56 protein-coding genes and 4 pseudogenes (2 of these 60 cut by a window edge) are annotated in these 55,051 nt (G+C 65.7%); 22 read left to right on the top strand and 38 right to left on the bottom strand.

The features are described 5' to 3' along the window. The 6 genes and pseudogenes from QK287_RS10440 to QK287_RS10465 all read right to left on the bottom strand — a co-directional run. Nucleotides 1-406, bottom strand: partial view of a 4-hydroxybenzoate 3-monooxygenase gene (locus QK287_RS10440; protein ID WP_226775642.1) — the beginning only. It extends 785 nt beyond the left edge of the window; 406 of the gene's 1,191 nt are visible here — the first part of the coding sequence; its start codon is at nucleotides 404-406; its stop codon lies beyond the left edge, outside the window. Between the two features lie 94 nt (nucleotides 407-500). After that, nucleotides 501-1,280: an IclR family transcriptional regulator gene (locus QK287_RS10445; RefSeq protein WP_282360008.1), complete on the bottom strand. Its 780-nt coding sequence runs from the start codon at nucleotides 1,278-1,280 to the stop codon at nucleotides 501-503. 87 nt (nucleotides 1,281-1,367) lie between these two features. Next, nucleotides 1,368-2,531 carry an ABC transporter permease gene (locus QK287_RS10450; RefSeq protein ID WP_282360009.1) on the bottom strand — a complete coding sequence of 388 codons (1,164 nt, stop codon included), beginning with the start codon at nucleotides 2,529-2,531 and terminating at the stop codon, nucleotides 1,368-1,370. Next, nucleotides 2,528-3,682 (bottom strand): ABC transporter permease, encoded by a 1,155-nt coding sequence (locus QK287_RS10455; RefSeq protein ID WP_282360010.1) that lies wholly within the window; start codon nucleotides 3,680-3,682, stop codon nucleotides 2,528-2,530. Before QK287_RS10455 ends, QK287_RS10450 begins: the two co-directional genes overlap by 4 nt. Nucleotides 3,683-3,701: 19 nt before the next feature. Continuing rightward, on the bottom strand, nucleotides 3,702-4,661 hold the full coding sequence (locus tag QK287_RS10460) for an ABC transporter ATP-binding protein (protein ID WP_282360011.1): 960 nt from the start codon (nucleotides 4,659-4,661) through the stop codon (nucleotides 3,702-3,704). Nucleotides 4,662-4,730: 69 nt separating this feature from the next. Continuing rightward, a pseudogene (locus QK287_RS10465) lies at nucleotides 4,731-5,464 on the bottom strand (FUSC family protein). 205 nt (nucleotides 5,465-5,669) lie between these two features. On the opposite strand from QK287_RS10465, the gene mscL reads away from it, so the two are divergent. Further along, on the top strand, nucleotides 5,670-6,137 hold the full coding sequence (gene mscL, locus QK287_RS10470) for a large conductance mechanosensitive channel protein MscL (RefSeq protein ID WP_226775637.1): 468 nt from the start codon (nucleotides 5,670-5,672) through the stop codon (nucleotides 6,135-6,137). Between the two features lie 115 nt (nucleotides 6,138-6,252). On the opposite strand, the gene QK287_RS10475 is transcribed toward mscL, so the two are convergent. From QK287_RS10475 to QK287_RS10515, 9 genes are all read right to left on the bottom strand, one after another. Continuing rightward, nucleotides 6,253-8,874: a WecB/TagA/CpsF family glycosyltransferase gene (locus QK287_RS10475; RefSeq protein ID WP_282360012.1), complete on the bottom strand. Its 2,622-nt coding sequence runs from the start codon at nucleotides 8,872-8,874 to the stop codon at nucleotides 6,253-6,255. Nucleotides 8,875-8,890: 16 nt separating this feature from the next. Further along, nucleotides 8,891-9,478: an acyltransferase gene (locus tag QK287_RS10480; protein ID WP_226775635.1), complete on the bottom strand. Its 588-nt coding sequence runs from the start codon at nucleotides 9,476-9,478 to the stop codon at nucleotides 8,891-8,893. A 29-nt stretch (nucleotides 9,479-9,507) separates the two neighbouring features. Continuing rightward, complete coding sequence (locus QK287_RS10485) at nucleotides 9,508-10,641, bottom strand: DegT/DnrJ/EryC1/StrS family aminotransferase (protein ID WP_282360013.1); 1,134 nt, start codon at nucleotides 10,639-10,641, stop codon at nucleotides 9,508-9,510. Then, nucleotides 10,638-11,297 (bottom strand): NeuD/PglB/VioB family sugar acetyltransferase, encoded by a 660-nt coding sequence (locus tag QK287_RS10490; protein ID WP_226775633.1) that lies wholly within the window; start codon nucleotides 11,295-11,297, stop codon nucleotides 10,638-10,640. The genes QK287_RS10485 and QK287_RS10490 overlap by 4 nt, the downstream gene beginning before the upstream one ends. After that, nucleotides 11,294-12,421: a DegT/DnrJ/EryC1/StrS family aminotransferase gene (locus tag QK287_RS10495; protein ID WP_226775675.1), complete on the bottom strand. Its 1,128-nt coding sequence runs from the start codon at nucleotides 12,419-12,421 to the stop codon at nucleotides 11,294-11,296. Before QK287_RS10495 ends, QK287_RS10490 begins: the two co-directional genes overlap by 4 nt. Nucleotides 12,422-12,459: 38 nt before the next feature. Next, the gene (locus tag QK287_RS10500) at nucleotides 12,460-13,455 is read right to left on the bottom strand and encodes an NAD-dependent epimerase/dehydratase family protein (protein ID WP_226775632.1); all 996 of its coding nucleotides are present in this window, start codon (nucleotides 13,453-13,455) and stop codon (nucleotides 12,460-12,462) included. Next, nucleotides 13,452-14,564: a Gfo/Idh/MocA family oxidoreductase gene (locus tag QK287_RS10505; RefSeq protein WP_282360014.1), complete on the bottom strand. Its 1,113-nt coding sequence runs from the start codon at nucleotides 14,562-14,564 to the stop codon at nucleotides 13,452-13,454. Before QK287_RS10505 ends, QK287_RS10500 begins: the two co-directional genes overlap by 4 nt. Nucleotides 14,565-14,581: 17 nt before the next feature. Next, nucleotides 14,582-16,213, bottom strand: a complete 1,632-nt coding sequence (locus tag QK287_RS10510; RefSeq protein ID WP_282360015.1) for a sugar transferase — start codon at nucleotides 16,211-16,213, stop codon at nucleotides 14,582-14,584. A gap of 340 nt (nucleotides 16,214-16,553) precedes the next feature. Then, nucleotides 16,554-17,492 carry a diacylglycerol kinase family protein gene (locus tag QK287_RS10515; protein ID WP_226775629.1) on the bottom strand — a complete coding sequence of 313 codons (939 nt, stop codon included), beginning with the start codon at nucleotides 17,490-17,492 and terminating at the stop codon, nucleotides 16,554-16,556. A gap of 229 nt (nucleotides 17,493-17,721) precedes the next feature. Here QK287_RS10515 and QK287_RS10520 point away from each other — a divergent pair, with 229 nt between their 5' ends. Beyond that, a complete protein-coding gene (locus tag QK287_RS10520; RefSeq protein ID WP_226775628.1) occupies nucleotides 17,722-17,961 on the top strand; it encodes a hypothetical protein in 240 nt (79 codons plus the stop codon). Nucleotides 17,962-17,973: 12 nt separating this feature from the next. On the opposite strand, the pseudogene QK287_RS10525 reads toward QK287_RS10520, so the two are convergent. Then, nucleotides 17,974-18,138 (bottom strand): annotated as a pseudogene (locus QK287_RS10525) (IclR family transcriptional regulator); the annotation flags it as partial. Here QK287_RS10525 and QK287_RS10530 point away from each other — a divergent pair. After that, nucleotides 18,133-18,405: pseudogene (locus QK287_RS10530) on the top strand (MFS transporter); the annotation flags it as partial. The pseudogenes QK287_RS10525 and QK287_RS10530 sit on opposite strands and share 6 nt — an antisense overlap. Before the next feature lie 92 nt (nucleotides 18,406-18,497). Here the strand turns inward: QK287_RS10530 and QK287_RS10535 are convergent. Continuing rightward, nucleotides 18,498-19,580 carry an ATP-dependent DNA ligase gene (locus tag QK287_RS10535; RefSeq protein WP_282360016.1) on the bottom strand — a complete coding sequence of 361 codons (1,083 nt, stop codon included), beginning with the start codon at nucleotides 19,578-19,580 and terminating at the stop codon, nucleotides 18,498-18,500. Between the two features lie 172 nt (nucleotides 19,581-19,752). Between QK287_RS10535 and QK287_RS10540 the strand changes: the two genes are divergently transcribed. Continuing rightward, nucleotides 19,753-19,998 carry a hypothetical protein gene (locus tag QK287_RS10540; RefSeq protein WP_226775626.1) on the top strand — a complete coding sequence of 82 codons (246 nt, stop codon included), beginning with the start codon at nucleotides 19,753-19,755 and terminating at the stop codon, nucleotides 19,996-19,998. Here QK287_RS10540 and QK287_RS10545 read toward each other — a convergent pair. From QK287_RS10545 to QK287_RS10560, 4 genes are all read right to left on the bottom strand, one after another. Further along, nucleotides 19,995-20,282: a MoaD/ThiS family protein gene (locus QK287_RS10545; RefSeq protein WP_226775625.1), complete on the bottom strand. Its 288-nt coding sequence runs from the start codon at nucleotides 20,280-20,282 to the stop codon at nucleotides 19,995-19,997. The two genes, QK287_RS10540 and QK287_RS10545, sit on opposite strands and share 4 nt — an antisense overlap. A gap of 6 nt (nucleotides 20,283-20,288) precedes the next feature. Further along, a complete protein-coding gene (locus QK287_RS10550; protein WP_282360017.1) occupies nucleotides 20,289-21,428 on the bottom strand; it encodes an exo-alpha-sialidase in 1,140 nt (379 codons plus the stop codon). 68 nt (nucleotides 21,429-21,496) lie between these two features. Next, nucleotides 21,497-21,697: a hypothetical protein gene (locus QK287_RS10555; RefSeq protein ID WP_226775674.1), complete on the bottom strand. Its 201-nt coding sequence runs from the start codon at nucleotides 21,695-21,697 to the stop codon at nucleotides 21,497-21,499. A 76-nt stretch (nucleotides 21,698-21,773) separates the two neighbouring features. Beyond that, complete coding sequence (locus tag QK287_RS10560) at nucleotides 21,774-22,124, bottom strand: metalloregulator ArsR/SmtB family transcription factor (protein ID WP_226775623.1); 351 nt, start codon at nucleotides 22,122-22,124, stop codon at nucleotides 21,774-21,776. A 109-nt stretch (nucleotides 22,125-22,233) separates the two neighbouring features. Here QK287_RS10560 and QK287_RS10565 point away from each other — a divergent pair, with 109 nt between their 5' ends. The 4 genes from QK287_RS10565 to QK287_RS10580 all read left to right on the top strand — a co-directional run bounded on the left by QK287_RS10565 (nucleotide 22,234) and on the right by QK287_RS10580 (nucleotide 26,027). Further along, nucleotides 22,234-22,746, top strand: a complete 513-nt coding sequence (locus tag QK287_RS10565; protein ID WP_226775622.1) for a universal stress protein — start codon at nucleotides 22,234-22,236, stop codon at nucleotides 22,744-22,746. Nucleotides 22,747-23,035: 289 nt separating this feature from the next. Then, nucleotides 23,036-23,383, top strand: a complete 348-nt coding sequence (locus QK287_RS10570) for a metal-sensitive transcriptional regulator (protein ID WP_226775621.1) — start codon at nucleotides 23,036-23,038, stop codon at nucleotides 23,381-23,383. A gap of 63 nt (nucleotides 23,384-23,446) precedes the next feature. After that, nucleotides 23,447-23,677 carry a cation transporter gene (locus QK287_RS10575; RefSeq protein ID WP_253031707.1) on the top strand — a complete coding sequence of 77 codons (231 nt, stop codon included), beginning with the start codon at nucleotides 23,447-23,449 and terminating at the stop codon, nucleotides 23,675-23,677. A gap of 52 nt (nucleotides 23,678-23,729) precedes the next feature. Continuing rightward, nucleotides 23,730-26,027, top strand: coding sequence for a heavy metal translocating P-type ATPase (locus tag QK287_RS10580; RefSeq protein ID WP_282360018.1), 2,298 nt, complete (start codon nucleotides 23,730-23,732; stop codon nucleotides 26,025-26,027). Nucleotides 26,028-26,047: 20 nt separating this feature from the next. Here the strand turns inward: QK287_RS10580 and QK287_RS10585 are convergent, their stop codons facing one another. After that, nucleotides 26,048-26,320, bottom strand: coding sequence for a DUF2277 domain-containing protein (locus tag QK287_RS10585; protein WP_226775618.1), 273 nt, complete (start codon nucleotides 26,318-26,320; stop codon nucleotides 26,048-26,050). A 174-nt stretch (nucleotides 26,321-26,494) separates the two neighbouring features. Between QK287_RS10585 and QK287_RS10590 the strand changes: the two genes are divergently transcribed. Then, entirely contained in the window at nucleotides 26,495-26,758 is a 264-nt protein-coding gene (locus QK287_RS10590) for a hypothetical protein (RefSeq protein ID WP_226775617.1), read from the top strand. A gap of 67 nt (nucleotides 26,759-26,825) precedes the next feature. Here QK287_RS10590 and QK287_RS10595 read toward each other — a convergent pair whose 3' ends face one another. Next, entirely contained in the window at nucleotides 26,826-27,791 is a 966-nt protein-coding gene (locus QK287_RS10595) for an EamA family transporter (protein WP_282360081.1), read from the bottom strand. Between the two features lie 177 nt (nucleotides 27,792-27,968). On the opposite strand from QK287_RS10595, the gene QK287_RS10600 reads away from it, so the two are divergent. Further along, nucleotides 27,969-28,511: a CGNR zinc finger domain-containing protein gene (locus tag QK287_RS10600; protein ID WP_226775616.1), complete on the top strand. Its 543-nt coding sequence runs from the start codon at nucleotides 27,969-27,971 to the stop codon at nucleotides 28,509-28,511. A 111-nt stretch (nucleotides 28,512-28,622) separates the two neighbouring features. Here the strand turns inward: QK287_RS10600 and QK287_RS10605 are convergent, their stop codons facing one another. The 3 genes from QK287_RS10605 to QK287_RS10615 form a co-directional block, all read right to left on the bottom strand. Then, on the bottom strand, nucleotides 28,623-28,988 hold the full coding sequence (locus QK287_RS10605) for a hypothetical protein (RefSeq protein ID WP_226775615.1): 366 nt from the start codon (nucleotides 28,986-28,988) through the stop codon (nucleotides 28,623-28,625). A gap of 85 nt (nucleotides 28,989-29,073) precedes the next feature. Beyond that, a complete protein-coding gene (locus QK287_RS10610) occupies nucleotides 29,074-29,667 on the bottom strand; it encodes a hypothetical protein (RefSeq protein ID WP_226775614.1) in 594 nt (197 codons plus the stop codon). A 9-nt stretch (nucleotides 29,668-29,676) separates the two neighbouring features. Then, the gene (locus QK287_RS10615; RefSeq protein ID WP_226775613.1) at nucleotides 29,677-31,035 is read right to left on the bottom strand and encodes an MATE family efflux transporter; all 1,359 of its coding nucleotides are present in this window, start codon (nucleotides 31,033-31,035) and stop codon (nucleotides 29,677-29,679) included. Nucleotides 31,036-31,229: 194 nt separating this feature from the next. Here QK287_RS10615 and QK287_RS10620 point away from each other — a divergent pair, with 194 nt between their 5' ends. Further along, nucleotides 31,230-32,204, top strand: coding sequence for an acyl-CoA thioesterase (locus tag QK287_RS10620; RefSeq protein ID WP_282360021.1), 975 nt, complete (start codon nucleotides 31,230-31,232; stop codon nucleotides 32,202-32,204). A 3-nt stretch (nucleotides 32,205-32,207) separates the two neighbouring features. Here QK287_RS10620 and dnaB read toward each other — a convergent pair whose 3' ends face one another. After that, complete coding sequence (gene dnaB / locus QK287_RS10625) at nucleotides 32,208-33,587, bottom strand: replicative DNA helicase (RefSeq protein WP_226775611.1); 1,380 nt, start codon at nucleotides 33,585-33,587, stop codon at nucleotides 32,208-32,210. Nucleotides 33,588-34,214: 627 nt separating this feature from the next. On the opposite strand from dnaB, the gene QK287_RS10630 reads away from it, so the two are divergent. Together QK287_RS10630 and QK287_RS10635 are read left to right on the top strand one after the other, a co-directional pair. Continuing rightward, entirely contained in the window at nucleotides 34,215-34,682 is a 468-nt protein-coding gene (locus tag QK287_RS10630; protein WP_226775610.1) for a hypothetical protein, read from the top strand. A gap of 4 nt (nucleotides 34,683-34,686) precedes the next feature. Beyond that, complete coding sequence (locus QK287_RS10635; protein WP_226775609.1) at nucleotides 34,687-35,262, top strand: hypothetical protein; 576 nt, start codon at nucleotides 34,687-34,689, stop codon at nucleotides 35,260-35,262. Between the two features lie 117 nt (nucleotides 35,263-35,379). Here QK287_RS10635 and QK287_RS10640 read toward each other — a convergent pair whose 3' ends face one another. Both QK287_RS10640 and QK287_RS10645 read right to left on the bottom strand, forming a co-directional pair. After that, nucleotides 35,380-36,006: an FMN reductase gene (locus QK287_RS10640; protein WP_226775608.1), complete on the bottom strand. Its 627-nt coding sequence runs from the start codon at nucleotides 36,004-36,006 to the stop codon at nucleotides 35,380-35,382. 120 nt (nucleotides 36,007-36,126) lie between these two features. Then, a pseudogene (locus tag QK287_RS10645) lies at nucleotides 36,127-36,891 on the bottom strand (PhzF family phenazine biosynthesis protein). On the opposite strand from QK287_RS10645, the gene QK287_RS18515 reads away from it, so the two are divergent. Next, nucleotides 36,821-37,084: a hypothetical protein gene (locus QK287_RS18515; RefSeq protein ID WP_348774710.1), complete on the top strand. Its 264-nt coding sequence runs from the start codon at nucleotides 36,821-36,823 to the stop codon at nucleotides 37,082-37,084. The pseudogene QK287_RS10645 and the gene QK287_RS18515 sit on opposite strands and share 71 nt — an antisense overlap. A gap of 261 nt (nucleotides 37,085-37,345) precedes the next feature. Here the strand turns inward: QK287_RS18515 and rplI are convergent, their stop codons facing one another. From rplI to rpsF, 4 genes are all read right to left on the bottom strand, one after another. Then, nucleotides 37,346-37,798 (bottom strand): 50S ribosomal protein L9, encoded by a 453-nt coding sequence (gene rplI, locus QK287_RS10655; RefSeq protein ID WP_226775607.1) that lies wholly within the window; start codon nucleotides 37,796-37,798, stop codon nucleotides 37,346-37,348. A 17-nt stretch (nucleotides 37,799-37,815) separates the two neighbouring features. Beyond that, complete coding sequence (rpsR, locus tag QK287_RS10660) at nucleotides 37,816-38,055, bottom strand: 30S ribosomal protein S18 (protein WP_003800144.1); 240 nt, start codon at nucleotides 38,053-38,055, stop codon at nucleotides 37,816-37,818. A 126-nt stretch (nucleotides 38,056-38,181) separates the two neighbouring features. Next, a complete protein-coding gene (locus QK287_RS10665) occupies nucleotides 38,182-38,772 on the bottom strand; it encodes a single-stranded DNA-binding protein (protein WP_226775606.1) in 591 nt (196 codons plus the stop codon). 55 nt (nucleotides 38,773-38,827) lie between these two features. Beyond that, on the bottom strand, nucleotides 38,828-39,133 hold the full coding sequence (rpsF, locus tag QK287_RS10670) for a 30S ribosomal protein S6 (RefSeq protein WP_226775605.1): 306 nt from the start codon (nucleotides 39,131-39,133) through the stop codon (nucleotides 38,828-38,830). 240 nt (nucleotides 39,134-39,373) lie between these two features. On the opposite strand from rpsF, the gene QK287_RS10675 reads away from it, so the two are divergent. From QK287_RS10675 to QK287_RS10700, 6 genes are all read left to right on the top strand, one after another. Further along, a complete protein-coding gene (locus QK287_RS10675) occupies nucleotides 39,374-40,054 on the top strand; it encodes a DUF1345 domain-containing protein (RefSeq protein ID WP_226775604.1) in 681 nt (226 codons plus the stop codon). A gap of 277 nt (nucleotides 40,055-40,331) precedes the next feature. Further along, entirely contained in the window at nucleotides 40,332-41,570 is a 1,239-nt protein-coding gene (locus QK287_RS10680) for a glycosyltransferase family 4 protein (protein ID WP_282360022.1), read from the top strand. Next, nucleotides 41,567-43,063: a lipopolysaccharide biosynthesis protein gene (locus tag QK287_RS10685; RefSeq protein ID WP_282360023.1), complete on the top strand. Its 1,497-nt coding sequence runs from the start codon at nucleotides 41,567-41,569 to the stop codon at nucleotides 43,061-43,063. Before QK287_RS10680 ends, QK287_RS10685 begins: the two co-directional genes overlap by 4 nt. Next, complete coding sequence (locus tag QK287_RS10690) at nucleotides 43,060-44,151, top strand: glycosyltransferase family 2 protein (RefSeq protein WP_282360024.1); 1,092 nt, start codon at nucleotides 43,060-43,062, stop codon at nucleotides 44,149-44,151. The genes QK287_RS10685 and QK287_RS10690 overlap by 4 nt, the downstream gene beginning before the upstream one ends. Beyond that, on the top strand, nucleotides 44,151-45,056 hold the full coding sequence (locus tag QK287_RS10695) for a DUF6492 family protein (protein WP_226775600.1): 906 nt from the start codon (nucleotides 44,151-44,153) through the stop codon (nucleotides 45,054-45,056). Before QK287_RS10690 ends, QK287_RS10695 begins: the two co-directional genes overlap by 1 nt. After that, nucleotides 45,056-46,279, top strand: a complete 1,224-nt coding sequence (locus tag QK287_RS10700; RefSeq protein WP_282360025.1) for a glycosyltransferase family 1 protein — start codon at nucleotides 45,056-45,058, stop codon at nucleotides 46,277-46,279. Before QK287_RS10695 ends, QK287_RS10700 begins: the two co-directional genes overlap by 1 nt. A 41-nt stretch (nucleotides 46,280-46,320) precedes the next feature. Here the strand turns inward: QK287_RS10700 and QK287_RS10705 are convergent, their stop codons facing one another. Continuing rightward, the gene (locus tag QK287_RS10705; protein WP_226775598.1) at nucleotides 46,321-47,277 is read right to left on the bottom strand and encodes a hypothetical protein; all 957 of its coding nucleotides are present in this window, start codon (nucleotides 47,275-47,277) and stop codon (nucleotides 46,321-46,323) included. Then, the gene (locus QK287_RS10710) at nucleotides 47,277-48,722 is read right to left on the bottom strand and encodes an O-antigen ligase family protein (RefSeq protein ID WP_282360026.1); all 1,446 of its coding nucleotides are present in this window, start codon (nucleotides 48,720-48,722) and stop codon (nucleotides 47,277-47,279) included. Before QK287_RS10710 ends, QK287_RS10705 begins: the two co-directional genes overlap by 1 nt. A 217-nt stretch (nucleotides 48,723-48,939) precedes the next feature. Between QK287_RS10710 and epsE the strand changes: the two genes are divergently transcribed. Then, nucleotides 48,940-50,187: an exopolysaccharide biosynthesis GT4 family glycosyltransferase EpsE gene (gene epsE / locus QK287_RS10715; RefSeq protein ID WP_282360027.1), complete on the top strand. Its 1,248-nt coding sequence runs from the start codon at nucleotides 48,940-48,942 to the stop codon at nucleotides 50,185-50,187. Nucleotides 50,188-50,190: 3 nt separating this feature from the next. Then, a complete protein-coding gene (locus tag QK287_RS10720) occupies nucleotides 50,191-51,531 on the top strand; it encodes a hypothetical protein (protein WP_282360028.1) in 1,341 nt (446 codons plus the stop codon). Between the two features lie 34 nt (nucleotides 51,532-51,565). Here QK287_RS10720 and QK287_RS10725 read toward each other — a convergent pair whose 3' ends face one another. From QK287_RS10725 to QK287_RS10735, 3 genes are all read right to left on the bottom strand, one after another. Next, a complete protein-coding gene (locus tag QK287_RS10725; RefSeq protein ID WP_282360082.1) occupies nucleotides 51,566-52,876 on the bottom strand; it encodes a M18 family aminopeptidase in 1,311 nt (436 codons plus the stop codon). A 354-nt stretch (nucleotides 52,877-53,230) separates the two neighbouring features. Beyond that, the gene (locus tag QK287_RS10730) at nucleotides 53,231-54,673 is read right to left on the bottom strand and encodes an amino acid permease (protein ID WP_282360029.1); all 1,443 of its coding nucleotides are present in this window, start codon (nucleotides 54,671-54,673) and stop codon (nucleotides 53,231-53,233) included. A 260-nt stretch (nucleotides 54,674-54,933) separates the two neighbouring features. Continuing rightward, nucleotides 54,934-55,051, bottom strand: the 3' portion of a protein-coding gene (locus tag QK287_RS10735) for a response regulator transcription factor (protein ID WP_253031678.1). It continues 635 nt past the right edge of the window; only the last 118 of its 753 coding nucleotides appear in the window; its start codon lies off the right edge, out of view; it ends in the stop codon at nucleotides 54,934-54,936.

The following is a 55,051-nucleotide window of genomic DNA, read 5'->3' on the forward strand; positions in this document are numbered from 1 at the left end:
CGTGGATGGTGCTGTCGGTGACGCCGTAGCGGACATCGCCGCCGTCGCTCTGGCGACGGGCGGCGAGATCGAGGAAAACATCGGTCTGGGGATAGAGCCAGACCGACTCCCCAACGAGGTCCTGGAAGTCGATGCGGTGGCTCTCGCCGTTGAAGCGCAGTTCGATCCCGTCATGCCGGTCGCCGTCGCGCAGGACGCGGTCCGAGACGCCGCTGTCCACGAGCATATTCACGGAACCGTGTTCCAGGATGCCCGCACGGACGGTTTCCGAGATTTCCTGGTGGCTGCGGATCTCTATCACGGTGGATTCGATTCCCTGTTTGGCCAGCAGGTGCGAGAGCATCAGCCCTGCCGGGCCGGCGCCCATGATCGCGACCTGGGTGGTGATGACTCTGCGCTGTGCCATGTTGTCCTCGCTTCGTTGCGGGGCCCGGGCTGCTGGGCGTCCGGGGCCGGATGTTCTCTTTGGCTACAGTGTGCGCCCGGACACGTGACCGGCGTTACAGAAATTCCGCTGAATGGAATTGAGACGTCGTCCCTGCCGGCGAAAGCTGCCGTCCGATCCCGCGGGCGGCCGTCTGAAGGGCAGGAACCAGCGCCTGCAGACGCATTTCACGCAGCGGCACAACCACGCCGAGCGCCGCGACAGTGCGGTTCCTCGCATCACGCACGGGGACTGCAATCCCCCACGTGTCCGGGTCCACACCTCCGGCCAGCTGCGCAAAACCGTGGCCGGCCGTCTCCTCAAGCAGGCTCCGGAGTTCCTCCCGCCGGACCCTGCCGGCAGGATCGTTGAACTGCTCAAGATACCCGGCCTGGACCTCGGCCGGCTGGTTTGCCATCAGTGCCATCCCGGCAGAGGAAACGTGCACCGGCATACGGCCTGCGATCTGCGCCCGGTTCGCGACGGAGCCGCGGCGGGAGAGCCGCTCGACGAACAGCGCTTCCCAGCCCTCCAGCACGGCCAGGTTCACGTTCTGGTTAAGCACCTGCTGAATGTCCTCCATAAACGGCATGGCCGCCTGGCGGAGGGCCACGGTGGGCGAATTCCGGTTCACCAGCTCCCACAGGCGCAAGCCCAGCCGGACGGAACCGCCGCTGCCCACATCCAGGAGTCCATGTCCGGCGAGCTGCCTCACCAGCCGGTGGGCGGTGCTCGGCGGCAGGCTGGCCCGCTGCGCCAGCTCGGAGAGCGGGAGAACTGTGACGCCGGCGGGGAAGGCTGCTATCAGCCGCACCACACGGTCCACCACGGAGTCCCCGGTGCCGGAGTTAGCCATGGACTCCTCTTCCGCTGAATGGATTCTGCTTCCACTCTACGCCGCAGGCCCCGGTGCCGTCCGGGGCCGGGACACCCGGAACCGCCCCTACAAGGCCCGGTTGAGGCTTCGCCGCAGCAGCCAGGTGCCCAACAGGAGCAGTGCCGCGGCCATTCCCGCGAGGACCCCCAGCTGCGGCAGGATATCCGCCAGGGTGCCGTCACGGCGCTGGATGGCCGCGAACGCCTCATAGGCCCAGCGGTGCGGCGTGGCGAAGGAGACCGCGGCCAGCGCTTCCGGGAAGAACTCCGGCGGAACCATACAGCCCCCCAGTCCGCCGAGGACCAGTCCGCCGCCCACCCCCACGCCGGCGGCCGCGGTGTCGTTGTCCATCACCGAGCCCACCGTCATCGCAGCTGCTGCGGACACGGCGCAAAAGATCACCAGTACCAGCGCCGACAGCCATAGATTGCCCCAGTCGACGCCGAACAGCAGCGCGGTGCCGGCCATGATAAAACCGCCTTGGACGGAGGCGATGGCAAACCGCCCCAGGGCCTGCCCGGCGACGATCTGGCCACTGGAAACCGGGGCGGACATCACCCGGCCCACCACCCCGAACCGGCGTGCCTGGATGAGGGTGGCCGCACCGGTCAGGGAGCTGAGGAACACAAAAAGCAGCAACTGCTGCGAGGCGCCGAGATCGAACCTGCCCAGCCCGCGGAACTCCTGCGCAACGTCGTTGGTATTAACGATCTCCGCGGTCGGCGCCGCTATCTGCACGGCGGCCTGGTCCAGGGCCGTCCGGGCCCGCTCGGCCGGGATGCCGGCGCCGGTCAGGGCGGCGAGCTGGCTGCGCTCCAGGCCGGCTGCCAGCACGGCGGTGCGGACCTGCTGCATAACGGTCAGCGCGGAGGACTGCGAGGCCATCACGACGTCGAGCTCCGTTGGCCGTCCGGCGTCGAACGCCGCCGCGTCGGAGTTATCCAGGAACACCCCGACGTCGGTGCGTCCGCGGCTGAGGTCCGACCTCGCCGCGTCCGCCCCCGTTGTTGAGACCGCCACGCCCGCTGACTGGAGCTCCGCGGTCAGGGCCCGGGAAAGTTCGCTGGCGGGACCTGAGATAGTCACCCTGGCCTGGCCGCTGCCGGCCCCGAATTGCGAACCAAGCAGCAGGATCAGCATAAGGGGGAAAACGAAGACAAAAAAGATGTTCGACTTGTCGCGCAGGAAGCGCCGGAGTTCCACAGTGGCGATCGCGATCACGGCGCTCATGCCTGCGCCCCCCGGTCCGGCAAAACCCTTGAGAGCAGCAGCCCCGCAGCGGCGAAAGCAAGCATAACGGCGATCGGCCCCGTCACGTCGCCGAGGCTCCCGCCGCCGGCGGAGATCCCGAGCCCCCGAATAAACGCGCCGATCGGGTTGAGGTCCAGCAGCGTTGCGGCGAACCCGGTGCCCTGGACCGGGAAAAACGCTCCACCGGCGATTCCCAGCACCATGGCAAGGACGGACTGCGCCGCGTTGGCCTGTTCAGCCGTCCGGACCACCCGCGCGACAACAAACGTCAGGCTGGTCGCGGCGGTCACGACGCTGAGGATCAGGGCGGCCACCACCAGCGGCGAGCCGAAGGAGACGCCGAACAGCAGGGAACCGGCAGTGAGCAGGACAGTTGTGGCAAGCACGCCCAGGATAAAGCCGGTGCAGGCCTTCGCCGTGATGATCATCAAGCCGGAGACCGGCATCGACCGCAGCCGGGCCAGTGTCCCTTGCTCCCGTTCCGCCAGCAGCCCCAGCACGCCGAACCCGACGGTGAACATCAGGAAGAGCCCGGCCTGCCCCCCCACCAGTGTGCCGCGCAGCGAGAGTTGCTCCGCGGCGGCTTTCCCTTCGGTCAGGGTGAGTAACTGCGGTCCGTCCACGGCCTGCCGGGCAAGCGCTGCGAGATCCTGGTCCGGCAGCCCGGACAGGCCGCCGGCGGCCGCTGTCACCGTTCCGGCGGCGAACTGGTCCAGGACCCCCTTGACGGCGGTGATCAGCACTGAGGTTTCCAGCGACCCGTTGTTGCCCTCGACCAGCTGGACCGGCGCGGCCTGCCCGGTGAGCACCGCATTGCTGAAGCCCTCGGGAATGATGATGCCGAGGTCGGCGCCGGTGGCCTTCGTTTCGCTGCGGACATCTGCCGCCGGGACCCGTTTGATGGTCACGTCCATGATCTCGAGTGCATCGACGGCGCTGAGCAAAACGGACCCCAACTGGTCGGCGTCGTCCGCGCTGGCGACCACGGTAGCCGGCTTCAGGTCAACGGTGTCCTCGCCGAGGCCACCAAAGACCAGGCTCAGCACTCCCATCAGTGCGAGCGGGACGATGAGGGAAAAGATGAATACGCTCTTGTCCCGGACTCGCTGGCGGAGGTCGTTCGCGACCATGGCCCACAGACCCCGCATCTCAGTCCCTCAGCGCTTTGCCGGTCAGGTGCAGGAAGACGGACTCGAGGTCCGGCCGGACGATTTCCACGGATGTTACCGACATCCCGGCGCTGGCGGCGCCGGTGACGATTCCCGCGAGCGCTGTGGGGCCGTCGCTGACAGTCAGCATCAGTCCGGCCCCGTCGTTGTCGACATGCTGCACGGCGGGCAATTCCCGGAGGACCTCCGCCGCCCGCGCCATGCTGCCGTCGCCGCGAAGATTAATCCGGTCCACGCCGCCGGTGAGCGTGATCAGTTGCTCCCGCGTGCCCTCTGCCTGAATCCGGCCTTCGTCAATGATCGCGATCCGGTCACAGAGCCGCTCGGCTTCCTCCATGTAGTGGGTTGTGTAGAGGACCGCCATGCCGTCGACCGAGAGTTTCTCCACGGACTCGAGAATGGCGTTGCGGGACTGCGGATCCACCCCGACGGTCGGCTCATCCAGGATCAGCAGGGTGGGACGGTGGAGCAGTCCGATGCCGATGTTCAGCCGGCGCTTCATACCGCCGGAATACTTCTTGGTCTGGTCGCCGGCCCTGTCGGCGAGACCTATCAGCTCCAGCACTTCGTTGGTGCGCTGGGTGAGGCGGCTGCCGGTGAGACCCTGCAGCCGGCCGAAGAATTTCAGGTTTTCCCGGGCCGTCAGGTCCGGGTAGATGGCCAGTTCCTGTGGGACCAGGCCAATGTTCCGCTTGGCCTCCGTCCGGGACGGATCCATCTCCTGGCCGGCCACCCGGACGGTTCCTTCGTTGGCGGCGATCAGGCCCGCGACCATCGAGATGATTGTCGTTTTCCCGGCGCCATTGGGTCCCAGCAGCCCGAAGGTTTCGCCGGCACCGATGTGGAAGGAGACGCCGCCGACGGCGGTGAGCTCCCCATAGCGTTTGACCAGTCCGCTGACGTCAAGCACGTCCCGGATTTGCGCCTGTGCGGCTTCCACCAGCAACCCCCGTAGCCTAGTTCTCCTCCAGACTAGCCTCCCGGTTGCACAAGGCACCGGACAGAGACCTTAGACCCGGAGCCTTGTCCGGCCCGGGGCACCGACAGTACCCGGCCAGCGGGGCTGCCGGAGTCGAAGACGGCGCCGCACCGTCGGGGCCAGCACAACGGCGACCCCGACGGCGGCTCCAATGACGGTTTTCGATGATCCGGTCGCGCAACAGTATGCCCGGTGCCGAGGGAGCCACCAGGAGGGTCGAAAGCAGGGCCAGCGGGGTCACGAAGATCTGGGCCAGCCCGTAGTGGCGGGCGATGAACATCTCCGCGCCGAACTGGCAGGCGGCGATCACCAGAACGGTCTGCCAGGGTGCGGGCTGCAGGAGCAGGATCCCGGCCAGGAGTACCAGCCCGATCGCGGTGCCAACGATTCTTTGCAGCCCGCGGCTTACCCGGTGCCGGGTGGTGTGGCCCACGAGCGGGACTACGGCGGCCACCATTGCCCAGTAGTTGTGGCCAACGCCCAGAAGCTGTCCAACCAGCGTTGCGAGGGTTCCGGCCAGGCCCGCCGCCACAAGGGAGCATCAGTGCACCGGCCTTCAGCTGCAGCCCGCAGCGCCTGGCCTGCGGTTCATTACGGCCGTAAATCCCGGTGAAAGCGCCGAAGGACGCGAAGATCGCCAGATCCAGGCGGTCCAGGAACACCAGCGTGATCAGCGGGACAAAAACACCGATGGCGCAACGCACGGCGGTCTGGTGGTCCTTGTTGCCGGGCGCAATGCTGAACAGCTCGGCAAGCATTTTCACGGGTTGGCGGCACCTTTCCAGCAGTCCATTGGTTACGACGGCGGCGCTGGCAGCCAGGAGCGATGCTACGCCGGACGGTCCTGGAACCGGCTTTCCCAGCCGTTCAATGGAACCTCGCCGGGAAGTGATAACGTCTACCGGTTGATCCCCCGCGCCCGCGGGACGGCGCACAGATTTTTTTATCTCACAGCACACCGGAGGACCCATGCTCAGAGGATTCAAGGACTTCATCCTGCGCGGCAACGTGATCGAACTGTCCATCGCCGTCGTTGTTGGCACTGCATTTACAGCCCTCGTCGGCGCGTTCACCTCAAACATCGTGAACCCCATCATTGCTGCGGTCGGCGGAGTCGAAACAGACGGGCTCGGATTCCACATCTGGCCGGGAAACGAGAAGACCTTTGTTAACTTTGGCGGGGTCATCACGGCGTTCGTCACGTTTATGATCACCGCGGGGGTCGTCTACTTCCTCTTTGTGGCTCCGATGAACCGGATCAACCGCCTGGTCAAGAAGCGCCTCGCAACCGCGGAGCCGGAAGAGAAAGCGCTCCCGGCGGACACCGCCCTGCTCGCCGAAATCCGTGACCTGCTGGCGCAACTCGCCGGCCCGGCGCAGGGTCTGCCGTCCGGCCACGGTCCGGCACGGATCGGCGAACCGGGACACGTAAAATGAGGCGGCGGGAAATTGCCACCGGCCGGCGTCCGGCCCGAAAACAGCCGTTTCCGGGCTCAGCGGCGGTGTCTGCGCCCAGCCGCCCGTAACGGCTGGGCTGTTCCCGTGCCCCCGGTCAGCCCGCCGCCCCGGCGGCACCCGCTTGGCGGCTACTGGCGTCACGTTCCCACACTGCCGGGTGCGCGGCGAGGCGGCGGCCCGCCAGGGCAAATCCCAGATATACCGAGGCGTTGACGGCGGAGAACGGGCCACGGATGGTACGAACTACCTGGGCCAGTGTTTGGGCCGCCGTACTGTGGCTTCTGCCCTGTTCGGCGTTGCCCCGGTATATGCGGTGCAGCACGGCCACTTGATCCTTGGGCGTTTTCGGCGGACAAATAACTACCGGTTCCACGTCCAGAACGGCCTTTTCCGCCGGCTCAAAGAGACGGTCCACGAATAGATCATCTGCGGTGAGTTCAGGGAATTTCAGGAACCGCCCCCGCCCTTCTTTGGACAGTCCGTAAACACCCCCGCCCCAGAGCCCCGTCTGGGTCGCGGGCAGATTCAGCCGTGTGCAGTAGTACGAGTGGATGAGCGGGTGCGCGTCCTGAAGGTCGAGGCGGGCGGCGGGACGGGCGGCCAGAATGCGCCCGGAGAGCAGCGTATTGAGGACGGCCCGCACGGTGCCGGCGCTGATCTGCACATCCGCATCGAGGTACAGCCGCGGCCAGTGCGAGGCGATGGCGTCCCCGGCATTCAGAGCGGCCGTCTTGGACGGCTGCTCCAATTCCAGTACCTTCACGCCCTCGAATCGTCCGGCGATGGCTGCGGTCTCATCGCCACAACCGTTGCAGGCCACGATGACCTCCAGCTGGTCTTTCGCAGCCAGCCGGGCCAGCGGCGCTAAGGTCCGCGCGATCACGGCCGCTTCATTGTGCGCCGGAATGATCACCGAACCGTGCGGGAAAGCCCCGGCGTCCGCGTCCTCGCCCGCGCTTTTTCCCGGTCCCGGCAGGGCAGTCCAACTGCCCTCGTTGAGTACCGTCCGCAGCACGCCGCGGCGATCGGGCTTCCATAGGCGCAGGACTTCAGAGAGCACAACGGCGCCGCGGAACACGGCGGCATAGGCGCCGGAATGGTATTTGCGGATGTAGCGGACACGGTTGACGGACAAGAGCGCGTTCAGCTCCGGTGAACTGCCGGAGGCCCCGCCGGTGTGGCGCATAACAGCCTCGGGCTCGTACCAGACGGTTTCACCCATCGTGCGCAGGCTCCGAAAAAAGTCAGTCTCCTCGCTGTAGAGAAAATAGGACTCGTCCCACGGCAGGGCATCCGCCAGCGAACGCCGGACCATCAGCGCGGCACCGGTAGCCCAATCCACGGGATGGGGATGGGCGTAGCTTTCCGGCGAGTAGTCAGTTCCGGCGAGCCAGCCGGGCCGGTTGGGCGCGCGGCGGCCCAGCAGCGCGTCGCCCACGGCAGTGGCAATGCTCGGCTCCCGGAAGAGCGAGCGGCTGGCCACCCCCCATTCGTTCACCAGCCGTGGAACCACGGCCCCGGCCTGCGAAGCATTCAGTCGGTGCATCAGGGTCCGGATACTGCCAGGTGCCACCGTTAAATCGGGGTTGAGCACCACCACGGTGGCGGCATCACCGGCCCGCAACATGGCGGCGTTGATGCCGCCGGAATAGCCCAGGTTGCCGCCCGTGCTGAAGGCCTGGACGTCAGGATGGCAGCGGCGCACCACATCCAAGGTGCCATCGCTGGACGAGTTGTCAGCCACAAGAACCCTCAGCCTCAGGTCCGCCGTTTCTTCCCGCAGGGTTTCCAGCAGGCCCTCAACGCACCCTGCGCTGTTGAAGGTCACAATAACAACGACGGCGTCCGCGGCACCCTCCGCTCCGGTGAAGCGGCCCGGAGTCCGCGGCGCAGGGGCCGCATGGGACAGCGAATCCGTGCGGACGGCGGGAACGGCTCTGGACCCTGTCCGCAATGTCAGGTAAGCAGGTGGCCCGTCAACAAGGTAACGGCCCGCCAGCCGCCTTGGTTCACGGGCCAGCCGGTATCCCCATTCCAGTCCGTGTTGGCTAAACCATTCAGGCGCGCGCTGAACCCGGTCGGCGAGGAAGTCCACCGCCGCGCCGAAGGCCAGCAGAACGGTGGCCCCGGTAGACGGCCCATACTCGTCTATCCAGAGTTCCTGGCGCGGCTTTCCCAGTCCGACGTAGAGGATCTGGGTGCCCGAATCGGCAATCTCACGGGCAATACGCCCGGACTCCTGCACGGAGGCCAAGTCCTCCCGGCTCGGGGACCACATGCCGCCGAGCTGCAGCGCGGGGTGCTCCTGCGCGATCTTCCGCGCCAACAGCCGCTGATTCGGTGGCGAGCCGCCGAGAAATCCTACCCTCAGCCCAAGCTGCTCTGCCCGTGCCAGGATCGGGGCTGCCAGGTCGCTCCCGGCCAGCCGGGGCCACCGGCGCCCGGTAATACGTTGGGATTGGGAAACCAGGGGTGCCCCGTCCAGGAAATAGAGCCAATCCACCCTGCTTGCCGGATTGGCATGCAAGGTGCCCGACCACCGGCCGCCGGTACCAAAATGGTGCACATGATCGAGGTTGACCGACGCCACCCCCAGCGGAGGATTTCCGCCGCCCTCCCGCACCCTCGCGAGTATCCGCTCTACCGCTGCTTCGGATTCCATCAGGTCTACCGGTGTCCCGCCCAGAATGACCTGGCATATTTCCAGCTTTTCCATGCTGCCTCCTTGCTCCCTAGTCCACCGGTGTTAAGCGCCCGTTGCGTTCGATGTAACTGCGGCCGGTGGCCGGGCAGAGCCAGCAGGCGCCGGCCTGTTTAAGCGGATGTCCTGCCTCGCCCACCCAGCCTGACTGCCGGGCGGGGACACCGATCACAACGGCGTAGGGCGGCACGTCCCTGGTGACCACCGCGCCGGCAGCTACGGTCGCCCACTCCCCGATCGAGGCGGGCCCGATACAGATGGCACCGGCTCCGATGGAAGCACCCCGGCCGACCGTGACGCCGACGGCGACCCAGTCATCCGGGTCCTTCAGCGTTCCGTCCGGCGTGATGGCCCGCGGGTGCAGGTCATTGGTAAGAACGGCCGCGGGTCCGACGAAGACGCCGTCCGCCAGGCGGGCCGGCTCATAGACGAGGGCATAGTTTTGCAGTTTGCAGTTGTTCCCCAGCACAACGCCGGGGCCCACGTAGGCCCCGCGGCCGATGTTGCAGTTACTGCCGAGGATGGCGTCCTCCCGGATCTGCGCCAGATGCCAGATTCGCGTTCCTTCCCCCACCACGGCGCTCTGAGCCACGTCGGCAGTTTCGGCGATGGATGTCACGGCGTTCCTCCAGGTGTGCGGCGGCGTTGTCATGAGCCGCGCAGGGCTGCCTGCAGCCGTTCCGCGACATACTGCTGCTGAGCCTCGGTGATGTGCGGATAGACGGGCAACGACAGAATCCCGCGAGCGGCCCGTTCTGCGACCGGAAAACTCCCGGGGCCGAGCTCCATCCCGCGATAAGCCCCGCTCAGATGGACCGGGACCGGGTAGTGGATGCCGGCGCCGATCCCCGCGGCGTTCAGCTCGGCGAGGACCCGGTCCCGATCGGGGACGCGGACCACGTACAGATGCCAGACATCGAGGTTGCCGGGGGCGCTGCGGGGGAGCTCGACGCCGGGCACGTCCGCCAGCAGCTCCCGGTAACGTGACGCGGCCTGCCGGCGCCGTTCGTTCCAGCCCGCCAGCCTCCGCAGCTTGGCGTTCAGTACCACTGCCTGGACGGTGTCGAGACGTGAATTCATACCCACCGCGTCGTGCTCGTATTTGCGTGCGCTCCCGTGCGCGCCAAGCATCCGGACTCGGGCGGCGACGTCCCCGTCGGCGGTCAGTACGGCGCCGGCATCACCGGCCGCCCCGAGGTTCTTGCCCGGATAGAAGCTTGTTCCGGCAGCCAATCCCAGTGTGCCGGCGCACCGGCCGTAGCGGGAGGCGCCCTGGGCCTGGGCGGCGTCTTCGATGATCACTGCGCCGCACGCGGCCGCGATCGGTTCCAGGCGCTCAACGAATGCCGTTTGGCCGAACAAGTGAACGGGCACGATCGCTTGGGTCCGCCGCGTGACAGCCTGCCCCACCTGGTCCGGGTCGATCAGCAGGTACTCCGGGTCGACGTCGACGAGGACCGGCACGGCACCGGTCCGGCTCACCGCCTCGGCGGTAGCGATAAACGTGTTGGCGGGGAGAATGACTTCCCCGCCCGCACCGACCCCGCACGCGCGCAGGGCCAGTTCCAGCGCATCCGTGCCGTTGGCCACCCCGACGCAGTGTCCGGTGTCGAGGAAACGGGCGTAAGCCTGCTCAAATTCCGCCACGGCGGGGCCGCCAATGAACGAAGTCCGGGCGAAAACCTCTTTCAGGCCAATGTCGACTTCCTCGGCGATCTCGTCCTGCTGAGCGCCCAGGTCAACGAAGGGGACGCAGACTCTGGCTTCCAACGGCAACGTCATCCCCGGGCGCCCGCCGCGGCAGCCGAGGGTTTGAGCACCCGGGCCGGCACTCCGGCCCAGGTCTCGTCCGGCGGCACATCGGCCAAGACTGCGGCCCCCATGCCAATCACAGAACCCGACCCCACGGTGGTGCCTTCACGGACCGATGAGTTCATGCCAAGGTAAGCCGCACGGCCGATCCTGACCCCGCCGCCCAAACAAACGCCGGCAGCCAAGGTGGCGAAGTCCTCCACTACGTCGTCATGGGTCAACGTCACACCAGGCATCAGCACCACATGGCTTCCGACCATGATCGCGGCGGTCAGGGTGATATTTCCCAGCAGGATGCTTCCGGGGCCGACCTCGCAGCAGGAAGGGACCCGCACCGAAGGATCAACAACGGTTGCGAAGCGGTAGGCCGGTACACCCAAACCGGCCAGTCGCGCCACAACACGCTCCCGCGCCCGCCCGGCGCCGATGCAAACGACGACCCGTGCTGCGGGATAACGCAGGGCATAGCTGACGGGTCCCAGGATGGGGGCACCATCAAGGGCAGAACCTACCTTGGCGTCGTCGTCGTCGAGGACGCCGACAACGTCGAATTGTCCGTTCTCGCGGACGCAGGAAAGCACCTCGCGGGCGAGGCCGCTGGCGCCGATCACAAGGAGCTCCGTCATGGCTTTTCCTCGGCAGACCTGGCTATCGAATCGATCACCCTGGACTGCTCGTCCGGTGTCAGCTGGTGGTATACGGGCAGGATTAAGGTGCTGTCCGTGAGCCGCTCCGTCACCGAGAGGTCAGCTTTCCCGGTGTCCATCCCGGCGTAGGCAGGCTGCCGGTGCGCGGCCATAATTCCCCGACGGGCGGAAATTCCGTCCTGGGCCAGTCGCGCCAGGAGTTCCTCCCGCCCGAGGGCAAAGCCCGGCAGTACTTCGAGCCAGAAGGACTGGAAATTGCTGGTCCCGTACAAGGGGTCCTGGCTGAAGCGCAGGCCCTCAACCCCGGCGAGAGCCCTGCGGTACGTATTGGCGATTGCCCGGCGCCGGGACACCGCCTCACCCAGGCGTTCCAGCTGCACGAGCCCGACGGCCGCCTGCAGATCCGTCATCCGGTAATTAAAACCGATCTCGCCATACGATTCCGCTGGCGCCAAGACCGTGGAGTGCCGCTCGTTCGCCGAGACGCTCATGGCGTGCTCCCGCAACGTCCGCGCCCGGTTGGCCCAGGCCGCGTTGTCGGTGGTCAGCATCCCGCCTTCCCCGGTGGTCAGTATTTTGCGGGGGTGGAAGGACCAGGCCGCGAGCTCGGCTCCCGCCCCCACTGGCCGGCCCCGGTACGTTGAGCCCGCCGCGCAGGCTGCGTCCTCGATGACGGTGATGCCCAGTGGGTCGCACAGGCCACGGATCGGATCCAGATCAACCGGCATACCTCCCTGGTCCACGACGATCACAGCGCGCGTGGCGGGGGTCAGGGCAGCCTCAAGTGTCGACACCGACACATTCCCCGTGTCCGGCTCAACATCGGCGAAAACGGGACGGGCACCGACATAGGTGACAGAATTTGCGGTGGCGATGAATGAGAAGGACGGCACTACAACGTCATCACGCGGCCCAATGCCGGCCACCTTCAGTGCCAAATGCAGGGCAGCTGTGCAACTGGACACGGCGACGGCGCAGCCGGCCTGCTGCGTCTCCGCGAAGGCTTCTTCGAAGCGCTTCACGCGTGGTCCCTGCGCCACCCAGCCCGAGGCGATCACTTCGGCTACCGCTTCGGCTTCCTCGGCTCCGAGCCACGGCTTCATCACGTTGATCCGGCTCAGGACCGGGTTCTTGCCGGCCGTCACCGCGCGCCCCCGACCCTGGCGTCCGCAATCTCGGCGCGCAGCGGCCGCCACCAGTCCACCAATTCGCGCAGCCCGTCCGCTAGCCCGGTTTCGGCACTGAAACCAAGCTCGCGTGTGGCCGCGCCCGTGTCCGCCTGGCGTCGGACGACCCCGTTCACAGCACGGTCGGGGCCGTGCTCTACGGCCAGTTCCGAACCCATGGCCCGCAATAGTGCTTCAGCCAGTTCCAGCAGGCTGGTTTCGACCCCGCTGGCGACGTTGTAGACGCCCGCGTCCACCGGGCTGCCAGCGGCCAGGATATTGGCCCGTGCCACATCCCTCGTGTGCACAAAATCCATGGTCTGCTGTCCGTCGCCGAAGATCAGGGGCGGCAGCCCGTCGTCGATTCGTTCCATCCAGCGAACCAGCACCTCGGTGTAGAGGCCGTGGACGTCCATCCGCGGACCGTACACGTTGAAGTAGCGCAACAGCACGTAGTCCAGGCCGTGCATCGCGCGGAAACTACGGGCCATGGCCTCGTTGAAGGACTTGGCTGCGCCGTAAAATGTGTCGTTGTTGTGGTGGTGATGGCGTTCGGCGGTCGGAAAGGTCTCCGCCAGGCCGTAGACAGAGGCGCTGGACGCCGCCACGAGCTTGCCGACCCGCTGGGCGGACACTGCTTCGAGCACATTAAACGTCCCGTCCACCAGCACCTCAAGGGCAAGACGAGGCTCTTCGGCGCATTGGGTGATGCGAATGGCTGCCTGGTGGAAGACAATGTCCTTGCCGCGGCACAAGTCATGGACCAGGTCCCGGTCGCGGATGTCCCCTTCGATCAGGTGCACCCGTCCGCTGGAGCGGGCCGGATCGAGGTTGGCCCGGCGGCCGCGGACCAAGTTGTCCAGCACATCGATCCTGCCGGCGCCGGCGTCCAGCAGTTGGTCCACGACCGTGGACCCGATGGTTCCCGCTCCGCCGGTGACCAGGACGTGTGCTCCTTGGAGTGTGCTCATCTGCTGACCTCAAGTTTCGGTTCGTTGCCGACCACAACGCTGGCCTTCCCGTCGGCACGGAGGCTGTCGCTGACTGCCTCCAGCACACAGAGCACCCGGAGACCGGAAGCGCCGCTGGTTCGGGAAGGGCGCCGCTGCCGGATACTGTTGGCGAATTCCGCCACCATCTCCCCGAGCGCCTCATACTCGGGGAGGGCCGGTGACCAGGTATCGCCCAGCCGGTACGAGATGGCCGAGGCGGTTCTGGCTGCCGCTGACGGTGACTTGCGGTCCAGGCTGACTCCGCGGTCGTAGACACTGAGCCGCTGCTGGGGGTTCAAGTCATCCCACACCAGGGTCCGCCGGGAGCCTCCGACCACAAGCTGGCGGATTTTGGTCGGACTCAACCAGTTCACGTGCACGTGGGCCATTGCATCGTTGGGCAACGCGAACGTCAGGTGCCCAACACAGGCGTGACCGGTACCGAGCGGATCAGCGCCGTGCGCAGCAACCTCGACCGGCCGCAGCCCACCCGGGAGAATGAAGTCGAGAATGGACAGGTCGTGGGGCGCAAGGTCCCAGAACACATCCACATCCGGTTGCAGCAGGCCCAGGTTGATCCGGACCGAATCGATGAACAGAATGTCCCCGAGCGACCCGTCGGCGATCAGCTCCCGGATCTTCAGCACTGCCGGGGTGTAGCAGTAGGTGTGGTCGGCCATCAGGACCAGCCCCCGCTCATCCGCTACTTCAACCATCTCCAGTCCCCTCAGCCGGCTGTCGGCCAGGGGCTTCTCGACCAGCACGTGTTTCCCGGCTTTCAACGCCGTCAGGGCGATGCCGTGGTGCGTGTGGGCGGGCGTTGCAATCGCTACGGCGTCGACGTCGGCCAGGTCCAGCAGTTCATCGATGGACTTAAAGACCGGAACCCCGCCCTGGGCAGCGGCGAGCTTGGCGGCACGGTCTTGGTCCAGGTCCACGATGCCGGCCAGCTCCCAGTCCGGACTGACGGTGAAGTTCCGCGCCAGGTTGGGTCCCCAGTAGCCGGCACCGATGACGGCCGCCTTCAACGGCCCGCCGGTGGCCGCCAGATCCCGGCCACGGAGGTAATCTGAACGTGAATCATTCATTGAGTTTCCTTGCTCCGTTAGTACGCGCCCGCAGGCACGCACATTGCCCTGAAGGTGCGCCAGATGATGATGACGTCGCCCATGATCGACCAGTTCTCCACGTAGTAGAGATCCAGGCGCACCGCTTCGTCCCACGGCAGATCCGAACGGCCGTTGACTTGCCACAGGCCGGTAATCCCGGGCTTGATCAGCAGCCGTCGGTGCGTGTGCCTCTCGTAGCCGACCACCTCGCGCTGCAGCGGCGGCCGGGGCCCGACCAGGCTCATTGCTCCTGAGAGGACATTCCAGAACTGCGGCAGCTCGTCCAGCGAGTACCGGCGCATCCACCGCCCGCAGCGGGTAACCCGGGGGTCGTTGTGCATCTTGAAGAGAACCCCGGCGCCGTCGTTTTGGCCGGAAAGAACTGCCAGCGCGGCGTCGGCATCGGTGACCATGGATCTGATCTTGAGCATCCGGAACGGCTTTCCGGCTTTCCCGACGCGCTCCTGCCGGAAGAGAACGGGCCCGGGGCTGTCGTGTTTGACGATGATCGCGAGGACGAGAAAAAGCGGGGCCAGCAAGGCCAGGGCGGCCGAGGCCACAACGATGTCCAGCAGTCGCTTGAAGGCATGTTTGGCGCCGCTGTACCGGGGCACATCCACGTGCATCAGCGGCAACCCCTCCACCGGCCGCCAGTGGATCCGCGGCCCGGCAACATTGGTCAGGGACGAAGCGAGGACCAGCTCCGCCTTGTGCTCCTCCAGCCCCCAGCCCAGCTCACGGATGTATTGGTTACCGCCGGGTACCGGTCCGGCCACGATCACCGCTTCCGCCCCGCAGCGGCCGACGGTCCGGACAACGTCATCGGTGGAGGACAGCACGGGCACCCGGCGGCCGTCGACGTCGAAGGTTGTCCCCCGCCGCCCGCCCGGCAACGCCACACCGAGGATTTCGTAGACGGCCCCGGACTTCTTGGAGATCCGCTTGAGCACGTAGCGCACGTCCTCGGGCTCGCCGATCACAATCGCCCGCACGAGGAACTGCCCCAGGGCCTGACGGGAGTTGTACCATCGGCGCGCCGTCCAGCGGCCACCGGGCAACAGGACGAGTCCCAGCGGGAGCGAGACCAAATGGAACGCCGATGCCGGCTGGACACGAAAAGCAACAAGACCCACGGCGAGCAATCCGAAGACCGCGCCACTTGCCGCGGCCACGCGCTTATATTCACTGGTCCCGGCACCGAGGATCTTTGTGTCCCTGGTCCGGTAGAGACCGAGTGCGGCGACCCACAGGATGCCCAGGACAGCGCCGATCACAGCCGCGTTAAGATCAGCGAGGCTTCCTGTGAGAGGCTGGCCACCCTCGAAGCGGACCAGGAATCCGGCAAAGACACAGGCGGCGACCAGCAGGGCGTCCGTGCTGCGCAGTACCCGCCGCAAGAACCGTGCCCACTCCCGGCCCGAGAGCCGGGCAGGGGCCCGGACTGCCGGGACTGCGGCGGGCAGCGGCTGGGGTCGAAAAATTACCGGTGGGATGCGTGCGTCGTGTTCGGCGTGGCGTTGGTGCGGGGCGTATGCGAGGTCGGCCATAGTCCCGCCGGCGCGGCTGGCACCGTGTCCCGGGGCCGCTGGGGTCAGCCCCGGGGCCATCCACTCCGGACGCGCTGTCACCGGCGTTCCTCAAACCCGTGGCCCGCAGCTTTGGGAACACTTTCATCCACACAGCGGAAGGGAGCCCGGCGCAGGGAAGATCGTTCCGTCGAAAAAACATCCCGTGTGAACGCCAACCAGCGCGTCATAGTGACTCCGTCCAGAATGCATTGGCTGCATCGGGTGATCCCTGAGTCAATCTAGGTTGGGAGGAATACGGCAGTCACGAGTGATTCGTACTCGCCTTTGCGAACCACACTCCGGAGACTTACCCGGGTAGTACTCATGGCCGGGGCCCAGCCACCCCGGCTTGTGCCGGAAATGCGAAGTCAAGTATCGCCGAGGACCGCCCGCCGATACTTCAGCCGGCCATCCGGATCGTCAAAGCACCTCGATCGATGGCCACAGCCAAATGCGTTCCGGCACCGAGATGGTCACCGTCCAGCTGGAACTCCTGCTCGCGCTCCAAGGTGATCTCGGCGGCCTTGCCCTGGAAGTACTCGACTGACTCGGTCTCGCGCTTGTTCCGGCCGAAGATCCCGGCGACAACGCCCAGCCAGCCAAACCGGCCGCGGGGCGCCAGGACCAACAGGTCCAGCACACCGTCGTCGAACTTGGCATCGGGAAAAATCTCGACTCCGCCCATGATCCGGCCGCAATTGCCGATCATAACGCTGCGGATCCTGCGTTGGACGGTTTTCCCGCCGTCGACGCTGATCTTCGCCTTAACCGGTTTGCCCGGAAGCTTACGGATGCCCGCTTCCACGTAGGCCACCCAGCCCATCCGGTCCTTCAGCACGTCCACGGTGTCGGCCATAATTGCCGCATCGTAGCCGAGACCGGCCATGACCAGGAACAACTGCTGCTCATCGGAGTGGTCGAGTGTTGCCTTGACGACATCGATGGTCCGTTCGCTGCCGGTGAGGACGCCCCGGCAGGCTGCAACCGGATCGCTGATGTCCACGCCGAGGTTGCGGGCCAGGAGGTTCCCGGTCCCCAGCGGCACCAGACCCATGGGCGTTTTGGTGCCTGCGAGCACCTCCGCGACGCAGCGCACGGTCCCGTCGCCGCCGGCCGCGATTACAACGTCGACCCCGGCCTCCAGTGCCTGGCGGGCCTGGCCGGTGCCCGGGTCCTCGATGCTGGTTTCGAGCCACAGCGGTTCAGCCCAGCCTTGTGTTTCGCAAAGCCGCAAGATCTCGCGCTGGAGCTCCGGTCCACCGGATTTGGCGGGGTTGATAACGACGGCGGCGCGCCGGGGTGGTGTAGTGCGTTCAGGCTCGGAATCGTTCTCTGGCATAACGTCCTTCAAGACATAGCGGGCGTGGGGTGTCCCGGATTGAAATCCTAGCGGGATTCCGTGCTTAACTTCGGCGGCTGGGCCGCGAACCGTGGACGTCCGCGTGTCACGGTCACTAGACTGGCCATGCTCAAGTACTGGAGCCTTCCGGGATGGGAATCCTGCCGGGAAGGCCGCCCGCCAGGATCGGCCTGGCGGGACGCGTTCCAGGGGCGGGAAGCGGGAGCACATGTCGGAAGCACAGGAGAATTTCTCGGCCGAGGCCGAGGCGTCCAGCATGGATCCCCATGATTGGGGCCGGGCCATGGCGCTGGCGGTCACGCGGCTGGCAGAACAGATCGCCCCGACGGACAGCGAGGACATCCATGCCTCGCTGGTGGGCAGGAACCTCCACCTTAAGATCCGTGACGACGCCGCGGGGGTCACTATTACGGTCTCGACCGCCCCTTCGCCGGACTCCGTCAACTGAGTGCAGCGAGCGTCAGGACGACAGGTCGGCGGAGATGAGTTCGGCGGTAGCAACCGTCGCCTCGCGCACCGAGCCCAAGTAGGCCGCCGGGTCGGGCTGGCCGGCAAACGATTGGGCGTGCAGGGACACGTTAATGGCAGCGACCACCTTGAGGCCGTCATGGACCGGCGCGGCTACGCCGCCTCCAACGCTGTCTGGCCGTCCTTTTACGCCGAGATGTTCAGCACCAGGGTCCGCTTCTCCGGCCTGGCCATCGGCACCCAGCTCGGCTTCCTGATGGCAGGCTTCGCCCCGGCGATCGTCGCGGCCATGGGCGGCATCAAGCCCGGCGGCTGGGTCCAGATCAGCATCTTCACCGGCGCCATCTGTGTCACCGCGGCCGTCTCGGCCCTGACCGCCAAGGAATCCTTCAAAATTCCCACCAAGGAGCTCGGCCTCAAGTAACCCGGCCGCTGCGGGCAGGGCCGGTCCGGTCAGGTCCGGTCAGGGCCGGTCCGGTCAGGTCCGGTCAGGTCCGGTCAGGTCAGGTCAGGGTGTCAGGATGGCGCCTTTCCGTTCCCCAGGACCGCGGCCAGATCGAAGCCCGCCGGCACCTCGAGCTGGTCATAGGTGCAGGAGCGCGGCTCCCGGTCCGGGCGCCAGCGGACAAACTGCGTTGTGTGGCGGAACCTTTGACCCTCCATGTGGTCGTATTTCACCTCCACCACCCGGTCCGGCCGAAGCGGGGTAAACGAGAGGTCCTTGCCACCGCTCCACCGGCTGCCCTCGGCGTTGCGGGGTGTCCGGGTCCCTTCATCCTGGTGGGTCCGGGCCCAAGGGTGGCCCTCACCGCCGGCCACCAGCGGCTGGAGTTCACCGTAGAGGTCCTTGCGCCGCTGCATCGGGAAAGCCCCCACAACTCCGACGTTGGCGAGTCTGCCGGCAGCGTCATAAAGTCCCAGCAGGAGCGACCCGACGCGGTCCGGCCCGGAAGTGTGCACCCGGTACCCGGCGAGAACGCAGTCCGCGGTGCGTTCGTGCTTGACCTTGAACATCGAGCGTTTGTCCGGCAGATACTTCCCGTCGAGGGGTTTGGCCACGATCCCGTCGAGACCGGCTCCCTCGAACCGGTGAAACCATTCCTTTGCTGTTCCCCGGTCCCGGGTCGCGGCGGTGAGGTGGATTGGCGGGGCACTGCCGGCGAGCACACGCTCCAAGGCGGCACGCCGCTCGGCGAACGGACGGTCGGTCAGGTCCTCGTCGTCGAGGGCAAGCAGGTCAAACGCGACAAAACTCGCCGGTGTAGCTTCGGCCAGTAGCCGCACCCTGCTTGCGGCAGGATGGATCCGCTGCTGCAGCAGATCAAAGTCGAGCCGGTCGCCCGAGGCGCCGACCATAATGATCTCCCCGTCAATCACACAGCGCCGCGGAAGATTCATTTTCAGCGCCTCAACCAGCTCCGGGAAGTAACGCGTTAGGGGCTTAGCGTTGCGGCTGCCGATCTCCACCTCGGCCCCGTCACGGAAGATGAGGGACCTGAAACCGTCCCACTTCGGTTCGAACATCACCGGGCCCTCCGGCAGGGCCCGCACGGCCTTTGCCAGCATCGGCGCGATCGGCGGCATCAGCGGCAGTTGCATGGCCCTATTGTCCGCCCGGACCCCGGCGACCGCCAGCTGCCGCACGGCAACAACCCCGGCGCCGGACGCTTACCCATGTCTTACCGGATCGAAACGAGGTGGCAACATTGGCGCGCCACACTGGAAGCGCCGGCAAGAGCAGGCATCACGCTCCAGTCCAGGAGGTCCCGCCATGTTGAAGGAAGCCACAGCCCACGTGACCCGCATCCGCGCCTTGGATCAGTTGCACCGCGGCGACGAGATCGAGGCGCGGCTGAAGGTCGGCCCCAATTACGACGACGTGGTGATCCGCCGCGGGTGCGTCCAGGAAACCGCCCCCGGAATCAGCGTCGTGTGGATTATGGACCGGCAATCGGGCAGCCGGAAGGCGATTAACACCGACGAGTGCAGCCTCTGGCGGGTCGCTGCAAGCAGCTAGCCGCCCGCGACGGACTGGATGATCAGGAGCTCCTCACCCGGTGACACCCTGGTGCCCAGGCCTTGCAGCCGCCGGATTTCATTCCCGTTGACGTATATATTCACGTGACGCCGGACCGTCCCGGTTTCGTCCCGGAGCCGCCTTGCCAGGGCCGGGTATTCGTCGGCGACCAGGTCAAGCAAAGCCGCCACCGTCACCTCCGCGGCTACGGGTGCAGTCAGGAAGGACTGCCCGCCGGCAAGGGGATGGAGCACACTCGGCAACACCACGCTGATCCCGGCCACGGCGACTCAGGCATTCGCCGGGATGCCGGGCGTGGCCGTGCCGGACACCAGCGCCGGGCTTACAGCTGCGGCCCGCACGCACAGCACGTCGGGCAGGTGCGAAGCCAGCTCGGTGAAGTGGGCGCCTTCGTCGGCGCTGGCGTAAACGCTGCCGCCTCGCGTACCGAAGTACACCCCGGCAGGTTCCGCAGCGTCGACGAAGGCTGCGTCCCGCAGCACGGCGTTGAACTCAGCCTCTGGGAGCCCGTCGTCCAGGCGCTCCCAGCTCGCGCCGGCGTCGACTGTGCGGTGGACCGCCAACTTACCCTCGGGCGGGATTCGTTCGCCGTCGGCCTTGAGCGGGATGACCCAGGCGGTCCCGGCCCGCCGCGGATGCGTGAGCATCACGAATCCGAAGTCCGCGGGCAGACCGTCAGCGATCGAGGTCCAGCTCTCGGCATTGTCGTCGCTGCGGTAAACACCGTGGTGGTTCTGGGCATAGAGCCGGCCTTCGACCGAGGCGTCGGCGGCAATCTTGTGCACACACTGACCGAACTCCGGGTTGGGATCGGGCATAAAGTAGGCCGAAATTCCCTGGTTGCGCGGCTCCCAGGAGCTCCCGCCGTCGAGCGAGCGGTAGACGCCGCCGGTGCTCATCGCGACGTGAACCTTCTCACCGGTGCGGTCCACAACGATGGAGTGCGCCGCAGCGCCACCGTAACCGGCACCCCATTCACTGCGGTGCGGGTGGTCCCAGAGCCCGCGGTTAAGTTCGAAGTGTTCACCGCCGTCGATCGATTTCCAGACCGAGATCGGCTCACAGCCGGCCCAGACGACGCCGGGGCGGGACTCGGCATCGGGGTAGATCTGCCAGATGCGTTCGAGCGCAGCATCCGTGCCCGCCGGAAAGCGGATGGCACCCTGCTCGGGCTCGCTCCAGGTCTCGCCCAGGTCATCGGAGTGGAAGACCGTGGGACCCCAATGCTCCGAGCGGACGCCGGCCAGGATCCGGGTCCGGCCATCCCTGCTGTCGATGCCGATACTGGGGACTTCGCTCATCAGGAAATGCGGGCCGGAAAGGGACCAGTCCTTGCGGTCGGGGCTGGTAGCGAGCCAGAGACCTTTTTTGGTGCCGATCGCCAGGACATAACTCTCTTCGGTAGCCATGCCCCCATGCAACCACCACCTGCTGCTGGCCGCAATGGTGTCTTCCCGTGCGCTTTTGTTCGGCTTTGTCAGTCCACGTATTCGGACTGAGTGGCGATGAAGTCCCAATCGGCGCCGGTAAGCACCCCGGAAACATCCGCCGGGTGGGGGCCGCCGGCCTCGGCAATTCCCTGGAGTACCGGCAGCGGGAACTCGGCGGCGCGAAGGTTTTCCCGCAGCCACTCCTTGCTCGCCAGATCCAGATCCAGCCACCACATAAAGATTTCCACAGCGGTCACCCTTTCCTCAGTTTCTCAACGTTAGGCCGCGTCCCCGGGGTGTTCAAGAGCCGGTTGACCCTGGCGGCTACAGGTCCTCGAGCACGACGGCGGGCCGTTCGAGTGCGCCCGGGACGATCGAGTAGTAGGCCCAGGTGCCACGCTTTTCGCGGTGCAGCAGGCCTGCGTCCACGAGGATCCTAAGGTGATGGGAAACCGTCGGCTGGCCGAGCTCAAGGGGTGCAGTAAGGTCGCAGACGCAAGCCTCGCCGCCGTCGGACGCCTTGATGATGGACAACAGCCGCAGCCGGTTCGGGTCGGCAAGGGCCTTGAAGAATTGGGCCTTGCCCTGCGCCTGATCCGCAGCCAAAAATGGCATCCCGGACGAGGTGCCGGATATTTCCGCGGCCGCGGGCTTAACAATCTGCAGCGTCGTCATCGCTCCATTATGCACCATATTGACAGTGGTCGATATGGTGGGCAGGGTTGAAACCCGGACCGGGGAATAAGCCCCTGTTCGCGCCGCGGGGCAGGGGAAAGAATGGAGTATGTCCGCCGAGCGCCAGATTGCCCAGCCCCCGCTTGTTGTCGGCGTGCTCCCGGGGCAGAGCCCCGGGGTGCTCCAGACCGCAGCCGCACTGGCGGCTGGCCTCGGTACCGAGCTGATCTGCGCCCACGTGGATGAAGAAAGCTATCTCGTGGAGTGGGACCCGACGCGGTCCGCGCACCGGCTCTCGCTGCACCCGGACACGGACAACGCCGAGATCAGGGCAGTGGCCCGGGAACTGCGGAGCATGATCAACGCCGCCTGCGACCCGCTGGGCATTCCGTGGACCCTGCGGACGCTGGCGGGGGACCCGGCCCGGGCGCTTGGCAGGCTTGCGGCTGAGGTCGGCGCCCCCATGATTATCGTGGGTACGCCGGAACCCGGGCTGGGGCACCGCGTCTCCGCGGCCCTCAACGGTTCGGTGGCCGCTTGGCTCAGCCACCACCAGGACCATCCGATCCTGGTGGTTCCGGTCCGGCCCGCAGTCCATCACCAGACAAAACATGACTCGTGAGCTAATGGTTTGCGCGTTGTCTAAGGGTTCAACCGAACCTCCCGTAAGTAAAGTGAAAGTAGTTATTCGGGGTGCTGGCTTTCTCCACTTACCGCCGAGTATGGTTGAATCCGTGGGCCAGAGACGGCCCCCAAAGACTGCTCCGGAGTGCGTATCCCCCAATAACGCACTCCGGAGCTTTTTTGTCCCCGGGCGCTTTCGCAGGGCCCGACCGTGCGCCCGCACCGCGCTTGCACCGTGCGCCCGCACCGCGCTTGCACCATACCCCTGGGGGGTATATGTTTGGGTTATGGACGAGCACGAAATCGCTGTCGCATCAGGCGCGGACACCGAACCTCCCCAACAGCACGGCTATTCCGCGAACAAAGACGCTTACCTGCGGCGGCTGAAGCGGATTGAAGGCCAGGTTCGTGGCATCGCGAGGATGGTCGAGGAAGACAAGTACTGCATCGACATCCTCACCCAGGTCGCCGCCGCCACCAAGGCCCTGCACGCCGTCAGCCTGGGGCTGGTGGAGGAACATATCGGGCACTGCGTCGTCGGCGCCGCCGCAGAACCGGACCCCTCGCTGCGGGCCGCAGCGATTGATTTTAAGGTCAAAGAAGCCACTGACGCTATCGGCCGCCTGTTGCGGTAGCGGCACCATCGACAACAACACCGGGCCGTGGACCACAACAGCCCGTCCCCAGAGGAGAGAGCCATGAGCACCGTATCCACCATCGTCAACGTGTCCGGGATGACGTGCGCGCACTGCGTGTCATCCGTCAGCGAGGAACTGGAGTCCCTGGCGGGTGTCGAGAAGGTCGACGTCGACCTCAACGCCGGGGGCGTCTCCACGGTCACCATCACTTCCGGCGGGGCCTTGTCCTCCGCCGAGATCAGCGAGGCCGTTGCGGAATCGGGCTACCTGGTGGTGGCCAACGAGACCTGAGCGCCACCCGCCCGTCATTCCACGCCGCGCACACCATCTGGACAGGACCACAGTGAGTACAGAGCAGTTATTCGGCCAGCCCGGAAACCGGGTGATCGAGCTCGACATCGAGGGCATGACCTGTGCCTCCTGTGTCGGCCGTGTTGAACGCAAGCTCGGCAAACTTGACGGCGTGACAGCCAGCGTCAACCTGCCGTTGGAGTCGGCACAGGTCACAGTGCCGGCGGCCATCACGGACGCCCAAATCACCGCCACCGTAGCGGCAGCAGGGTACAAGGCGACAGTCCGGCCTCCCCGGTTCACCGTCGAAACGCCGGCTGGTGGCGCCACCCGCGGCGACCACCTACCGGCCCACCCGGCAGCCAAGCTCCGCCCGCGCCTGGTGACCGCTGCCGTCCTCACCATCCCGGTCTTCCTGATTTCGATGTTCCCCGTTTTCCAGTTCGCCAACTGGGGCTGGGCAGCAGGGGCCCTGGCCCTGCCGGTGGTTACCTGGGCCGCCTGGCCGTTCCACCGCGCCGCTGCCATTAATGCCCGGCACCTGGCCTCCACGATGGACACTCTTGTCTCCATCGGGGTGACGGCCGCTTACGTCTTCTCGGCCTGGCAGCTATTCGCAGACCCGCAGATGACCGGGCACGCGGGCGGGGAAAGCATGGCGATGGGTTCGGGCGGACTCTACTTCGAGGTTGCCTCGGTGGTCACCACATTCCTGCTGTTGGGCCGCTACCTGGAGGCCAACGCCAAGGAAAAGGCCGGCGACGCGCTCAAGGCCCTGCTGAATCTGGGAGCCAAGGATGCCACAGTCTTCCGGGACGGCCGGGAACAGCAGATCCCGGCCGATCAGCTTGGGGTAGGGGATCTCATTGTTGTCCGCCCCGGCGAGAAAATCGCGAGCGACGGCGTCGTCGTCGAAGGGAACTCCGCGGTGGACGCCTCGCTGGTAACCGGCGAATCGGTACCGGTGGAAGTCGGCCCTGGCACTCCGGTCACGGGCGCCACCATCAACACCTCCGGCCGGCTGCTGGTCCGCACCACCCGCGTCGGAGCCGAAACGACTTTGGCCCAGATGGGCCGTCTGGTCGCCCAGGCGCAGACCGGCAAGGCGCCGATCGCCCGCCTTGCCGACCGGATCAGCGCGGTGTTCGTGCCGGTGGTCCTCCTCATCGCTGCCCTCACTTTCGGCGCCTGGCTGCTCGCGGCCGGCCCGGCCATCAGCGACGCCGAACTGCGCGCGGCTTTCACGGCCGCCGTCGCTGTACTTGTCATCGCCTGCCCCTGCGCCCTTGGCCTCGCCACCCCCGTAGGTCTGCTCACCGGAACCGGCCGCGGCGCGCAGCTGGGGATCCTGATCAAGGGACCACAAGTCCTTGAGGACACCCGGACCGTTGACACCATCCTGCTGGATAAAACCGGTACCGTGACCAGCGGCCACCTGGCTGTCGACGGCAGCGAGGCCTTCGGAGCCTTCAGCACAAACGAGGTCCTGCGCCTGGCCGGTTCGGTCGAAGCCGCATCTGAGCACCCGATCGCGCGTGCCATCGCTGCGGCCGCGCTCTCCGCCGAACGCCGCACCAACGACGCCGGGACCCTTCCTGCCGTCACCGGGTTCCGGTCGGCCCCGGGCGGCGGGGTCGAGGGAAAGGTTGCAGGAAAGGTCGTAACGGCTGGCCGGACGGGCTGGCTTGCCGAAAACCGCATCTCCCCGACCGCCTCACAGCTTCAGGCATTCAGCGCCGCCGAACATTCCGGGGCCACAGCCATCTGGCTCGCCGTGGATGGGCAGCCGGCAGGCATCATCAGCCTGCGGGACACGCTCAAGCCGGGCTCAGCCCCCGCAATCCGCCGGCTCCGTGAGCTCGGCCTCCGGCCGATCCTCCTGACCGGGGACAATGCGGCCGTCGCCGCCCAGGTGGCCGCCGACGTCGGCATCGCTCCCGAAGACGTTTTCGCCGGGGTGCTGCCGGCGGGCAAGGTCCAGGCCGTCAGGAAGCTGCAGGACGCCGGCGCCATTGTCGCCATGGCTGGCGACGGCGTGAACGACGCCGCGGCACTGGCCCAGGCAGACCTCGGCATCGCTATGGGTTCAGGCACTGACGTCGCGATCGAGGCTGCAGACCTGACGGTCATGGGCAACGACCTGGGGCAGGTGGCCCAGGCCATCGAATTGTCCCGCCGGACCCTCGCGACGATCAAGACAAACCTCTTCTGGGCGTTCTTCTACAATGCCATCGGGATCCCGGTAGCAGCCCTGGGCCTGCTTAACCCGATGATTGCCGGCGCTGCCATGGCGGCCAGTTCCGTCCTGGTTGTGGCCAACTCTTTGCGGCTCCGCGGCTTCGGCAAGTAAGCCGCCGTCCGCCCGCCGCCTCAGGCCGCGCCGAAGCGGACTGCGGCCCTGGCCTTCGCTTTGGCAGCTTCCTCGCCGCGGTCCTTGGCTGGAGCCTGGGTGACCAGGGCGGCCAGCAGGTGCTCGGTAGCATGTGCAATCTCGTGGACAGCCCGGTTGAAAGCCTCTTCATTGACCTTCGACGGCTTGGTGCTCCCACTGATCTTGCGCACATACTGCAGCGCGGCGGCTTCCACCTCCGCGTCAGTGGCTTGGGGTTCAAAATTGTGGAGGGTGCGGATGTTTCGGCACATGCCTCCATGCTAGGCCCCAATCAACCTGGGATCGAGGGCATGGGGAGGGCTGCCCATCGACACTATTTTGGCCGGCAGGATAGTTTGGGGGCATTGGATCTTCCGGAACAGCCGGAAGCCGCAGCGGAACCCGGCAGGGCCGGATCCGTTTCTAAGCTTTGAGGAGATTTTCGAATGGCTATTTGGGGCGCAGATATTGCTCAGCTCAAGACTCTTGGGACGAAGCTGCAGGCCGGTTCGTCGGAGATCGACAAGCAGAAGTCGATGCTCACCAAGGTGCTCGAGGGCACCGACTGGAAGGGCCCGGACGCCGATAAGTTCCGCAGCGAATGGAACGGCCAGCACGTGGCGGCACTGGCCAAGGTTTCCCAGGCACTGCAGGAGGCCGGCAAGCAGGCGAGCCGCAACGCCACCGAGCAGGAAAGCGCTTCCCGCTAGGCAAAAACTCCAGACACTAAGCCGGCCCGGACGCAGCAGCGTCCGGGCCGGCTTAGTCAGTTCGTGCCTACGGCACCGGTTCGACGTCGTTCGCGTGGTCCAGCGGTGCCGGCGACCCGGCTTCGCCGGCGCGGGACGGCGCCCAGAGTTCATCCAGCCGGACCAGGATCACGCCGCCGACAATCAGCAGCCCGCCGAGGAGCTGGATGGGGCCGGGCAGCTCGCCGAGCAAAAGCCACGCCCAGATGACGGCAAAGAGCACTTCGGTCAGCGACACAAAGGACGCCACTTTGGAGCCGAGGGCGCGTGCCGCCACAATGCCGGAGACATACGCAAGCACCGTGGCCAGGACCACAAGCCCGCTCAGAGCCACCCACCAAGGCGCCACCCAAGGGCCCAGCCGGGTATCGGCAGTGCTGAACGCCATCGGCAGCAGGCCGGTTGCCGCAGCAAGCCACATCGTCACTGCGCCCACCATAAGCCCGCCCGAGGCCAGTACGATCGGCGGCAGGGTGTCGTTTTCCTTGGCCGTGATGAAAAAATAGATCGCGAGGCAAACGGCCGCTGCTATCCCCCACAGGACTCCGACGATGTCGATCTTGACGGCTCCGGTGAGGTCCAGGACCAGGACCAGCCCGGCGAGGGACAGCAGCGTTCCACCGACTGTCAGTGGGCGGGGCCGTTTGCGGCTGGCGGCCCAGAGCCACAGCACGATAATCACGGGGGCCAGGTACTCCAGCAGGAGGGCAACCCCGACCGAAAGCCGTGCCACTGCGTTGAAATAGAACAACTGGCAGGCCGCGACCCCAATAAGCCCGAAAAGCAGGACGGTAAGCCAGTTGTCCCTCAGCTGGTGCCAGCGCCCGCGCAGTGCCGGGACTGCGGGAACGGCCAGGATGAGCGCGGCCCCGGTGAGGCGGGCCGTGACTGCTGCCCCGGGGCTCCAGCCGGTCTCCAGCAACGCCTTGGCAAAGGAGCCGGAGAGGCCGAACACCGCCGAGGAAAACAGGGCCACACCCAGCCCGGATGCCATGAACCCTGCCGCCGCGCCGGGGCGGCGGGCGCCGGGCGTTCCGGGGGATCGTGACCCGGAATCGGCCATGGCGGGCGTTTCGGCCGGGTAGCGATCGGCAGGCAAGGGCTGCCTCCTGTCAGGAGTAAAGTGATGTTATGGTCATGACAGTACGCCACGCCTACGTAAGGAGTCAAGATGCTTTTTGCCCCTGACACTGAGGTGGCATTGCGGTCGGTTGTCAGCCTGGTCAATTCCGCGGCCAACGGTGCGGAGCACCTTTCCACAGTGCCGGACCTGGATCGGTTTCTGGAGGCGGAGGGGTTCACCGGCTCGCGGACCCGGGACGAGGCCGAACTTGCCGGAGTGCACCGCCTCCGCGGCGAACTCGCGGCCTTGTGGTTCGCTGACGAATCCGCTGCGGTGGACACCGTTAACAGGCTGCTGCGGGAGGCGCGGGCACTGCCCCAACTCGTCCGGCATGGTGATTGGGACTGGCACCTGCACGCCACCACCCCGGACGCGCCACTGGCGCACAGGATGAGCACGGAGGCCGCCATGGCCCTGGTTGACGTCATCCGGAACAAAGAAATGGACCGGATGCTGGTCTGCGCCGCCGAGGACTGCAACGCCGTGGTGCTGGACCTGAGCCGAAACCGGTCGAAGCGCTATTGCGACACCGGGAACTGCGCCAACCGCGCCCACGTGGCGGCGTACCGGGCCCGCAAGGCAGCCTCCTAGGCCACGTCAGAGCGGAGGGGCAGGGCATCACGGGCGCTGGCGGCCGGATCCAGCAGCAGCCCCGGCCATCGGTCGGCGCCGGAGGGGCGGCGGTCGGCGGCAGTCGGACAGCTAGCGGTCGCCGCCGGGTGCCTGGTCGCCGCCGGACCCTGGCGCGCCGGACCCTGGTTCAGGCTGCGCCGACTGGCCGCCTTGGCCGGCGTTCCGGGAGCTGAGGTTGACCCCGGATCCCTTGCCGAGGTGTTCGGCATTGGGCTTGTGGCCCATTGACAGCATGGCGAGCACCACCAGAATCACAATGAACGCACTCCCGCCGGCCGTGAACGCCAGATCGAAGCGGGCCGTCTTTGCGCTGCCGCCGGAGGCAAAAATCAAGGTGGTGACGAAGGCCAGCACAGCCCAGAACGCGGAGAACATTAGCGGTCCCTTGACCGAGGTCCGCAGCTTGCGCGGGGCTCCTGATTTCTGCTGTGCCAAGGTGCTTTCCTCCTGCAGCCGACGCAATGGGCGTGGCAATTGTGGTAGCGCAATCGTTCTACACCAGGTAGAACCTGTTCGCTTCCTAGTTTACGGCCTCCGCCGAATCTGCCTGCGCATCGTGCCGCAGCGTCAGTCCGGCCAGCACCCAGAGCACGCCACTGATAATGCCGCCGCCGCCGGCGATGCCGAGCAGCGCATGCGGACCCAGATCGATGAAAAAGGGCAGCAGCGCCGCCGTGCCCAGTCCGATCACACCGGAGGCGATCCAGTCGCGCGCCAGGAGTGAGCGTCCCCGGAGGGTGATGCCGAGGTAGAGTTCTGCGGCGCCGGCAAGGCCAAGCCCCAGCGCTGCAAGGACACCGAAGACCAGGCTCCCGGAGATGAGCCCGACGGCGGCCCCTGTCCCGGTCAGCACGGCGCCGGCTGCCGACAGCACCTTTCCGGCGGCGGACCCGGGACGGAGCCCGGTCTGGTGGATGCTGCGCAGCAGCACCAGTCCGGTTGCCAGCAGGTAGGCGCCGCCGGCCCATCCCATGCCCATGGCGGTTGGTGCAGCCCAGAAGACGGTCACGGCACCAAATCCCAGGGCGATTGCCGCCCGGATTAGCACGGGCTTCCAGAGAACCGCCGCGGCGGGCAGGGCGGTGGACGCGTCAGGGGCTGCGGGGAGAGTCACACGTCCAGTTTAGTGCGAAGCACCGAGCACCATCCACCGGTCCGTTCGCGCCCGGGCGCCCAGCGTCACGGCCCTCGCCGCCATATACCCCAGCGAAAACGCCGCCCACAGCCAGAGCAGTCCAGCGCTGCCGCCAGCGCCCGTGTGCCCGACAAGCAGAAGTAGCGGCAGATACACCGCGAGATTCACGACGCCGGCAATCGCCAAATACTTTGCGTCGCCGGCCCCGATCAGCACGCCGTCGAGAACGAAAACAAATCCGGCGATCGGCTGGCCGGCCGCCAGTACCCACAGCGCCACCGCGAGTGCGGCACGGACTTCGGCGTCGGAGCTAAACAGCAGCCCCGCCCAGGGCGCCGCAGCTGCCAGCAGGATTCCCGTGAGCACACCAAACCCGATGCCCCAGCGGACCATAGTGCCCGTGAGCTCCCGTGCGGCAGCCGGGCGGGCAGCCCCGAGTTCCTTGCCGATCAGCGCCTGCGCGGCAATGGCGAGGGCATCGAGGGCGAAGGCGAGGAAAGTAAAGACCGTCATGGCGAGCTGGTGGGCTGCCAGGTTCACGGGCCCCTGGGCAGTGGCCACCAGGACCGTGGCGAGGATTGCCACCCGCAGGCTCAGCGTCCGCAGCATTAGCCACGAGCCCACCCTGGTCAGCGCCCGGATGCCGCGCCACTCGGGGCGCAGGGAGACCCCGTGGTTGCGGGCGTTCCGCCGGACAATCACCACATAAACAACCGCCATGGCCCACTGCGCGATGCTGGTGCCGATGGCGGAGCCGGTGACTGACAGCTGCAAGCCGTAAACCAGGAAGAGGTTGAGCACGATGTTCAAGGTAAAGCCGGCGGCCGCGACAAAGAGCGGGGTCCGCGTGTCCTGCAGCCCCCGCAACACGCCTGTCCCGGCGAAGATAAGCAGCATCGCGGCGAGCCCGGGCATTGACCAGCGCAGGTAGTCCACAGCAAAGGTCCGCACCTGATCACGGGCACCCATCAGGTCCAGCAGCGGCCCGGCGGCAACGAAGCCCGCCACGGCAAGGAATGCCCCCAGCATTAACGCCAGCCAGACGCCGTCACGTCCGGCAGCGAGAGCCGTGGACAGCTGCCCATTGCCGACCGCCCGCGCCACGGCCGGAGTGGTCGAATAGGCCAGGAAGACCATAAGTCCCACCACTGTATGCAGCACCGCGGAGGCCAACCCGACGCCGGCAAGCTGGGCCACTCCGAGGTGGCCGACGATGGCGGCATCGGCGAGGAGGAACACTGGTTCGGCGATGAGCGCCCCGAACGCCGGGAGTGCAAGGCGCAGGATTTCGCGCCGTCGGCTGGCCGGGGACGGGAGCACTGCAGGAGGCGGGGCGGAGGCTGGCACGCAACCACACTAACGGCACCCCTGGCGTCGCACCGCTTCGCAGCACAACGCGTCCACCCGGACCGAAACAGCGTCAATTCAGTTCCGGCATGATTTGCCCGCCACCCCGGTCCGGCTTGCGGTGTGTGGCGTCCCGGATAGCATTTGTGTCGGGATCCGGCGGCGCTTCCGCAGCCCGTTAGTACACTCTGTGCATGAGTGAGACTGCCGCCAACGCCGTAACCCTGCGCTTCCTTGCAGCTCCGACCGACGTCGGGCACAGCGGTTCGGTCGACGCCGGCACGGTGCTCGAGTGGGTGGACAAGGCGGCTTACGCCGCCGCGGTCGGCTGGGCACAGTCCTACTGCGTAACCGCCTACGTGGGCAACATCCACTTCGCGAACCCGGTCAACAGCGGGGACATGGTTGAGGTCACTGCCACGATCGTCTACACCGGCCGGTCCTCCATGCACATCCGCACAGTGGTGTCCTCGGGCGATGTAAAAGGCGGTCCGGCAACGATGCGCAGCCAGTGTCTGGTGATTTTCGTGGCGGTGGGCGCGGACGGCAAGCCCGTCCCGGTGCCGCAGTTTGAACCGACCGCACCGGACGGGATCGAACAGCGCGACCACGCAGTGGCCCGGATCAAGGTCCGCGAGGAGATCGTGCAGGCGATGAGCGGACAGGAATACACCGACGCCGGCACGGCCGAGAGCGTTGTCCTCCGTTTTGTGGCCGCCCCCACGGATGTGAACTGGGGCGGCAAGGTCCATGGTGGCATCGTTATGAAATGGATCGATGAGGCGGCCTACGTCTGTGCCTCACGCTACTGCGGCATGGACACGGTAGCCGTCTTCTCCGGCGGCGTGAGGTTTTATCGTCCGCTGCTCATCGGCCATGTGGTGGAGGTGGAGGCCCGGCTGGTCTACACCGGAACGAAGGGCATGCATATCGCGGTGCACGTCCGCTCCGGAGACCCCAAGGGACGCGAGCTTCACCTCACAACGTACTGCCTGACCGTGATGGTGGCCCGCGACGAACACGGCACATCCGTCCCGGTCCCGCAATGGGTGCCGGTGTCCGAGGAGGACAATCGGCTGTACGCCCACGCCCGGGCACTGCTGGAGATCCGCGGCCGGGCACCCGGGAACCGGCTGCCCAACCATCTGCTGCCCAGTGGCGGCAGCTAGCTCCTAGAAGCCGCCACCGGCATCCGCCGCCATGTTCGCGAACCTTGAATAGTGGCCCTGGAAGGCGACCACAATGTCTTTTGTGGGGCCGTTACGGTGCTTGGCAATGAGGATGTCTGCTTCGCCGGCACGCGGCGATTCCTTGTCATAGACGTCTTCGCGGTGCAGCAGGATGACCATGTCGGCATCCTGCTCAATGGAGCCGGATTCGCGCAGATCCGAGACCATCGGCCGCTTGTCCTGGCGCTGCTCCGAACCACGGTTCAGCTGCGAGAGCGCAATGACCGGCACCTGCAGTTCCTTGGCCAGCAGCTTCAGCGCGCGGGAGAACTCGGAAACTTCCTGCTGGCGGGACTCCACCTTCTTGCCGGAGCTCATCAGCTGCAGGTAGTCGAGGATAACGAGCTTGAGATCGTGCTGCTGTTTCAGCCGGCGGCACTTGGCCCGGATTTCCATCAATGACATGTTGGGGCTGTCATCGATGAAGAGCGGAGCGTCATTCATCCGGCCCATCGTGGTGGCGATCTTGGACCACTGCTCGTCCTTGATCGTGCCCTTGCGCAGATCCTGCAGGCCGATTGTGGCCTCCGCTGACAGCAGGCGCATGGCGATCTCGTTCCGGCCCATTTCCAGCGAAAACATCACCGTTGCCAGATTGTTCTTGATGGCAGCGGAGCGGGCGAAGTCCAGCGCGAACGTCGACTTACCGACGGCGGGGCGGGCCGCAATGACAATCATCTGACCGGGGTGCAGGCCGTGGGTGAGCTCATCAAGTTCGTAGAAGCCGGTCGGAACGCCGGTCATTCCCTCTTCGCGGTGGCCGGAGGCTTCGATCTCGTCCACCGTGGACTCCATCACGTCCTTGAGGACCACGTAGTCCTCTGCAGTGCGCCGTTCGGCGACGGCGTAGATCTCGGCCTGGGCCTGGTTTACCAGGTCTTCGACCTCGCCGTCCTGGCCGTAGCCAAGCTGGACGATTTTAGTGCCCGCATTGACCAGACGCCGCAGGACGGCGCGTTCACCGACGATTTCTGCGTAGTAGCCCGCGTTGGCAGCGGTGGGAACCGTCTGGATGAGCTCGTGCAGGTAGGCGGGGCCGCCGATTCGGTTGATCTCGCCCCGCTTGGTCAGTTCATCCGAAACGGTGACGGCGTCAGCGGGCTCGCCCCGGCCGTAGAGGTCGATGATGGCCTCGTAGATCGTCTCGTGTGCCGGGCGGTAGAAGTCCACACCACGAAGGATCTCGACGACGTCGGCAATGGCGTCCTTTGACAGCATCATGCCGCCCAGGACGGACTGCTCGGCGGGAATGTCCTGCGGCGGCTTGCGGCTGCCTTCGGCTCCGCGGGTCCCCTCGACTGAGTCCAGATGCGTAACTGACAAAACTGCCGTCCTCCATTGGGTGCCGCGGCGGACCTTCGTTCGCCGGCGGCGTGTATGCCTTTTGGTCTGTGCTGCGGGTTGGCCTCGGCCCGGCCGTTATCCGACGGGTTAAGTCCTATCAACCGGCTCCGACATTTTGTCCGCCTCCCGTACTGCCGGTTTTCCACAGGCCGGATCCAGCCCGGCCGGGCGGAATCCGAAAGAAAGGCAGCATCGGAATCCAGGATCCTAGGCGCGATATCCAGCAACGTTATCCCCCGTCCGGGCAGGCACCAACCCGAAGAGTCTCCACCCCTGTGGATAACCTGTGCACTACCACCCCCTGCTTGTGCACAGCCTGTGGGAACAGCTGTGGATAGAAAAATTCTTTGTCGCATAATCAGCCCCTGACCTGCGTAAACGCAAAAAAGGCCGTGTGGACGTAAAAGAAATACGGCCGGCGTTCATCCACAGTGCGCTAGGTGCGGCTGGGGATAGCGATCGGCACATGAGGCCACACTCCGGCGGAAATATGCGCATTTGGTGATGTTCCTCACCTGGCGGGCTGGATGGGTGCCTCCCGGCACTGATGGTACGCCGGCCACAGAATGTGCTGTGGATAACTGCGATCTGGCATAAGCTCTTCACATGGGCGATGTATTGCTAGTTATACTGCCTGCCCTCATCGTGGCAGCTGTACTTTGGGCGTTTACGACGGCCCTGCGACCACGTGATTTTGGCTTGTCCGACGCGGATCGCTACCAGCAGGAGCTCGCTGTCCGTTCACAGGCCCACTACGCCGCCCAGGTGCAGGCCGCTACTGCCGCCCGGGCCCGGGTGGACGCGGCCACGCGTCCGAGTCAAAACGAACAGCAGCAGTCCCAGCAGGCCGATCATGCCCGCATGGCATTGCGGGCCCAGACCGGATCTGCCCCGGCCGTCGGGCAGCCCGGCTACCAGGGGCCGGTCCTGCCCGGCGGCCAGCTGAATCCACAGTTTGCCCTGCAGCTGCAGTCCCTGGCCCGGAACGGCAAAAAGATCCAGGCCATTAAGTTGCTGCGGCAAGCAACCCAGTCAGACCTTTTGACCGCCAAGAATTACGTAGATCGGCTATAGCTTGATGGAATCCATGCTTATCCCCCTGTTGATCCTGGCGCTCGTCGTCGCCGGCGTCCTGTTGGCCGCCCGCGCCGTCGGCCGGAAGACCAGCGGGTCCCGGGCGGAAACCGCCCCGCGGCCCGGGCGTGATCCGCTGGAACTGGCCCGTAGCTCCGCGGCCAAGCTCAACCAGGAGCAGCACCGCCGCCTCTACGCGCTGATCGCCCAGGGTCAGGCAATGGGAGCCATCAAGCTCTACCTCGAAGCTACCGGGGACGGCCTGCGGGCCTCCCGGGACGCCGTAGGGGCGCTTGCGTCCCACCCACAGCCCTTCCGGCCGGAGGTGCCGGGACAGCAGCCCAGCGAGGACGACGACGACGACGCGCCTCAGCGTTTCGCGTACCGCTACCGTGCGATCGCCAGCAAGGGCGATGTCACCCGCGAGGTCAGCAGCAACATGCTCAACGACGAGATCTACGGCCGAATCCGCACCATGGCCAGAAGCGGCGACCCCGAAGCCGCAGCGGAAGCCCTGACCCGCCACTCCGATATCTCCATCAAGCAGGCCCGCGAGTTCATCGAACTCCTGGAGGACTGACGAACGGTCCGGCGCCGCCCCGCGCACTCACGCGTGAGCAACTACCGGACGCGCCGCTGCTTGGAGCTGCCCGAACGTTTCCGGCAGCGGCCGGAACCCTCTACCGGCTGGAACGCTCTACCGGCGGGCCGAGATACCGGCGAGCAGCTGCTCAAATGGCAGCGTCGCCAGGGCATCCGGCTTCTGGAGCGTCTGTGGGACTTCCAGGAGGCGGGCGAACTCCCCGGCCGCCCGGTCGATCCGGACGGATAGCGGCGATTCGCCGTCGCCGTCTTTTCCCCAGTCCTGGGGCCCGGCGAAGACAGCCGTGCCGGCGATCCGGGTACGGAGGTAGGTGAACAGGGGCCGCATGGCAAAGTCCAGCACCATCTGGTGCCGGTCGGTTCCGGCAGTCGCGCCCAGCAGAACGGCCTTGCCCTCAAGCGACGTGGGATCGAGGACGTCTATGAAGGACTTAAAGAGGCCGCTGTAGGAGGCGCTGAAGACCGGGCTGACGGCGATGATACCCTCCGAGGCCCGGACGCCGGCAATCACTTCGGCCAGCTTTGGCGCGGCGTAGCCGGTCACAAAATTGTTGGCAATGTCCACGGCGAGGTCCCTGAGTTCCAGCACCTCGATATCGACTGCGTATCCTGCGGCGGCGAGCTGGCGCTCGACGGCGGCGGCCAGCTGGTCCGCGAGCAGGCGGCTCGACGACGGGACGCCGAGTCCGGCAGAGAGAACTGTAATGCGGCGGGATTCCACGCGAATGCTCCTCAAGTTGTTATCCGGACCAAACGCCAATTCATGCGTTTGCATCTACTTAGTCAAGCCGTGTGCCTGCTCGTTTATTCCCCGCCGCTCCTGGCCATCCGGTCGGCCCCCTCAGAGCAGGACCATCCCCTCAATGCAGCTCACCGTGTTCCCGCCAATCCAGATGTCGTCCCCCACCGCGTCAATGTGGACCCGCCCGGCCCGGCCCAGCACCGTCCCCTGCGCCACCAGGTAGGACACCGAGGCCCGGCCGCTGCCGATCAGCCACCGGGCGGCACCTGCGTTGAAGCTGCCGGTGACCGGGTCTTCCGGCAAGGCGTCCCCCGGGATAAAGGTCCGCACCTCAAAGCCAACCTCGGAGCCGGCCGGGTGGGGACCGATCACACCGACTTTCAGTCCCGCCAGGGCCAAGTAGTCAGGCCTGAGGCCGAGCACCAGATCCGCCGAATCCAGCAGCACACCGATCCACTCAGGGCCATTGACCAGCCAGGATGCGTCAAGCAGCGCCTCCCGCTCCAGCCTCAGCCCGGCGGCAATACGGCTGAGGACCACCTCGGCCACCGGACCCGATCGGGTCAGCGGCGGCACCGCAAAAGCCAGCCTCCCGCCCTCGCGCTTCACCCTGACCAGTCCGGCCCCCCACTCCTGGACCACCGTCCCGTCCTACCGGGGTTCACCGCCAGCCGCGAGCCAGGCGTGCGCCGAGCCGAGCGTCGGGTGCCCGGCAAAAGGGAACTCTTGGCTGCCGCTGAAGATCCTGATCCGGTAGCTGACAAACGCGGACGGGCCCTGCGAGACTGCACGCATGGCCGCGAATAAGCCCGCAAACATAACCACAGCCACCGGCGCGTCCGTCGAGGAGTTCCTGGCCGCCATCGAGCATCCTGTCAGGCGCCGGGAAGGGCTCCGCTTGCTCTCGGCGATGGCTGAAGCGACAGGTCAGGCTGCCCAGATGTGGGGTCCCGCGATTTTGGGCTTCGGACGGTACCACTACAAATACGAGACCGGCCGCGCAGGGTACGCACCCGCAGTAGGCTTCTCGCCGCGAAAGGCCAGCCTGTCGCTTTAGGGCCGAGCTGCGGGCCGGAGCCGGCCAGCCTGCGGGCCCAGCTGGGGAAGCACAAAACCGGGGCTGGCTGTCTCTACATCACTATGCTCGAGACGTTGACGAGGCAGTGCTGACCGGGCTGGTTCGGGACGGTTACCGTTACGTCACGACCGTATTGCACCGGGACTGAATCTTAACGCAGAAGGCCCCCGCATCCGGTTCCGACAAGGAATCCGAAGGCGGAGGCCTTCCAGTAGTTCGGGAGTGCAGAGCCGTTGAGGGCTACTTGCCTGCGACTACGTCGAGGTCGATCACAGCGGCAACGTCGTTGTGCAGACGGACGTTGGCCTGGTAGGAACCGACCGACTTGATGTGGGTCGGCAGTTCAACCTTGCGCTTGTCGATGCGGCCAAGGCCAGCGGCCTCAACAGCGTCGGCCACGTCGCCTTGCTTGACGGTGCCGAACAGTCGTCCGGTCTCGCCAGCCTTGACAACGAGCTTGACCGGCTTGGCGGAGAGTGCTGCGGCCTGCTTCTGAGCGTCTTCCAGGGAAGCGTGCTCGCGGGCGGCGCGGGCAGTCTTGATTGACTCAACCTGCTTCTCGCCGCCCTTGGACCAGGTCAGAGCGAAGTTGCGGGGCAGCAGGTAGTTACGTGCGTAACCGTCCTTGACCTCGACAACATCGCCTGCAGCACCGAGACCGGTTACTTCGTGGGTCAGAATGAGCTTTGCCATGTTAGTTAATCCCTTCCTTAGCCGCGGCCAGCGCCGGAGTAAGGCAGCAGAGCAACTTCGCGGGCGTTCTTGATTGCCTGGGCGATCTTGCGCTGTTCCTGCACCGTGACGCCGGTGACGCGACGGGCGCGGATCTTTCCGCGGTCGGAGATGAACTTGCGCAGCAATGCTACGTCCTTGTAGTCGATGACAGTGATGTCAGCGGCCTTCAAGGGGTTGGACTTTGGTTTGGGCTTACGGAGTTCAGCCTTAGCCATCGTGGAGCTCCTATTCGATGGAGCCCGTGGATATTGATCCACGGGATGGTGGTGATCCGACGTTGAACAGCACCGGTTCGCCTTGCGGCATCCCGGCAGTGTCCGTCCTCGAACCTTAGATGTTGTTTAGAAGGGAGGTTCGGAGTCCGGGCCGTTGCCCCAGCCGCCGCCTGCATTGCTGACCCCGGGCGTAGCCCAGGGGTCATCCTGCTGTGCGGGCTGGTTGCCGCCCCAGGTTCCGCCTGCGTTGCCGCCGCCCTGGTTTCCACCAGAGCCGCCACCGAAGCCGCCGCCGCTGTTGCCGGCGCCAAAACCACCCTGGGCACCGTTGCCGGCACCACCACCGCCGGAGCGCTGGGTACGGTTGACCTTGGCGTTGGCGTAGCGCAGGCTGGGGCCGATTTCATCGACCTCAAGCTCGATAACGGTGCGCTTCTCGCCTTCTTTGGTTTCGTAGGAACGGCTCTTCAGACGACCGGAAACGATGACGCGCATCCCCTTGGTCAGGGATTCGGCGACATTTTCGGCTGCTTCACGCCATACCGATGCGCGCAGGAACAGGGTTTCCCCGTCCTTCCACTCATTGGACTGGCGGTCGAAGGTGCGGGGAGTAGAAGCGATGGTGAAATTCGCTACGGCCGAACCTGACGGTGTGAACCTCAGCTCGGGGTCACTGGTGAGATTACCGATGACCGTAATAGTGGTTTCGCCTGCCATCTACTGCCTCCTTGTTCGTTCCTGCGGGATGAAGAGTGAAAAGTGGACGCTGAAATTACTCAGCAACAACCTTCTGCACTTCGGGGCGGGTGATCTTGGTGCGCATGATGGTCTCGTTGAGGCTCAGCTGGCGATCAAGTTCCTTGGCGGTACCCGGCTCAGCGGTGAAGTTCACCACGGCGTAGATACCTTCAGACTTCTTCTGGATTTCATAAGCCAGGCGACGACGGCCCCAGATGTCAACCTTTTCGATGGTTCCACCATCGGTCGTGATGACGTTCAGGAACTTCTGAAGCGTTGGCTCAACGGTACGCTCTTCGACCTCGGGGTCGATGATTACCATCAATTCGTAAGGACGCATATGTGAACCCACCTCCTTTGGGCTAAGCGGTTACGGCATTTCCGTAACAGGAGGTTCATTTGCGGTGCCGTGTGCGTGCAACACCCCCGGGGACGGGGGCAGGGCGCAGCACAGACTTCAATAGCTTAGTGCATCGGGACCGGATTCCGCGATTCCATCCCTGTCCAACGTAGGCCCAACCGGCAAGGCCCGGAGATCGGTCCGGAAGCTATGTGGACAACCCTGTGCCATGATCGGGGAATGAACACCGGTTCCCTTATCCGCGGCCACTCCCGTCCGGTCCGGCGCGGCCGGCTGCGGCTGGCGGTGATGCTGCTCGCCGGAGTACTCGGGGCCACGGCGACCGGACTGTCCGGGTACTGGGTGGAGGCCCCGGCGGTCGGCTGGGGCAGCGCCTCACTAACCTATGTTGTGTGGGTCTGGCTGGTGATCGGCCGTTTCGACCCGGACGAAACGCGCGCGCACGCGACCGCGGAGGATCCGGCCCGGAGCACCACTGACCTGCTGATCCTGGCCGCTAACGTCGCCAGCCTCGGGGCGGTGGCCGCCGTCGTCGTTGATTCCCATACCAGCGGCGGCGGATCCCGCTTCGCCGGCGGGCTTCTGGCGCTGGCGTCGGTGGCCCTCTCCTGGCTCTTGGTGCAGACGCTGTTCACGCTGCGGTACGCCGAGCTGTATTACCACCCGGACGGGAAGGCCGGGGCGGCCGTTGGCGGTATCGACTTCAATCAGGAACGCAACCCGCAATACACCGACTTCGCGTACCTCGCCACAAGCCTGGGAATGACTTACCAGGTCTCGGACACTGCCCTGAAGAACCACCGCATCCGGACCGAAGCGCTCAAGCACAGCCTGCTTTCCTACGTCTTTGGCACCGTCATCCTGGCCACGACCATCAACCTCGTGATCAGCCTGGCCTGAGGGTGGCGGCCCGGAGACTGGTCCTGCAGGGTAGAAAAACGAGTACAGGACGTCGAGACTACTCGACTTCGGGCGATGCCCTACTCGACTATCCGCACGGCCTAGTCCCCCGGCAGGGCGACGGATATATTGGCTGTGAGTATCACCATCGGGACGATCCCTCCACGACAGGGTAGCTAGGTGGCTAGCTGTAGCCCCGAATTTGCCGCGGGCAATTCCGGTGGGGCTGTAGTGCGAGTGCCAGCGAACGGCCGCATTTTTGACAGACGGGGACCGCATGCCTGAAGTGTGCCGCAGCGAGCAGGACCTCACCCCCGCCATGCGTATTCTTGTCTACCCCCATGAGCTGGCCATGGGAGGCAGCCAGATCAACGCACTTGAGCTTGCGGGCGCAGTGCGCGATCTGGGACATAACGTGACGGTCTTCGCCACCTCCGGCGTACTGGTCGAGAAGGTGAGGATGCTGAACCTCGAGTACGTCGAAGCGCCGCGGCGCAGATTCGCCGTGGATCCCGCGACCATCCGAAAACTGACAACCACAGTGCGGTCGCGGGGTATTGACGTTGTCCACCCCTATGAGTGGGCACCCAGTATCGATACAGCGTTCGGGCCCGGCCTGCGCCTCGGAACCCCGGCAGTTATGACAGTGCTCTCGATGGACGTCCCGGACTTCCTGCCGCGGCATTTTCCCCTGATTGTCGGCACGCATGCCCTCGCCGTCCAGCAGAATCTCCGGCGCTCCCACGTTCAGGTCATGGAGCCTCCGGTCGACACTGCCCAGAACAAGCCGTCCGTCGTCCCTAATGCCCGGCGCCAGCTCCATATCCCGCCGGATCAGCTGGTCGTCAGCGTAGTTGGCCGGCTGACAACGGACCTGGAAAAATTGCAGGGCGTTGAGGCGGCCATCCGGGTTATGGACAATTTGTCCGAAAGCCGGCCGGTGACCTTGCTGATCGCCGGCGACGGCGAAGGCCTGGCTGACGTAGCTGCGGCGGCCCGGGCGGTCAACCGCCGGCGCGGCCGGGAAGTGGTTCGGGTTTTGGGCAACGTCGGCGACCCCCGGCCGCTCTACGACGCGGCGGATGTGGTTCTTGGGATGGGAAGCTCAGCGTTGCGCGGAATGGCGTATGCCAAACCCCTTATCGTGCAGGGGACAAGGGGTTTCTGGAAACTCGCCAGCCCGGAGACGGCACCCCGGTTCCTGCAGGACGGATGGTTCGGCCACGGCGGTGGCGGCGGGGCGGACTTGACGCAGATTCTCGCCCTCCTCTTGGACAACGAGCAGTTGCGTTCGGAGCTCGGAGCCTTCGGTCGCGAACTGGTTGAACAAAGATTCGGCCTCGATCAAGCGGCACGGAAGCTTGAAGCCACCTACCGTCGCCTGCTGCTGGCACCGCCGGGGGCCCGGCTCAACAGCTCCGTGGTCCGGACCGGCTATGGGGTGGCGAAATTCCGTGCCGTGATGAATTTCAGGCAGCCCAAACCGCCACTCAGCCCCCGCAAGTCACCGGCATGAGGGCCGCCCAGCCCGGACTTGGGCCGCAAATCGGCCGCGGGCTCGCGTGGAGCAGCATCAACAGCCTCGTGCTGCGGCTGGGCAGTTTTGCCGTTGGAATCGTGTTGGCTCGGTTGCTGGCACCTGAACAGTTCGGCGCGTTTGCCATCGCATTAACCGTACAGGCCATCCTTATGACCCTCGCCGATTTAGGCATGAGCGCGGATCTGATCCGCTCGGCGGAGCCCGCACGGAAAGCGCCAACGGTAGCCAGCCTCGGAATTGCTTCGGGAGCATTGCTGGCCGTGACCATGGCTCTTTCGGGCCAGGGTGTAGCCGAATTGCTTGGCAGCCCGGACTCCGGTCCGGTGATCTCGGTCATGGCGGTCTCGTTGTTGCTGGCAGGGGCCGGAGTGGTGCCCTACGCGGCACTGCAACGCCGGTTCGCGCAGAAAGAATTGTTCGGAATTGCGGTCTCGGACTTCGTTGTCGGCACCGCTTTAACGATCATCCTGATTCTGGCCGGCTGGGGCGTAATGGGTCTTGCTGTCGGGCGGCTTGTCTCCCAAAGTGTCGCCTTGGTTTTGCAGTTCATCCTCGCCGGAGAAAAGGTCCGGTTCGGATTCGACCGGTCCGTGGCACCGGAAGTGCTGGCGTTTGGGCTCCCCGTTGCCGGTGCCAACATGCTCTCCTGGGTGCTTTTGAACGTCGACAACGTAGCAATCTCCCGTCTTGCCGGCCCCGTGGCACTTGGTTTCTACTTCCTGGCATTCAACGTCTCCAACTGGCCGATGAGTGCGCTGGGCCAAGTTGTGCGCTCCATCTCCATACCTGCGTTTGCCAGATTGGCCCGAGGGAATACCGACAAGAGTTTCGCGGCGGTCCTGGGTCCAACCTGGGCAGTGTCCCTGCTGGCCGGGCTTATGCTGGCGGTACTGGCGCAACCGGTCATTGAACTGGTCTACGGGACCGTCTGGCTGTCCGCTGTCCCTATCCTTGCCTGGCTCGGGCTCTTCGGAGCCCTGCGCACCCTGTTCGACCTGGCCGCGTCGTATCTACTGGCCAGAGGCGCCTCAAGACCGGTGCTCGTTGTGCAAATCCTTTGGATCGCTGCCCTTATCCCTGCTGTCCTGTTCGGCATTCAGGCCGGAGGAACCCCCGGCGTGGCGATCGCGCACCTGGCGACGGCCGCCGTCGTGGTGTGTCCCGCCTATGCCGTGGCCCTTCGCCGCAGCGGGGCCGATCTCCGGGCCGTGGCCGCCCGCCTGTGGCCACCCCTGGCGGCTGCTGTTCCGGCGGGTGGTGCCGCTATGGCAGCCCTCGGCTGGGCCCCCACACCACTCACGGGACTACTCGCCGGGGGGTTGACCGGCACGGCCGTCTACTCACTTCTGCTGGGCCGCTGGTTTCGGCAGCAGATCCGCGACCTCAGGGGCTGGATGCCGGCCGACGCCGGCGCGGCCCCGTCTCCGGCGCCCGCACCGGAGACGACGACGGCTGCGGGACCACTGTGACGGCAACGATCAGCAAGAAGATCAGAACCCGCCCCTCGCCGGGGGCCGACGGCCCGGCTACTGTCACAGTGGTCATTTCCTGCTACAACTACGGCCGATTCCTTCGTGCCGCGGTGCTCAGCGCCGTCAGCCAGGACGACGTCACCGTTGACGTGATCATCGTCGATGACGCTTCGACGGATGACAGCCGGGACGTGGCGGAACTGCTGTCCGCCGAACATGGCAACGTCCGGGTGTTGACCCACAACACCAACCGTGGCGTCGTCGAAACATTCAACCATGGTGCCAAAGCCGCACGAGGCGAGTTCCTCGTGCGGCTCGATGCTGACGACATGCTGACCCCTGGCTCACTTGGCCGTTCCACTCGGGTGGCCCGCGCTTACCCCTCGGTAGGGCTGGTCTACGGACACCCCATCCACTTCTCCGCCAATGTACTCCCGCCGCCCCGGCTACTCGCATCCGCCTGGACCATCTGGCCGGGCCGGGAGTGGCTGACTGACCGCTGCCGCAGCGGCATCAACGTCATCACCTCGCCCGAGGTCCTGATGCGCAGGTCGGTACTGGAAGAAATCGGCTACCAGGCACAGCTCCGGCACACCCATGACATGGAGCTCTGGTTCCGCCTCTCCGCCTTCGCTGACGTCGCCTACATCCACGGGGCCGATCAGGCCTGGCATCGCGAGCACAGCGAAAGCCTCTCCGCCCGCGAGGTCAACGTCTTCGTGGATCTGCAGGAGCGACGGGAAGCTTTCGACGTACTTTTTGCCGGCCCTGCCGGCTCGATCGCCGAAGCCGGCGAGCTGCGGCGGTGCGCCACCCGGGCGCTGGTCGAGGAAGCCCTGAAGACCGCTCGACGCGAACTCGACCGAGGCGCCGGACAGACAGATCTGTTCCGGTCCAGCCGTGAGCTCGCCCGGGAACTGGCCCCCGGAGTGGTTGGCACCACCGCATGGACTCGTCTGGCGCTGCGCCCGGGCCAGACTTCCCGGTCCGCGCGATTCACCGCTGCCGCACTGGCCCGGCGCATGGCGGCGCGATTGAGATCCGAGCTCCAATGGCGGCGCTGGCACAGGACTGGAGTGTACTGATGACTGTTGAGGATGCCGCCAGAGCCGAGCTGACCGTCCTGACCCCGAGCTACGGACCCGACGCGGAGTTGTGCGCTGACCTGAACCGGTCCGTGATGGAGTTGACCGACGACGTCGAACACCACATCGTTGTCCCGTGCGGGGACCGGAAACACTTCAGCAGCATGGAAGGGGGCCGGACGTTTGTCCACGATGTCGGTGAGTTCCTGCCGCGCCGCCTGGTCAAGATACCGGGCGCCAACGCCTGGGTGAACGCCCTGCGCCCCTGGCCACCAGTGCGCGGCTGGATCGCCCAGCAACTGGTCAAATTGTCCGCTGCCGCCTCCTTCACCACCCGGGGAGTGCTACTGGTGGATTCCGACATGGTGCTCATCCGCAGGACGTCCCTGGAGTCCTTTATGGTGAACGGGAGGCCTGCAATGTACCGCAACCCCGGGGCGGTCCACGCCGGGCTGCCCCTGCACCGCACCTGGCACGAAACTTCCCGGTCACTCTTGGGACTGGCACCGCCGCCGGCCGAAAACCTTCCGGATTACATCAGCTGGCCGTGCCTCTGGAACCCCGCAATCGTCCGGGACCTGTTGTCCGCAGTGGAAGAAAACACGGGTCTGAACTGGACCACTGCAATCGGCAGTCAACTCCGCTTCTCCGAAATGATCCTCTACGGAGTGTATGTGGACGAGGTGCTCGGAGGTGCGGAGTCAACGACCTCGCGGATGAAAAGCGTCGTCTACTCGGAAGAGCGCCCCTTGAATCCTGCCGGACTGGCTGAATTGCTGGCAGCGGTCAGCTCCGACGATCTTGCCATCATGATTTCGGCCAAGTCGGGAACCAGGCTCCACCACCGCCGCCAAGCCGTTGCAAACGTCCGGGGGACACTGGCCGGCGAACGGGAGCAGGGCTGATGATGCGGCCCAGAGGGCGGCTGGCCCAGCTGGCCACCAGGCTGAAGCGGGACGGCCCCGGCGAAGTTTTTCGCCGCGGAACACGGAAGATCGCCCAGAAGGCCGGCGACCGGCTGGGGTGGGCCGAGCTGGATTTCCCCCTCCGGACAGAGGACATTACGGATCCGGAAACCCGCCGGGTTCCTTCCCACTATCCCGTCCGGGACGGCGCCCTTGAAATCGGCTGGGTCTGCACACCGCCCGGGGCCGGATCCGGCGGGCACACAACCCTGTTCCGCATGGTTGAAGGATTGGAGCGCCGCGGACACAGCTGCACCCTGTTCCTTTACGACGTTAACGCCGACGACGTCGCTCGCCATGAGGAAGTTATTCGGCGGTGCTGGCCCGGGATGAAAGCAGCCATCAGGTCAGCTACACCCAGCATCGACGGGGTCGACGCGGTTGTGGCCAGTTCCTGGCAGACGGCTCATGTGGTGGCGTCCCGGGTGCGGGGCCCGATTCGCCTCTTCTACCTTGTACAGGACTACGAACCCTATTTTTATCCTCGCGGTTCGCTGTACACCCTCGCAGAAATGTCATACCACCTGGGCCTCGAGTTGATTGCGCTCGGCGACATGGTAGCAGCGCAGCTTCAGCACGAATCAGGCATCGTGCCGGCGTTGACGGTCCCGTTTGGCTGCGATACCGGGGTGTACCGGATCCTGGAGGATGCCCGCGGCCGGCCGCGAAGCGGCGTGGTTTTTTACGCCAAGCGGAACACCGACCGCAGGGGATACGCTCTCGGCAAGTTGGCGCTGGAACTCTTCCACCATATGCACCCGGAGGTGGAGATCCATGTCTATGGCGACCGCGTGGCGAACTGGCGTATTCCTGTCACGAGTCATGGGAATCTTCCGCCAGTTGAACTGAATGAACTCTACAACCGCACCAAAGCCGGTCTGGTGATGTCGTTTACGAATATCTCCTTGGCTGCCGAAGAACTCCTGGCTGCAGGCTGCAGGCCCGTCCTGAATGACTCCGCCATGGCACAAGCCGATCTTCCCGGCGCCGGTGCCGTCTGGGCCCGGCCAACCCCGGCGGCCCTGGCCGGCGCACTCTCTTTGCTGGTCGCAGGTCCGGAGTGGAAAGCTGCGCCCGGGGTCCGGCAGGGCTGGGACCACACCCAGGCGATGGTGGCGGACAGTCTTGAATCGGCGTGCAGGGGAGACCTGAACGCCACATAAGCCGGCCGCACTGGTCCTGCCGGGGCCCTCGCCGGCCGCCGCTAAGGAGCGCTGTGGGGCCCGCCCACGCTACTCTGGCTCGCGGACGTTGACGTCGCGTACGGTTCAGTGCTCCCTTCCGGGCTGCCGGCTGAACGTCTCCTGCCGCCGCGAGTGGCGGGCGCCTGGCCGCGGGTGGCGGGCGCCTGGCCGCGGGTGGCGGGTGCCTGGCCGCGGCCCTGCCCTGGTACTCGTGTGCTCTCCGGGCCCCTTGAGGCCTTGTGAATGCCAGCGGATGGATCAGGGATGCGGAGGCCGTCCGCTGGTGGCGGCCCGGCTGGCCCGTCCCCGGCGGCTGGGGACGCTGCCTTGCGGGCGGCCCGCTTTCTTCCCGCCACCTCCACCACTCGGGCGAGGGACACCGCGCCGAAGACCAGAATCGCGCCCACCAGAAAAACGATGATCGCTGCCCGCAGGCGGTTTGAGTACAGCTCGGTGGCACGGTCCGGCTTCGAGACCATCAGCGGGGCGAAGTAATACGTCTTGTCCGCCCCATTGATGCTCTGCATTTCCAGGAGATTGGATTCCAGTAGCTGGCCCAGGGCTTCGGTGGTCGCGACGGCCTGCTGTGCTGAGTCGCCAACGCCCCTGATGTCCACCACAAACCCGTTGCCCCCGAGGCCGCGGCTCACGGCGTATTCATTGCCGAGCCCTGCCGATTGCAGCTTGTCCCCCACGGCCAGAGAGTTGAGCCTGGTGATCAGCACATCGATGACCAGGGCAGGGTCTGCTGACCGCAGGTAGGGATTGTCCTTATTCACGAGTCCAAGTTCCGGTTTCTTTTGGATGTCTTCGCTCGTCGGGACGATCGGATTCACCACCGCGTAGCTCATGCTCGCCTCATACGACCTCGGACCGAACTGGTAAACATATCCCGCGGCCAGGAGCGTAAGCAGCACAACAGGAAGGACGAAGAACTTATGGTGCCACAACGTTTTGAGCACAGCCAGGGGATCCATTAGTTGTCTCCATTTCGCGCAGTTGGGCCGTTCTTGGGCAAACTATCCGGTGGCGCCGCGACGTCAACGACCGCCAGAACCTTTGTCTCGCGCTTGACGAGGATCCAGACGGCTCCGCCGAGGCCAACGAACAGCGGGTAGACAAGCGCAAAGACCGGAAATGAGAGGGAGTCGAACCCCAAAGAGCAGACACCCGCGACGAGTCCCGCCGCCGCGATGGCACCGGCCAGGCATTTCAGCGACTGGGTCCGGGCAACCCGGGCTGCCTGCACAGCGGCCAGACCCGGGAGCAACAGGTAGAGGACCACTGCGAGCAGTCCCACCAATCCGAGGGTTACCGCGGTATTCAGGTATTGATTGTCGAGAATGAATACAGCGTTTTGCGGCACGTAGTTTCCGGGTCCCGTCCCGAAGATGGGACGCTCCTCGAACATGGCGGCCACCAGGGGATAGTTATTGGTCCTGTTGCTGATCGAGGGGTCGGACTCACCGACGCTGACGCTCTCGCTGATCGTACTGACCAGACCAGGAACGGTCAGGAAGAGTCCCGCGAGCACCACCGGCAGAATCAGGCTCAGCCAGCGCCGGGCCCCCCTCGGCAGGAACGGCAGGAACGTCAACATGCCCACCGTCAGGCCAAGGACTCCTGAGCGCGACACCGTGGACGCCACAGCAAAGACCAGGAGCGCAGTGACTCCCCAATGGATCCATTTGCGGCCGACGGGATCGTAGAGCCCGCGCCAGATCGACAGCGGCAGCAGCATCGCCGTGACCACGGCGAGCTCAATGGAGTGAAAAGTACTGCCGGACACCCGCATCAGGGCGCCTCGCGCTTGGAACGGCGTATCACCGCCATTGTAGGTAAAGCCGGGCATGGCGGCCTGGATCCATTCCATCGGGTTCACCCGGAAGTAGAACTGGACCACGGCCACCAGGCAACAGAAGACGCCGCCCGCGAGCAGGGCCCTGACCAGCACCAATGCGTGGGTGACGGTTCGGATCTGTTCGGTGGTGACCAGGACGATCCCTGCGCTGGCTGCCAACAGGATCAGCCATCTGTCCGCCGAAGCCCGAACAACAGGGGTGCTGCCCCCGGTCCAGCCGGATACGAGCCCGATATAGGACAGGCACGACGCCAGGATCAGCGCGCCCAGGGCAAGCCGTCCCGGATGCCGGAAGCCCACGGGGTCATGCAGGCCGAGCAGGAAAGAGACCACCCACAGCACAAAGAGCCCGGCCGATAGCAACAGCGGCACGGTCCCGGCCGCCCCCAGCCCGCCCAAGACCATGCTTGAGGGAAAGAAAAACACGCCAAACGCGACCATTCGGAGGAGCAGCGGCGGGTGGCCCTTTGGCGCCGGGGATATCTCGAAGTCGGCCAGCGCGGAGGATTGGCGTGGTGACGCGCCGGATCTTCGCTCCGGAATTCGGACAGTACCGGCCATTCACTTCCCCAACCTACCTAGAGGACCGCCGGGTCACTACAACGCCAGTGCCCGTCTTTTCTGACACTAGCCCTTGGGCCGCGCCGGAAACAGTACTTTTCCGAAAACGTCTTTACCGATTCCGGCTGTGCCGGAGGCAGTAATTTAGTAGGATGGCGCACAGGCCCGCCCTGCCGGACCTTCCCCACGAAGACCTTCAAAGTTTGAAGGGGTTCCCATGGCATTCGGATATCTGGTCCCTGAGTTTCCGGGGCAGACCCACAGTTTCTTCTGGCGTGAAGTGGCCGCACTGCGGACCTTGGGAATGGAGCCGGAACTGATCTCCACCCGCCGCCCCAAAGGGGGGAGGGTGAGCCATGGCTGGGCCGGGGGCGCGGAAAATGAGACGTACTACCTCGTGCCACCCTCACCGGCAACCCTCGTCCTTGCCTCAGCAACCCTGCTAAGAGGACTGATGTCCGGCCGGGCGCCCGCCCTCCGGTGGTCGGTCAGGGAATACCGAGCTGGGCGTGCACCGGCGGTCGGACTGCGCCGGCAGGTCATGGGCGCACTCTACCTGGCCGCGCTTGTCCTTGCCGCTGCCGATCTGGTCCGGGTTTCCCGGAGCAGGGCCTGGACGCATATCCACGTCCACTCCTGCGCGGACGCCGCACAGATAGCACTCTTTGCCCACCGCCTCTCAGGCCTCCCCTACAGCCTGACGCTTCACGGTCCGCTGGCCGATTACGGGCCCAATCAAGCCGACAAGTGGCAAAATGCCGCTTTCGCCGTGGTCATCACCAAGGGGCTACTCCGGGACATTGGCCAGCAGCTCGGCGCGGCGCTTCCAGGCAGGGTTGAAATCGCGCCCATGGGGGTCGACACCACAAATTTCATCAGGCGGACCCCTTATGAACCCTGGACGGGCGCGGGACCCGCCAGGATATTCAGTTGCGGGCGGCTCAACCCCAGCAAAGGCCACAAAGACCTCGTCGCCGCGGTCCGATTGCTGGCGGACGCGGGAATAGACGCACGGCTCGTGGTTGCCGGCGAGGACGAAGTTGGCGGAACCGGATACCGGCTTGAGCTTGAGCGGTTCATCACCGAGTTGGACTTGGCTGGCAGGATCACGCTCCTCGGGGCCGTATCCGAAGAAGTCATCCGATCCGGACTTGAGGAGGCACACGTTTTTGCCCTCGCGAGCCATGCCGAGCCGCTGGGGGTAGCAATCATGGAGGCTATGTCATTGTCCGTCCCCGTGGTCGTTACCGGCGCTGGGGGCGTCCCGGAGTTGGTGCAGGACCAGCAGAGCGGCCTTCTGGTCGCCGCCAACGATGCCGTCCGGCTCGCGGCCGCCGTCGCCCTTGTGCTGAACTCCCCGGATCTGGCCAGCCGCCTGGGCGCTGCAGGTCGGCAGCGCGTGGCGGAGCGGTTTGACAGCACCCGCAGCGCCGCAATCCTGGCCCAACTCATCCGAGGGGTATAGCCCGTGAAAATTAGCCCAGAACGCTCCCACGCGGTCTTGACCGCCGCCTTTTGTCTGGCGATCGCGCTGCTCTTCAGCGGCAGTGGAGCGCCACCCGGGGAATCTCTGGCGGCGAACGCCACGACACCCGCGGATGATGCTGCGGCCAAGGGCCTCCGTGCAGTCGATGGCGGGGCTGGTTTCTACGGCGGATTCGAGAACCCACTGCCTGCCACCCCGGACTACTTCCCGCTTGGTGTCTGGCTGGAAAGCGTCCTGGAGCCGGGCGACATAGAAATGGACAAAAGCGTCGGGCTGAACACCTACGTGAACTTGACTGCGAACTCCGACACCGCCCTGCTGCAGCCCGGCGGTGTCCACGCTGTGACGAGCGAACCCTCGCCATGGAGCTCGGGCCTGGTCCTTGCCGACGAACCCGACATGTGGGCGGGGCCGGGGTCCTCCAAATGGACCGGAAAGTGGCCCGGGCAGGGGGAGGTCTGCAACCCCGCGGGAGTGCCCTGTGGCTATTCTGTGCAGCGGAAGCTCTCTGCAGCTATTGCCGACGGAACCATGACGTATGCCAACTACGGCAAGGGCGTCAGCTTCTGGGAGACCGATGAAGAAGCGTCGGTCTTCGTCAATGAATTCCAGGACGTGGTTTCGGTCGACAACTACTGGTTCACCGACCCCAACATCTGCGGCCAAGGGGAGGGTGGCGGAAGGCTGGGCGGGGGACGCAACCTGACGGACCTGGAATGCCGGCTGGGCGCCAATTATGGCTGGACAGTTGACCGGGTCCGATCCCTGGTCCGGCCGGCCGGCAGCAAACCGGTGTGGGCCTTTGTGGAACTAGGGCATCCGGCGGGCGAGGCCAAAGCCCCCACCATCACCGGCCCGCAAATCAGGGCCGCCGTCTGGAGCAGCCTGATCCACGGCGCACGGGGAATTGTCTATTTCAACCACAGCTTCGGCGGCCCGTGCCAATCCTTCCACATCCTCCGGGAATCATGCGGTGACGAGATAAGGCCCTGGGTGACCTCCGTCAACCAACAAATCACCGTCCTGGCACCGGTGCTCAACGCGCCGTTCCTGGACGGTGCCCTGACCCGGACTGCGGGCGTCGACACGGCCGTGAAAGTACTCGACGGCGACCTCTACATCTTCGCGGGCTCGGCGCAGGCACAGGCACAGCATGCTGAACTCACTCTGGGGTGCCTGCGTGGCGCGGATTTCACCGCCGCGGTGCTGGACGAGGACCGCACGGTGCACGTCAGCAACGGCACCATACGGGACACGTTCAAGGACGGCAACGCGGTCCACCTCTACCGAATCAACGGGGCCGCCGCTTCCTGCCTGCCCTAACGGCCGCAGGATTACAGGGTTACACCTTGAGCGACTACGCCGCGGTGCGGAAGAACAATTCCGTCACCCTCGCAAGCCGGTAAGGATCGTCCACGCCGCAGAGCTCCCGGGCCGAGTGCATCGAAAGCAGTGGCACACCGACGTCGACCGTCCGGATACCGAGTCGGGTGGCGGTCAACGGACCGATGGTGGAGCCGCAGGGCATCTCGTTGTTGGAGACGAACTCCTGGTACGGGATGCCGGCGTCCGCGCAGAGCCGCGACCAAAGAGCTGCGCCGGTTGCGTCCGTTGCGTAGCGCTGATTCGCGTTGATCTTCAGCAGCGGGCCGCCGTTCAGCGCCGGCCGGTTGGCCGGATCGTGCCGTTCAGCATAATTGGGGTGGACGGCGTGACCGGCGTCGGCGGAGACGCAAAATGACGCGGCGAAGGCCTGCCGCCGCTGGCTCGCAGAAGCCCCCAGACCGTCGGAAATGCGCACCAGGATGTCCTCAAGGAGGGGCCCGCTGGCACCGGAGCGGGAGGCGGAGCCGATCTCTTCATGGTCAAACGCGGCCAGCACGGCAATCGGCGACCCGGCCGGGAGGGGCGCGGCGGCGTGGGCGATCAGGGCCGTGAGCCCGGCGTGGGTTGCGGACAGGTTATCCAGCCGGCCGGACGCGAAGAACTCGTCTTTCGCGCCGAACACTGCCGGGGCCTGGGTATCGGCAATGACAACGTCGTAGCCGCCGATCTGGGCAGCGTCCACGTCGGCACCGGCAACCCGGTCCGCGAGCAGGCCCAACAGGTCTTCCCCTGCCGGATCGCCGAGCCCGTACACCGGGTTCATGTGTTGCTGCTTGTCCAGGGCCAGCCCCTCGTTGACGGCACGGTCCAGGTGGATGGCCAATTGGGGGAAACGCAGCAGCGGCCCGGTGGCCGTGAGGTGCTGGCTGCCGTCACGCAGCACGAGGCGCCCTGCGAGCTGCAATTCGCGGTCCAGCCAGGAGTTGAGCAGCGGACCGCCGTAGACCTCGACGCCGGCCTGCAGCCAACCGAACTTGCCCGTCGTGGGTTTGGGCTTGAGCTTAAACGACGGGGAGTCCGTATGGGCGCCCAGAATGTTAAAGGCCGTGGTGGGATGGGCTGTCCCGGGCACCACCCAGGCGATGATGGCTCCGTCGCGGATCACGTAGAACTTCCCTGCGCCGGCGGGCATCTGCCAGGGCTCCCGCTCGTCAAGGGCCGTGAATCCTGCCCCGTTCAGCCGGCGGGCGGCTTCGTGGACGGCATGGAAGCTCGACGGCGACGCGGTGACGTACGCACCAAGGTCCTGGATGTGGGCTGCGGCGTTGGGCTGTGAAGGCATGGCTCCGAGTCTAGCGCCGTGGCCCTGGCGCTGCCGGTAGACGGCGACGACCAGGCCGGCCGCGTAGCCGCCGGGCACTGACCCGATCATGGTGGCCAGTTGGTAGATTTCGCCTGTGTCGCCGAAGACATTGTCCCGTTTCAGCGTGCTCTGCGGGAAGTTCCGGGCGGCGGTTCCCGGCCGGTGGGCATGCCCTCCCTTGGTGAGGCCCGGTGTACATATGTCCATCATGTCCACCCGTGCGCGGCAGAGCTGGACATGTCCCGCGGTGCTGGCCCGCGGGACATGTCCCGCGGTGCTGGCCCGCGGGACACATCCAGCCCACGGACCAGCACCAGGCAGGGGCTTTTGGTGCTACGAGGCGGGGTGCGACCCTGCAGCGGCGTCCTCGAGGGGTACCTCAGACGCTCCCATCTTGACCTCGTCGGCCGCGGTAGCTGCAGGCTTCCCGCCGTTTTTGCGGTAGCGCCACACACCGATACCAACAACAACCGCGGCAAGGGCCAGGGAAAGCAGAAGCGATTCGCGGGTGGACTCCAGGACCACCATGCCGATCAGCAACGCAACAATGCTGATGATTGCCACCCAGGTCAAATAGGGGAAGAGCCACATCTTGAGCTGCAGGTCCTTGGCCGCAGCGCCCATCCTGCGGCGCAGGATCAGCTGCGAGCCGGCGATCACGAGCCACACAAACAAGGCGATCGCACCTGAGGTGTTGACCAGGAACAAGAAGACAGTATCCGGGGCGACGTAGTTCAGGCCAACTGTGACAAAGCCGACCACTGTGGAGGCCAGGACTGCCGCGGCGGGTACGCCGCGCCTGGAGATCCGCATCCAGGACCGCGGGGCATCGCCGCGGCGGGAGAGGGAGAACAGCATCCGGCTGGCGGTGTACAGGCCGGAGTTGAGGCAGGAAAGCACAGAGGTCAGCACCACGATGTCCATAATGGTGCCGGCGCCGGGGATTCCGAAGAGCTCGATGACGGCAACGTACGGGCTCTTGGCCACGGAGGCGGAATTCCAGGGCAGCAGCGTAACCACCACCGCAATGGATCCGATGTAGAAAACGAGAATGCGCCAGACGGTCGATTTCACGGCCTTTTTGACGGCGTCGACAGGGTTTTCGGATTCGCCGGCAGCGATCGTGGCGATTTCAGCACCGAAAAAGGAGAATACAACCACAAGGATGCCTGCCAGCACGGCACCCGGTCCGTTGGGCATAAAGCCGCCGTTTTCAAGCAGGTTGCTCACTCCGGGAGCCGGCACGCCCGGTATAAGGCCCAGGATGGCGGCGATGCCGAATATCAGAAACAGCACAATCGCCGCGACCTTGATGGAGGCGAACCAGAATTCGAATTCACCAAAGGACTTCACCGAGCCCAGGTTGGTCAAGGTCAGGAGCACCATCAGCAGCAGCGCCCAGACCCACTGGTCGATCCCCGGCACCCAGCGGTGCATGATGGCCGCGCCGGCCGTGGCTTCAATGCCAAGGACGATGATCCAGAACCAGGCGTAGAGCCAGCCGATGCTGAACCCGGCCCAGCGACCCAGGGCTTTGTCCGCGTAGGTCGAGAACGAACCAGTTTCCGGGTTGGCAGCGGCCATCTCGCCCAACATCCGCATGACCAGAATAACAACGAGCCCTGCCGCGGTGTAGGCGACCAGGATCCCGGGCCCCGCCTGCTGGATTGCCGCACCGGAGCCGACAAACAGGCCTGCGCCGATCACTCCGGCGATGGCAATCATGGACAAGTGCCTGGGTTTCAGGGACTTGGAGAGCTGCTGGTCAGCCTGCATAAGGCGCCGTCCTTCGGGAATTGTGCGGGTCCGCGGTGGAAGGTAACTATTTGTGTGGCGGACCACATTGACGTTTCACCCTAAACCGGACTCAGGACCGCCTGTCCTGTGCAATCCCACAAATGACGGGTGGGCAGGCGGGGCACTATCCCAACACTAAGGCCTAGAAGGCAATGAAAGTTGCCCCCTAGGCAATTCACCCGTGTGTCTGAAACCACTGCTTCAAGCAAACAGGCCTCCGCCGGCCGCTCACCGCGGGCTCAGTAGTCGGGGTTGCTGGGCACCACCAGGCCGGTCTCGTAGGCGTACACCACGGCCTGGACCCGGTCGCGCAGGTGCAGTTTGGTCAGGATCCGGCCCACGTGTGTTTTGACGGTG

Source organism: Arthrobacter sp. AL05 (assembly GCF_029960715.1).
Classification (GTDB): Bacteria; Actinomycetota; Actinomycetes; order Actinomycetales; family Micrococcaceae; genus Arthrobacter.

What these genes read in the sequence shown, in the direction of transcription:
- QK287_RS10680 (WP_282360022.1), top strand. Translation starts at nt 40,332, where the DNA reads ATGCCTGAAGTGTGCCGCAGCGAGCAGGACCTCACCCCCGCCATGCGT.
- QK287_RS10685 (WP_282360023.1), top strand. Translation starts at nt 41,567, where the DNA reads ATGAGGGCCGCCCAGCCCGGACTTGGGCCGCAAATCGGCCGCGGGCTC.
- mscL (WP_226775637.1), top strand. Translation starts at nt 5,670, where the DNA reads ATGCTCAGAGGATTCAAGGACTTCATCCTGCGCGGCAACGTGATCGAA.
- QK287_RS10665 (WP_226775606.1), bottom strand. Translation starts at nt 38,772, where the DNA reads ATGGCAGGCGAAACCACTATTACGGTCATCGGTAATCTCACCAGTGAC.
- QK287_RS10475 (WP_282360012.1), bottom strand. Translation starts at nt 8,874, where the DNA reads ATGGAAAAGCTGGAAATATGCCAGGTCATTCTGGGCGGGACACCGGTA.
- QK287_RS10570 (WP_226775621.1), top strand. Translation starts at nt 23,036, where the DNA reads ATGGACGAGCACGAAATCGCTGTCGCATCAGGCGCGGACACCGAACCT.
- QK287_RS10520 (WP_226775628.1), top strand. Translation starts at nt 17,722, where the DNA reads ATGTCGGAAGCACAGGAGAATTTCTCGGCCGAGGCCGAGGCGTCCAGC.
- QK287_RS10725 (WP_282360082.1), bottom strand. Translation starts at nt 52,876, where the DNA reads ATGCCTTCACAGCCCAACGCCGCAGCCCACATCCAGGACCTTGGTGCG.
- QK287_RS10630 (WP_226775610.1), top strand. Translation starts at nt 34,215, where the DNA reads ATGGGCGATGTATTGCTAGTTATACTGCCTGCCCTCATCGTGGCAGCT.
- QK287_RS10590 (WP_226775617.1), top strand. Translation starts at nt 26,495, where the DNA reads ATGGCTATTTGGGGCGCAGATATTGCTCAGCTCAAGACTCTTGGGACG.
- QK287_RS10485 (WP_282360013.1), bottom strand. Translation starts at nt 10,641, where the DNA reads ATGACGTTGCCGTTGGAAGCCAGAGTCTGCGTCCCCTTCGTTGACCTG.
- QK287_RS10500 (WP_226775632.1), bottom strand. Translation starts at nt 13,455, where the DNA reads ATGAGCACACTCCAAGGAGCACACGTCCTGGTCACCGGCGGAGCGGGA.
- QK287_RS10705 (WP_226775598.1), bottom strand. Translation starts at nt 47,277, where the DNA reads ATGGATCCCCTGGCTGTGCTCAAAACGTTGTGGCACCATAAGTTCTTC.
- QK287_RS10695 (WP_226775600.1), top strand. Translation starts at nt 44,151, where the DNA reads ATGACTGTTGAGGATGCCGCCAGAGCCGAGCTGACCGTCCTGACCCCG.
- QK287_RS10450 (WP_282360009.1), bottom strand. Translation starts at nt 2,531, where the DNA reads ATGAGCGCCGTGATCGCGATCGCCACTGTGGAACTCCGGCGCTTCCTG.
- QK287_RS10490 (WP_226775633.1), bottom strand. Translation starts at nt 11,297, where the DNA reads ATGACGGAGCTCCTTGTGATCGGCGCCAGCGGCCTCGCCCGCGAGGTG.
- QK287_RS10730 (WP_282360029.1), bottom strand. Translation starts at nt 54,673, where the DNA reads ATGCAGGCTGACCAGCAGCTCTCCAAGTCCCTGAAACCCAGGCACTTG.
- QK287_RS10560 (WP_226775623.1), bottom strand. Translation starts at nt 22,124, where the DNA reads ATGACGACGCTGCAGATTGTTAAGCCCGCGGCCGCGGAAATATCCGGC.
- QK287_RS10550 (WP_282360017.1), bottom strand. Translation starts at nt 21,428, where the DNA reads ATGGCTACCGAAGAGAGTTATGTCCTGGCGATCGGCACCAAAAAAGGT.
- QK287_RS10620 (WP_282360021.1), top strand. Translation starts at nt 31,230, where the DNA reads ATGAGTGAGACTGCCGCCAACGCCGTAACCCTGCGCTTCCTTGCAGCT.
- QK287_RS10575 (WP_253031707.1), top strand. Translation starts at nt 23,447, where the DNA reads ATGAGCACCGTATCCACCATCGTCAACGTGTCCGGGATGACGTGCGCG.
- QK287_RS10635 (WP_226775609.1), top strand. Translation starts at nt 34,687, where the DNA reads ATGGAATCCATGCTTATCCCCCTGTTGATCCTGGCGCTCGTCGTCGCC.
- QK287_RS10595 (WP_282360081.1), bottom strand. Translation starts at nt 27,791, where the DNA reads ATGGCATCCGGGCTGGGTGTGGCCCTGTTTTCCTCGGCGGTGTTCGGC.
- QK287_RS10585 (WP_226775618.1), bottom strand. Translation starts at nt 26,320, where the DNA reads ATGTGCCGAAACATCCGCACCCTCCACAATTTTGAACCCCAAGCCACT.
- QK287_RS10445 (WP_282360008.1), bottom strand. Translation starts at nt 1,280, where the DNA reads ATGGCTAACTCCGGCACCGGGGACTCCGTGGTGGACCGTGTGGTGCGG.
- QK287_RS10565 (WP_226775622.1), top strand. Translation starts at nt 22,234, where the DNA reads ATGTCCGCCGAGCGCCAGATTGCCCAGCCCCCGCTTGTTGTCGGCGTG.
- QK287_RS10540 (WP_226775626.1), top strand. Translation starts at nt 19,753, where the DNA reads ATGTTGAAGGAAGCCACAGCCCACGTGACCCGCATCCGCGCCTTGGAT.
- QK287_RS10535 (WP_282360016.1), bottom strand. Translation starts at nt 19,580, where the DNA reads ATGCAACTGCCGCTGATGCCGCCGATCGCGCCGATGCTGGCAAAGGCC.
- QK287_RS10505 (WP_282360014.1), bottom strand. Translation starts at nt 14,564, where the DNA reads ATGAATGATTCACGTTCAGATTACCTCCGTGGCCGGGATCTGGCGGCC.
- rpsF (WP_226775605.1), bottom strand. Translation starts at nt 39,133, where the DNA reads ATGCGTCCTTACGAATTGATGGTAATCATCGACCCCGAGGTCGAAGAG.
- QK287_RS10455 (WP_282360010.1), bottom strand. Translation starts at nt 3,682, where the DNA reads ATGGTCGCGAACGACCTCCGCCAGCGAGTCCGGGACAAGAGCGTATTC.
- QK287_RS10600 (WP_226775616.1), top strand. Translation starts at nt 27,969, where the DNA reads ATGCTTTTTGCCCCTGACACTGAGGTGGCATTGCGGTCGGTTGTCAGC.
- QK287_RS10515 (WP_226775629.1), bottom strand. Translation starts at nt 17,492, where the DNA reads ATGCCAGAGAACGATTCCGAGCCTGAACGCACTACACCACCCCGGCGC.
- QK287_RS10675 (WP_226775604.1), top strand. Translation starts at nt 39,374, where the DNA reads ATGAACACCGGTTCCCTTATCCGCGGCCACTCCCGTCCGGTCCGGCGC.
- QK287_RS10495 (WP_226775675.1), bottom strand. Translation starts at nt 12,421, where the DNA reads ATGAAGCCGTGGCTCGGAGCCGAGGAAGCCGAAGCGGTAGCCGAAGTG.
- epsE (WP_282360027.1), top strand. Translation starts at nt 48,940, where the DNA reads ATGGCATTCGGATATCTGGTCCCTGAGTTTCCGGGGCAGACCCACAGT.
- QK287_RS10700 (WP_282360025.1), top strand. Translation starts at nt 45,056, where the DNA reads ATGATGCGGCCCAGAGGGCGGCTGGCCCAGCTGGCCACCAGGCTGAAG.
- rpsR (WP_003800144.1), bottom strand. Translation starts at nt 38,055, where the DNA reads ATGGCTAAGGCTGAACTCCGTAAGCCCAAACCAAAGTCCAACCCCTTG.
- QK287_RS18515 (WP_348774710.1), top strand. Translation starts at nt 36,821, where the DNA reads ATGGCCGCGAATAAGCCCGCAAACATAACCACAGCCACCGGCGCGTCC.
- rplI (WP_226775607.1), bottom strand. Translation starts at nt 37,798, where the DNA reads ATGGCAAAGCTCATTCTGACCCACGAAGTAACCGGTCTCGGTGCTGCA.
- QK287_RS10710 (WP_282360026.1), bottom strand. Translation starts at nt 48,722, where the DNA reads ATGGCCGGTACTGTCCGAATTCCGGAGCGAAGATCCGGCGCGTCACCA.